Here is a 54718-nt window from a genome sequence, read left to right on the forward strand (position 1 = left end):
GCAACAGGGGGGCGTGCGGGAGGGGGCGGAGGTGTTCATGCCGCCTGCACCTGGGCGGCAGGCAGCACGCGCGGCGGCAGCCCTGCCACTGCCGCGGCGATCGCACGGATGTGGTCGGGGGTGGAGCCGCAACAGCCGCCCACCAGGTTGAGCAGGCCATCTTCGGCAAAGCCGCGCAGGGTGGCGGCCATTTCCTCGGGTGTTTCGTCGTACTCACCGAAGGCATTGGGCAGGCCGGCGTTGGGATGGGCACTGACGTAGCAGTCCGACACGTGTGACAGGGTTTCCACGTGTGGACGCATGGCATCGGCGCCGAGTGCGCAGTTCAGGCCGATCGACAACGGCCGTGCATGCGCGAGTGACGCCTGGAACGCCTCGGCGGTCTGTCCGGACAGGGTACGCCCGGAGGCATCGGTGATGGTGCCGGAAATCATGATCGGCAACCGCGCGCCACGTGCGTCGAAGGCCTCCTCGATGGCGTACAGCGCAGCCTTGGCGTTGAGCGTATCGAAGATGGTCTCGACCATGATCGTGTCGGCGCCACCATCGATCAGGCCATCGATGGCTTCCCGGTAGGTACCGCGCAGCTCATCGAAACTGGTGTTGCGGAAGCCGGGATCATTGACGTCCGGGCTGATCGAGGCGGTGCGGCTGGTCGGGCCGAGCACGCCGATGACGAAGCGCGGCTTGCCCGGCGTGGTCGCCGCCACCGCATCGCAGCAGGCACGTGCGACGGCCGCACCCGCCTTGTTCAACTCGTACACCAGGTGTTCAAGGTGGTAGTCGGCCTGGCTGACCGAGGTGGCGTTGAAAGTGTTGGTCTCCACCAGGTCCGCGCCCGCTTCCAGGTAGGCGGTATGGATGCCGGCGATGACCTCCGGCCGGGTCAGCAGCAACAGGTCGTTGTTGCCCTTCAGGTCGTGGCCTTCGGGTGTGCCGCCGTGGTCGCAGCCGGGGCCATGGGCGTGGTCGTAACCGCCGGCGAAGCGCTCGCCCCGGTAATCGGCTTCCTGCAGGCCGTGGCGCTGGATCATCGTGCCCATCGCGCCGTCGATGATCAGGATCCGCTCGCGCAGGGCAGCGAGCAGTGATTCCACGCGTTCCGGGTGCAACCAGGGCAGGGCGGGCATGGCGACCTCAGGGCTTGTTGGCGATCAGCGAGATCACTTCGAAATGCGGCGGGCGCTTTTCGCGGGTGACCGTTTCCAGGTTGGAGACCTGCAGGCCGGCCTTGTCGACGAACTTCTTCAGCTCCTTGTCACTGAAGCCCAGATTGACGTGGCCATAGGCATCGACCGCAGCCTTGTGCTCATGGCGGGCCAGGCTGCACAGCAGCAGGCGACCACCCGGGCGCAGCACGCGCGCGGCCTCGGTGACCGCCTGCGCCGGTTTGCTGGCGTAGGTCAGGGCGTGCATCAGCACCACAAGGTCGAAGCTGCGGTCCTTGAAGGGCAGGGCATGCATGTCGCCCTCGCGGACTTCAACGTTCGGCAGGCGGCGCAGGCGTTCGCTGGCGGCGGCCACCACGCGCGCGCTGGTGTCGATGCACACGTAGCGCCGTGCATGCGGTGCGACCAGTTCGGCCAGCACGCCGTCACCGGAGGCAATATCCAGCACGTCGCCGGTTTCCAGCAGCGGTAGCGCGGTGCGCGCCAACGCTTCCCAGGTACGCCCTGGGGAATAGTGGCGCTCCATGTCGCCAGCCACGCTGTCGGCCCAGTTCTGGTCGGCAGCGCGGTGGGCGAGCACCGCAGCGACTCGTTCAGCATCCTGGCGCAGCAACGGGTCGTCGCTTCCGTTGCTCAGGGCATGCCACAATGCACGCTGCGCCGGGTCCAGCTGGGCTTCGTCGAAGCGGTAGTAGGCCGACACGCCCGCACGGCGGTCGCGCACCAGGCCGGCTTCCTTCAGGCGCGCCAGATGCGTCGATACCCGCGGCTGCGCCAGCCGGGTGATGGCCGAAAGCTCGGCCACGGTCAGCTCTTCCTGCTCCAGCAGCGCCAGCAGGCGCACACGGGTAGCATCGGCGAACACCTTCAGCCGGGTCGACCAGTCTTCCAGATCCATAAACATCTACCTATCGCGATATAGAGATATATTCGCCGACGGGGGGTGCCCGGTCAAGCCGCCGCCAGGGCCGGGTCAGCCCTCAATGCCCCGCCCCCGGTACAATCGGGGCACCTGGGCGCGCGTTGCGCGGCCCATAACATGATGTACCCGGGAGGGTGTTGTGGATTTCAGCTTTACCGAAGAGCAGTTGATGCTGCAGGACGTTGCGCGCCGGATCGCGCAGGAAAAGATCGCCCCGAGTGCGGAGCACCATGACCGTACTGGCGAGTTCCCGCTGGACAACATCCGCCTGCTGGGCGAGAACGGCCTGATGGGCATCGAAGTGCCGACCGAATACGGTGGCGCGGGCATGGACCCGATCGCGTACGTGCTGGCGATGGTGGAGGTCGCCGCCGGTGACGCTGCGCATTCGACCATCATGTCGGTCAACAATTCGCTGTTCTGCAATGGCATCCTGAACCATGGCAGCGAGGCGCAGAAGCAGAAATACGTGCGCGCCATTGCCGAAGGCGAGGCCATCGGTGCATTCGCGCTGACCGAGCCGCAGTCGGGTTCGGACGCCACTGCGATGCGTTGCCGCGCGGTCAAGCAGGCCGACGGCAGCTATGTCATCAATGGCAAGAAGAGCTGGATCACTTCCGGCCCGGTGGCCAAGTACATCGTGCTGTTCGCGATGAGCGAGCCGGACAAGGGCGCGCGTGGCATCACCGCGTTCATGATCGACACCGACAAGGCCGGTTTCGGCCGTGGCAAGACCGAACCGAAGCTGGGCATCCGTGCCTCGGCCACCTGCGAGATCGAGTTCAACGATTACGTGGCGCAGCCCGAAGACGTGCTGGGGCAGGAGGGCGAGGGCTTCAAGATCGCCATGGGCGTGCTTGACGCCGGTCGTATCGGCATCGCCTCGCAGGCGATCGGTATTGCCCGTGCCGCCTATGAAGCGACCCTGGAGTATGTGAAGGACCGCAAGGCCTTCGGTGCGGCCATCGGCACCTTCCAGATGACACAGGCGAAGATCGCCGACATGAAGTGCAAGCTGGATGCGGCGCTGCTGCTGACCCTGCGCGCGGCATGGGTGAAGGGCGAGGGCAAGCGCTTCAGCAACGAGGCGGCCATCGCCAAGCTGACTGCTTCTGAAGCGGCAATGTGGATCACCCACCAGGCCGTACAGATCCATGGCGGCATGGGCTACTCCAAGGAAATGCCGCTGGAGCGCTACTTCCGTGATGCCAAGATCACCGAGATCTACGAAGGCACCTCGGAGATCCAGCGCTTGGTGATTGCCCGCAACGAAACCGGGCTGCGTTGATTTTCCCGTGCCGCGCCGCTGCAATGGCGGCGCGGCAGTAGATCCACGCCATGCGTGGATGGCGTTGTGCCCAGATGGCATGCCCCTCTGGCTTTCCAGGATGCATGCTGCTCCAATGCGGTTCGTTTTTCTGGAGATACCGCATGATCTACCGCGGCTGGGGCTTCATGACGCTGGTGACGCCGATCGCAGGCATCCTGTTGCTGGCGTACTTCTTCCCGCACGACGGCGCCAAGGGCAACATCCCGCTGCAGCAGGTACTGCTGGGGGGTGGCATCGGTGCGGCAGTGAACGTGCTGCTGGGCCTGTGGCTCAACCGTGCGCCGCGGCTGAAGGGTGAGGCTGCACCCCATCATTTCTTCTTCGTGCCGATGCAGTGGGTCGCATTGGTGATCGTTGCAGTGTGCGTGATGATCTCGCTGCTGCGCTGACACGTCGCCTTGGAGAGCGCCAACCAAGGTTGGCGGCTACCGGGCATGCCGCTGCTTTGGTAGATGCCAAGCTTGGTTGGCATGGATTCAAAAGCAGCAAAGAAAAAAGCCCCGGATCGCTCCGGGGCTTTTCATTTCAGCAACTCAACGTCGGATCAACGATCCGGGCGGTGGGCGCTTTCCGCATCACGCTGGCGGCCGAGGAACTCCTTCGACGGTTCATCCAGCTTGTCGCCCAGCATGCGGCGAACGACCACGAAGAACACCGGGATCATCAGCAGGCCGAGCAGGGTGGCGAACAGCATGCCGCCGATCACGCCGGTACCGATGGCGTGGCGCGAGTTGGCGCCGGCACCGGTGGAGATCGCCATCGGGATGACGCCCATGATGAACGCGAAGGACGTCATCAGGATCGGGCGGAATCGCAAGCGCGCCGCTTCGATGGTGGCATCGCGCAGGGTCTTGCCCGCCGCACGCTGCTCCACCGCGAATTCCACGATCAGGATCGCGTTCTTCGCGGCCAGGCCGATCACCGTGATCAGGCCGATCTTGAAGAACAGATCGTTCGGCAGGCCGCGCATCATCGACAGGGCGAGTGCGCCCAGAACGCCAAGCGGTACCACCAGCAGCACCGCCACCGGGATCGACCAGCTTTCATACAGCGCGGCCAGGCACAGGAACACCACCACGATGGACAGCACCAGCAGCAGCGTCGCGGCGTTGCCTGCCAGGATTTCCTGGTAGGACAGGCCGGACCAGTCGTAGCCGAAGCCGGCCGGCAGGTCGTCGTTGACGATGCCTTCCATGGTCTGCATCGCTTCACCCGAGCTGGTGCCCGGTGCCTGCGAGCCGACGATGTTGATCGCCGAGTAGCCGTTGTAGCGGCTCAGCGACGGCGGTGCCGAGACCCATTCGGACTTGACCACCGTGCTCAACGGAATCATCGCGTTGGTGCCGTCGGCATTGGTGGTCAGGCTGGACGGGCTGTAGAAGCTCTTCAGCGATTCCTGGCCGGTGCGGTACGGACCATCAGCCTGCATGGTCACGCGCTTGATGCGGCCTTCGTAGAAGAAGTCGTTGACGTACACCGGGGCCAGCATCAGCTGGATGGTGCTGTACACGTCCGACACCGACATGCCCATCGACTGCGCCTGCACGCGGTCCACGTGCAACTGCAGCTGCGGGGCGTTTTCCAGGCCGTTCGGGCGCACGCCCACCAGATGGTCCGGCTTCTGCGCGGCCTGGCCGAGCAGGATGTTGCGGGCCTGGGTCAGCTGCTCGTAACCGGCGCCGCTGCGGTCCTGCAGCCACATGTCGAAGCCGCCGAACTGGCCAAGACCCTGCACGGTCGGCAGGTTGACCACGAAGATCTGCGCTTCCTTGATGCCGTAGAACGCGCCGTTCATGTTCTGGATGAATTCCGGAGCAGTGAACTTGCGCTCTTCCCACGGTTTCAGGCGGATGAAGCCCATGCCCACGTTCTCGCCGGAGCCGACGAAGCTGAAGCCGGCCACCTGCAGCATGCCTTCATAGCCATCCTGCTTTTCCAGGATGCCGCGCATCTGCGCGAACGCTTCGTTGGTCTGGCTCTTGGTCGAGCCCGGCGGCAACTGCACGATCGCCAGTGCGTAACCCTGGTCTTCCTCAGGCAGGAAGCTGCCCGGCATGCGGGTGAACAGGAAACCGCACAGCACGGTCAGCACCACGAACAGGATCATCCAGCGTGGTGCATGGCGCACCGCGGAGGTGATGTGGCCCACATAGGTGTGGCTGATCTTGTCGTAGTACTTGTTGAAGGTGCGGTAGACGATGTTCGGGTTGTCGTTGTGCGTCGGTTTGAGGAACGTCGCGCACAGCGCCGGGGTGAAGCCCAGCGCGAGGAACGCCGAGAACGCCATCGAGATGGCGATGGTCAGGGCGAACTGCTTGTAGATCTCACCGGCGGCACCGCCCTGCAGGGCCGAGGGGATGAACACCGCCGCCAGTACGACGGTGATGGCCACCACCGCACCGGTGATCTGGGTCATCGCCTTCTGCGTGGCCGGCTTCGGCGCCAGGCCTTCCTCGGTCATGATGCGTTCGACGTTCTCGATCACCACGATCGCGTCATCGACCACGATGCCGATCGCCAGCACCATCGCAAACAGGGTCAGCTGGTTGATCGTGAAGCCGATCATCCACATGCCCAGGAACGTACCCAGCAGGGCCACCGGGATGACCAGGGTCGGGATCAGGGTGGCGCGGAAGTTCTGCAGGAAGATCAGCATCACCAGGAACACCAGCAGCACCGCTTCGAACAGGGTCTTGACCACTTCCTGGATCGAGATCTTGACGAAGGTGGTGCTGTCATACGGCGAGAACCAGGTGACGCCGGCCGGGAAGCTGGGCTGCAGCTCGTCCATCTTGCCGCGCACGGCCTCGGCCACGTTCAGGGCGTTGGCGCCCGGCAGCAGCTGGATGGCGAAGGCACCGGTGGGCTTGCCGTTGTACTGGGTATCGAAGCCGTAGTTGTTGGCACCGAAGGCGACGCGGGCGATGTCCTTCAACAGCACGCGCGAGCCATCGGCATTGGCACGCAGGATGATGTTCTCGAACTCCTGCGGCGAGCTGAAGCGGCCTTCGGCCGACACCGTGGCGGTGAAGTGCTGGCCTTCCGGCGACGGGTCGGAGCCCAGTGCACCGGCGGCGAACTGCACGTTCTGCGCGCGTACCGCCGCCAGCACCTGGCTGGCCGACAGGCCATAGCCCTGCATCTTCTCCGGGTTGAGCCAGATGTTCATGGCGTACTCGGAACCGAACTGCTGTGTGCTGCCGACGCCGGGAATGCGCGAGACCTGGTCGAGCACGCGCGAACCGACGATGTCGTTCAGTGCGTCACGGTTGATGGTCGGCGTATCGGACTGCAGCGCCACCACCATCAGGAAGCCGGCGTTGGCCTTGGCCACCACCACGCCCTGCTGGGTGACTTCCGAAGGCAGTCGCGGCGTGGCCAGCGAGACCTTGTTCTGCACCTGCACCTGGGCGATATCCGGATCGGTACCGGTCTCGAAGGTCAGGGTGATCGAGGCGCGGCCGTTGGAGGCCGATGAGGAGCTGAAGTACAGCAGGTGATCGATACCGGTCAGCTGCTGCTCGATCACCTGGGTAACCGATTTCTCGGTGGTATCCGCACTTGCGCCCGGGTAGGTGGCCGAGACGGTCACCTGCGGCGGGGCGATGTTGGGGTAGGACTCCACGCCGAGGTTGAGGATCGCGATCACGCCGCTGAGCGAGATCAGGATCGCCACCACCCAGGCGAAGACTGGATGTTCGATGAAAAATTTAGGCATGACGGAAGGTCCCGTTACTGCTTGTTCGATTCGGTGGCGGCCGGCTCGGCCTTGTCGGCCTGGTCAGCCTTGGCCGGTGCCTTGGCGTCGGCCGGAGCTGCGGCAGGCGCGCCAGGAGCAGCGCCGCCGGCGGCAGGCTTGCCGTTGGCGTCCTGGCCCGGGGTCCACGGCTTGGCCGTGGCCGGCGTGCCTTCCTTGACCTTCTGCACGCCGGCGACGACCACCTTGTCACCCGCGGCCAGGCCCTCGCTGACCAGCCAGTTGCCGTTCTGCGCACCGTCTGTCTTGACGTTCTTGCGGACGACCTTGCCGTCGGCGCCCACCACCATCACATAGCCGCCGTTGGTGTCACGCAGCAGGGCCTGCTGCGGCACCAGGTAGGCGTTGTTGCGCTCGCCCAGGTTGGCCTGGAAGCTGACGAAGGCGCCCGGCAGCAGGATCTTCTGCGGGTTCGGCAGCACCGCGCGCAGCGACACCGCGCCGGTGGCCGGGTCGACCGTGGTCGAGGAGAAGTCCAGCGTGCCCGGCTCGCTGTAGGTGCTGCCGTCGGCCAGCTTGACGTTGACCGTGGCCTTGCCGTCGCCGGACAGGGCCAGGGTGCCCTTGGCCTGCTGCGCACGCAGCTGGGTCAGTTCATCCACGCTCAGCGAGAAGTTCACGTACAGCGGGTCGAGCTGGTCCACGGTGGTCAGCAGGGTCACATCGCCCTGGCCCACCAGTGCGCCTTCGGTGACCTGCTGCTTGTTGGCCACGCCACTGATCGGCGCGGTGACTTCGGTGTAGCCCAGGCTGATGCGCGAGGACGTCACCGCAGCTTCGGCCTGCTTGACCGCGGCCAGCGCGGTGCGCTCGGCCGACTCGGCATTGTCCAGGTCGGCCTTGGACACGAACTTCTGCGGCGCCAGCGAACGGGCGCGGTCAGCGGCGACCTTGGCGTTGGCGTAGGTCGCGCGGGCCGAAGCCAGCTGGGCCTCGGAGGCGTTGAGCGAGGCGCGCAGGGGCGCCGGGTCGATCAGGAACAGGGTCTGGCCCTGCTTGACCTCGCTGCCTTCCTGATAGACGCGCTTGAGCAGCACGCCGGGCACGCGGGCGCGCACATCGGCGCTGCGGAACGGCGACAGGCGACCGACCAGCTCGCGCTGCAGCGGCAGGGTCTGCGGCTTGGCGTCGATCACGCCCACCTCCGGCGGTGGGGGCGTCGGCTGTTCCGGCTTCTTGCAGGCAGCTACGGCGACAGCGACGGCGCACGTCAAGGCAAGGGTGCGGAGTGGGGCGGTCATCAGGAGGAACTCCGGGGTTGGTTTGAAGACGGGGCCGGCGAGGGCTGCGGCGCGAACGCGCGCAGGAAGCCATCGACGGAGAACTCTGCCCAGCGCCGACGCAATGCAGCGTCATCACGATGGGGGGTATGGAAGCGCTGTTTGTCGAAATCCTGACCGGCAATCATGCTCAGCAGCAGTTCGGCCATGAAGTGCGGGTCGTCATGCCGCAGCAGCCCGCGACTGCAAACGGTTTCAATCCATTCAGCAAGATGAAGCGTCAACGCGCCGGCGCCATGCCGGTACAGCGTACGCGCCTCTTCGGGAAACTGTGCTGCATCGGCGGCGATCAGGCGGCAGGCCTGGCCGACGTGGGGCTGGTTGAAGTGCTCCAGGAAGTCGGTGGCGAACTGCAGCAGGCTGCCACGCAGGTCGTCACCGCGGAGTGCACGCAGCATGGCCCCGGTGGCGTGGCCGACGTGGCGCTGCATCACCCGCCGCAGCAAGGCCTGCTTGTTGCCGTAGCGCGAGTACAGGGTCTGCTTCGAGCAGCCAGCATGCTGGGCGACCGCGTCCATGCTCATCTGCATGCCCTGTTGGGCAAGCAGTTCGCGCACGGCGTCGAACACGCGCTCATCACGCGCGTCGAGGGCGACAGGAAGGTAGGCCGGATTCACGGGGTGGACTATACCGTCCAGTTCAGGATTGTGGAATCGCGCCGATGTTGCCGCGTGTGTCTTCCGGTAACACGTTTTGCCGATCCTGTCGGCAACGCTGTGCGACTGCGATGCCCATGCCGGTGCGAACTGAATAGGGCGTCTAAACCGCAGCAAACCCGAATCTGGTTATTCCGTCCTGCAGCAAGGCCTTTTCGTGCGGTAGGGCTACAATTTCATTTTCCCAACTGAGCAAGCGCGCCGCTCTGCCATGAAACCGCAAAAAACCGCAGCCAAGACCGTGAAAAACAAAAGCAAACCAGTCGAGTCGGAGGTCGCAGTGACCGCTGGTTTCTCCCTGGAGCCGGTGTACACGGCCTTGCGCAAGCGTTACCCCGCGGCCGCCCAGGCCGAGGCAGTGGCATTCGCCTCCAGCTTCTACAAGCGCATGGAGGCCGACGAGTTCCCCCATCACAGCGCTGAGGAGTGGGCCACGCTCGCAGCCGAAACGCTGGAATTCGCCCGTGCCCGCAAGGCCGGCAAGGCCAATGTCCGCGTGTTCAATCCGACGGCGAAGGCCAACGGTTGGGAATCGCCGCACACCGTGCTGCAGATCATCAACGACGACATGCCGTTCCTGGTCGACACCGTGACCATGTCGCTGGCCGAGCATGGCATCGGCGTGCATGTGCTGGGCCACCCGGTGCTGCATTTCACCCGTGACAAGGCCGGCAAGCTGACCAAGGTCGGCGAGGGCCAGCTGGAATCGGTGATGCTGCTGGAGATCGACCGCCAGCCGGCCGAAGCCATGGCAGACATCGAGCAGGCCATCAACAAGGCGCTGGATGAAGTGCGCGCCATCGTGCGCGACTGGCAGCCGATGCAGGACAAGGCGCTGGCGCTGGCCGACGACCTTGGCAGCCGCCAGCTGCCGGTCGATGCTGCCTCGCGCAAGGAAGCGCAGGAATTCCTGCGCTGGGCCGCCGACAACCACTTCACCTTCTTCGGCTACCGCGAATACCGCGTCGAGAAGCAGGGCAAGGAAGACGTGCTGGCGCCGCTGAACGACACCGGCCTGGGCCTGATGCGCGGCAAGGACAAGTCCGCTGCACGCCCGGTCAAGACCCTGGCCGCGCAGGGCCTGAACACCACGTCCGGGCTGAAGGACGCGCTGATCCTGACCAAGACCAATGCCCGTTCGCGCGTGCATCGTGCCGGTTACATGGATTACATCGGCGTGCTGGAATTCGACGCCAAGGGCAGGATCATCGGCGAACAGCGCTTCCTCGGCCTGTTCACCTCCAGCGCCTACAACCGCCGCCCGTGGGAAATCCCGCTGGTGCGCCAGCGCTACGAGCACGTGATGAAGCAGTCCGGCCTGGCTGGCTCCAGCCATAGCGGCAAGGCCCTGCGACACATCCTGGAAACCCTGCCGCGCGAAGAACTGTTCCAGTCCAGCGAGGACGAACTGTTCCGCACCGCGATGGGCGTGCTGGGCCTGCAGGAGCGCGTGCGCAGCCGCCTGTTCCTGCGTCGCGACAAGTACAGCCGTTTCATTTCCGCGCTGGTCTACCTGCCGCGCGAGCGTTTCAACACCGACGTGCGCCTGCGCATCGAAGCGATGCTCAAGGAAGCGCTGCACGGCGAGTACGTGGACAGCTCGGTGGTGCTGGGTGAATCGCCGTTGGCCCAGGTGCACCTGATCGTGCGTCCGAAGCCGGGCGAAATGCTCGACGTCGATACCGCCGAACTGGAGCAGAAGCTGGCCCAGGTGCTGCGCAACTGGCAGGACGACCTGCGCGAAGCGCTGGTCGCCCGCCATGGCGAAGCCGAAGGCCTGCGCATCGCTGCGCGTATCGGCAAGGCGCTGCCGGCCGGTTACATCGAAGACAACAGCACCGCCGTTGCCGCCAACGATGTCAGCCAGCTCGATGCGCTGACCGGTCCGGACGACCTGCGCCTGAGCCTGCAGGCCGTGCCGCGCGAATCCGGCGATGGCCTGCGCCTGAAGCTGTATCGCCAGCTGGATGACATCCCGCTGTCGGACGCGCTGCCGATGATGGAAAACATGGGCCTGCGCGTGATCGCCGAGCGTCCGTACCGCCTGTCGGTGGACAACGCGCCGGTGTACGTGCAGGACTTCGAGGTCGAGTCGACTGCCGGTACGATCGATGCGGCCAGCGTCGATGAAGCCTTCGGTGAGACCTTTGCCCGCGTCTGGCACGGCGATGCCGAGAACGATGGCTTCAACCGCCTGGTGCTGGCTGCCGGCCTGCACTGGCGCCAGGTCGCCATGCTGCGTGGCTACTGCAAGTACCTGCTGCAGACCGGCGTGCCGTTCTCGCAGGCTTACGTCGAAGGCACCTTCACCCGCTACCCGTTGCTGGCACGCCTGCTGGTGGAGCTGTTCGAAGCCCGCTTCGATCCGGCCACCGGCCATGAAAGCAAGGAAGACATCGCCGCCGGCCAGGCGCAGCTGAAGGCCCACCTCGAGGTGCTGGCTGCCGGCGACGAGGCCACCCTGAAGGTGCTCAAGACCGTGGTCGACGCCCGCAAGGGTGACCGCGATGCGCAGATGCAGGCCGCGCGCGAAGCGCTGCTGAAGCTGATGGACCGCGTGTCGAGCCTGGACGAGGACCGCATCCTGCGTTCCTTCATGGGCGTGATCGATGCGACCCTGCGCACCAGCTACTACCAGACCGATGCCAACGGCCAGCACGGCCATGTCATCAGCTTCAAGTTCGATTCGGCCCTGGTGCCGGACCTGCCCAAGCCGCGCCCGTACCGCGAAATCTTCGTGTACGGCCCGCGCGTGGAAGGCACCCACCTGCGCTTCGGTGCCGTCGCCCGTGGCGGCCTGCGCTGGTCGGATCGCCGCGAAGACTTCCGTACCGAAGTGCTGGGCCTGGTCAAGGCGCAGATGGTCAAGAACACCGTCATCGTGCCGGTCGGTGCGAAGGGCGGCTTCTTCGCCAAGATGCCGCCGGTGAACGGCGATCGCGATGCGATCTTCGCCAACGGCGTGGCCTGCTACAAACTGTTCATCCAGGGCCTGCTGGACATCACCGACAACATCGTCAACAACAAGATCGTGCCGCCGGTGGATGTCGTGCGCCATGACATGGACGATCCGTACCTGGTGGTGGCCGCCGACAAGGGCACTGCGACCTTCTCCGACATCGCCAACGGCCTGGCCATCGCGCACGGCTTCTGGATGGGCGATGCGTTCGCCTCCGGCGGTTCGGTTGGTTACGACCACAAGGGCATGGGCATCACCGCGCGCGGCGCATGGGAGTCGGTCAAGCGCCACTTCCGTGCACTGGGCCGTGACAGCCAGACCCAGGACTTCACCGCGGTCGGCGTCGGCGACATGTCCGGCGACGTGTTCGGCAACGGCATGCTGCTGTCGCGCCACATCCGCCTGGTTGCTGCGTTCGACCACCGCCACATCTTCCTCGACCCGAACCCGGATGCAGCGACCACGTTCGTCGAACGTGAGCGTCTGTTCACCGTGCCGCGTTCGAGCTGGGCGGACTACGATGCCAAGCTGATAAGCAAGGGCGGCGGCGTGTATCCGCGCAGCCTGAAGTCGATCGAGATCACCCCGCAGGTGCGTGAAGCGCTGGGCCTGGACGAGAACGTCAAGGCGCTGTCGCCGAACGATCTGATGAGCGCGATCCTGAAGGCACCGGTCGACCTGCTGTGGAACGGCGGTATCGGCACGTACGTGAAGGCCGCCAGCGAGCAGCACAGCGATGTCGGCGACCGCGCCAACAATGCCCTGCGCGTGAATGGTGGCGAGCTGCGCTGCAAGGTGGTGGGCGAGGGCGGCAACCTGGGCATGACCCAGCTGGGCCGCATCGAAGCTGCCCAGGCCGGCGTGCTGCTCAACACCGACTTCATCGACAACTCGGCCGGTGTGGATACCTCCGACCACGAAGTCAACATCAAGATCCTGCTCAACGATGTGGTGCGGGCCAAGAAGCTGACCGTCGAGCAGCGCAACAAGCTGCTGGCGTCGATGACCGACGAAGTCGCCGCGCTGGTGCTCAACGACAACTACCGCCAGAACCAGGCCCTGAGCCTGATGGAGCGGATGGCGGTCAAGCGCCTGGGTTCCAAGCAGCACTTCATCCGTACCCTGGAACAGCAGGGCCTGCTGGATCGCCAGATCGAGTTCCTGCCTTCCGATGCCGAGCTGTCCCAGCGCAAGGCACGCGGCCAGGGCCTGACCCGTCCGGAACTGTCGGTGCTGCTGTCCTATTCCAAGCTGGTGGCGTTCGCGCAGCTGCTGGATTCGGACATCCCGGAAGATCCGTACCTGTCCAAGGAGCTGCAGCGCTACTTCCCGACCCCACTGCAGAAGAAGTACGCCGACGCGATGGAGCGTCACCGCCTGAAGCGCGAAATCATCGCCACGGCGGTGACCAACCAGACCATCAACCGCATGGGCGCCACCTTCCTGATGCGCATGCAGGAAGACACCGGCCGTTCCATTGCCGAGGTCGCCAAGGCCTACACCATCAGCCGTGAAACGCTGGATGCACGCGCGCTGTGGGCGCAGATCGATGCCCTCGACGGCACGCTGCCGGAGTCGGTGCAGATCGACGCGCTGGAAGTGATCTGGAAGCTGCAGCGTTCGTTCGTACGCTGGCTGCTGTCGCGCCCGGGCCCGATGCCGGGCATCACCGAGGCGGTCAACCGCTACCAGGGTCCGTTCAACGACATCCGTGTTGCTTCGGGTGTGCTGCCGGATTCGCAGCGTCCGACCTACGAAGCCCTGGTGGCCGAGTGGAAGGAAAAGGGCCTGCCGTCGGCGCTGGCACAGCAGCTGGCCGAACTGCACTTCCTGGAACCGGCGTTCGACATCATCGAACTGGCCCGTACCCGCAAGCTGAAGCCGGTGGACGTGTCCAAGGTCCACTTCCGCCTGGGCGACGCCCTGCAGCTGCCCTGGCTGTTCGAGCAGATCGACGCGCTGGAGGTCAACGGCCGTTGGCACGCGGTGGCACGTGGCGTGCTGCGCGACGAGCTGGCCGCCCACCACCGCAACCTGGCTGGACAGGTGCTGGCCACCAAGGGCAGCACCGCTGAAGCCAAGGTGGCCGCATGGATCGGTCGCGACGACAGCAGCCTGCGCTTCACCCTGGCGATGCTGGCCGAGCTGGCCGAGCAGAAGACCCTGGACTACCCGACCGTTTCGGTCGCGGTGCAGCGCCTGGGTCAGCTCGCGGCCCACGGCGCGTAAGTGATGTAGTGCCAGGCCACGCCTGGCATGCGTGAACCGGAACCGATGTACGGCGGAGCAGGTAGCGCCGGGCCATGCCCGGCGAGCGCAGCGGCGCTCGGTTATGCTCTCCACCGAGCCTTCCCCCGGATCCACCGATGAGCGACACCCCCCGCATCGCTTTCCTGGCCAGTACCACCGAACCTGCACAGATGGCCCGTGCGGCGATGGTCTCGCGCTATGGCGACCACGCCCCGGACCAGGCCGACGTGCTGTGCCCGCTGGGCGGCGATGGCTTCATGCTGCAGACCCTGCATCGTCACGGACACCTGGGCAGACCGGTATTCGGGATGAAGCTGGGCACGGTGGGCTTCCTGATGAACCAGTACCGCGGCGACGACGACGTGCATGCGCGTATCGCCCGTGCCGAGCCCGCCCACCTGCGCCCGCTGGAAATGGTGGCGCTGACCGAATCGGGTACCACCACCGGGTCGCTGGCCTACAACGACGTCTCGCTGCTGCGCCAGACCCGGCAGGCGGCGCATATCGGCATCGACCTCAATGGCCAGGAGCGGGTGGGCGAACTGATCGGCGATGGCGTGCTGGTGGCCACCCCGGCCGGAAGCACCGCCTACAACTACTCCGCACATGGGCCGGTACTCCCACTGGGCTCGCACACCATCGCCCTGACGCCGCTGGCCCCGTATCGCCCGCGGCGCTGGCGCGGTGCCATCCTCAAGGCCGACACCGAAGTGCGCTTCCGCGTGCTCGATCCCTACAAGCGTCCGGTCAGCGTCACTGCCGATTCGCACGAGACCCGCGATGTGGTCGAAGTGACGATCCGTGAGTCGCGCGAGCACCGGGTGACCCTGCTGTTCGACCCGGAGCACAACCTTGAAGACCGGATCCTGAGCGAACAGTTCGTTTTTTGACGACAATAGACGGCCGGCACTGCCGACCGCTTGAAGGACCCCACCGATGGGCGACAACTCCCCCCGTTTGCTGACTGTCGCGGTGACCTCGCGTGCGCTGTTCGACCTGGAAGAAAGCCATGCGCTGTTCGAGAGCGATGGCGTGGCCGCCTACGCCGAGTACCAGCGCCAGCACGAGGACGACATCCTCGGGCCGGGCGTGGCCTTCCCGGTGGTGCGCAAGCTGCTGGCGCTGAACCAGGGCGCCAGCCCCGAGAACCCGCGCGTGGAAGTGATCCTGCTGTCACGCAACTCGGCCGATACCGGCCTGCGCATCTTCAATTCCATCCAGTACTACGGGCTGGGCATCATCCGCGCGACCTTCACCGCCGGTGAGCCGACCTGGCCGTACGTGAAGCCGTTCGGCACCGACCTGTTCCTGTCGGCCAATCCGGAATCGGTGCGCAGCGCGCTTCGGCATGGCATCGCAGCGGCCACCATCCTGCCCAAGCCGCCGGGCGAGACCGCTGCCGCTGCCGCCGACCAGATCGACATCACCCGCCCGGCCGGGCAGCTGCGGATCGCCTTCGATGGAGATGCGGTGATCTTCGGGGACGAGAGCGAGCGCATTTCGCGCGAGCAGGGCGTGGAAGCCTTCGGCCGGCATGAACGCGAGCGTGCACGCGAGCCACTCAGTGGCGGTCCATTCCGCGGCTTCCTCTCTGCGCTGCACACGCTGCAGGAAGTGTTCCCGGCCGGCGACAGCGCGCCCATCCGCACGGCGCTGGTGACCGCACGTTCTGCACCGGCGCATGAGCGGGTGATCCGCACCCTGCGCGAATGGGGCGTGCGCCTGGACGAGGCGCTGTTCCTGGGCGGGCGACACAAGGGCCCGTTCCTGCAGGCGTTCGGTGCCGACATCTTCTTTGACGATTCGCAGCACAACATCGACAGTGCGCGTGAACACGTCGCCGCCGGCCACGTGCCGCATGGTGTCGCCAACGAAGGTTGATCGTCACCGGGCATGGCCCGGCGCTACCAGTTGGGGAGGTCGGCGGTAGCGCCGGGCCATGCCCGGCGAGCGCAGCGGCGATCCGTCACGGGCTGCCCGACATCCCCAGCTGCAGGTCCACCACCTTCCAGCGCAGGCCCTGCGGTTCCAGCACCACCTTCAACGGTGGCTGGCCGGGGCCGCGATCGACGTCGACCACGAAGCGGTCCAGGGCTTCGAAGTGGTGTTCGGCGTTCTTCAGCGGTCGCGCCGGCTCGGTTGCACCCAAGGCCTCGCCGTCCTGCAGTTCATTGCGGCCGCGCTTCCACAGCACGTGGCCCTGCAACATCGCGCCGATGCCGCTGGGGGTGACCATCGTGTCCACCGCGGCGCCACCCAACTGGTCACCCAGCCCGTACAGCAGGGCACCGAAGGGACTGGCAGCCACCTCGGGGCCGGCCTGGCGCACCAGATAGTCATTGAGCTGGGCGCGCAGGCTGGTACGCACGCGTGGGAAATCCACGTAGCGCTCCAGACGGGCGGTGTCCCGTTGTTCGATGGCCTTGGACAGGCCATGCACGGTCAGGTAGGGGCCGCCGAACCACCAGGCGGCCACCACAGCGATCAGCAGAACGAGGATGCCAATGAGCTTCTTCATGGTGCACAGCCTGCCGCAAGTACGGTTGCCGGTGGTGAACGGCGGGTGATCCCAGCGATGCCACCGGCGCCGGTCAGAACTCCAGATCCAGTGCAGCGCACAGGTAGTCGACGAACGGGCCGAGCGCCGCCAGGTCCTTGCCGAGCGTGGACAGCAGGCGCGGGCCGGTCATCGTGGCATCGTCCAGCGAACGCCACATCACCCAGTTGCGGTGCTTGAGGTCATCGATGAACTCGAAGTCGGCCGGGAAGCCGCGCGGTGGGCGCACCAGCTTCTCGGTTTGCTCGAAGTCGAAACGCCTGCGCAGCGCCGGTGCGTGCGCAGCTGCCTTCCAGCTGCCCGGGTTGTCGAGGATGAAGTGGCGGACGCGGCGCTGGGTTTCCGGTTCGGGATGCCACAGCCCGGCGCCGACGAAGCTCTCGCCGGGTTGCAGGTGCACGTAGAACGAGGGTGCGGCCACTTCACGGCGGCGCTCATGGAACAGGCGCGCACCCTGCCAGGTCTTGTACGGCGATTTGTCGTTGGAGAACCGCGCGTCGCGGTGGATGCGGAACAACGAGCCGCCCACACCACGCGTGTCTGCGCGGAAGTGTCCGCTGACCTCGGCCAGGGCCGGCTGCAGGTCGCCCAGCAGGCGCAGGAACGGCTGCCGCACGTGGTCTTCGTACTGCTGGCGATGGTCGTTGAACCAGGCCTTGTCGTTGTGCAGCGCCAGGCTGCGCAGGAACTTGAAACTGGCATCGGAGAAATAGGTGCTCACAGGTCCTCCTGCAGGTGCTGGCCCCAGTCACGCAGCGATTGCAGCAGCGCGGCGCGCCGGGCATCGTCGGGCGCCTCGGCTGCCAGCGCGTCGAGCTGCTGCTGGTACTGGGTCAGGTTGAGTTCGCCCATGCCTTCCTCACCGAGCAGGCGCTGGCGGCGATAGGCTTTCCAGCGCTCGCGTTCTTCCGGTGCGAGGCTGTCGGGATGATTGCGGGCGCGATAGCGGAACAGCAGTTCCGGCAAGCGCGGATCGCGGAAGCGGCCCTCCAGTGCGGCCAGCTGCTCGGCGGGCGTGGTCCGTGCCAATGCCAGCAGCGGCTTGTCACCGGCGCCGAGGAAGCCGTCGTACAGCGATGCATCCACATCGGAAACGCTCGCCGCGCGCGGCTGGTTGTAGACCTGGCGCGCCTTCTCGGCCAACTGCGGCGCGAACGCGCGCAGGCGTTCGGCCTTGGCTTCGATTGCCGCCACGTCCAGCCCGAGTCGTGCGTGGTCATCAGCGCGCAGGTGGTTCCAGGCCACCAGCGCCGGCACCTTGTTCAGGTGCACTTCCTTCAACGGCACCCGCGCCACGCCTTCGGGCAGTTCGCTGGCGCGCAGGTACAGGCGCTGGGCGATCACTTCGGCGGGCAGTTCCAGCAGGTCATCGATGTCGCCGTCGAGATCGAATACGATCACCCGGTTGTTGATGGTCGGATGCACCGCCAGCGGCAACACCGGCGCCGCGCACAGGCGGCTGGCCGGGTAGCGCATCGAGATATGCAGCACCGGCTTCAATGCGGTGATGTCGAGCAGGCTGCCGACGAAACGCTTGTCGCGCAGCTTCAGCGCGTAGTCCCACAGGCGCGGCTGCGACTGCTTGAACAGGCGCGCCATGCCGATCGTCGCGCGCACGTCCGACAGCGCTTCGTGGGCATCGCCCTCGCGCACGCCGTTGGCCTCGGCCAGATGCTCCAGCTTGAACGAGGTGGCGCCGTCCTCGCGCTTGGGCCAGTGGATGCCGTCCGGGCGGATGGCATGCATCAGCCGCAGCATGTCCAGCAGGTCCCAGCGCGAGTTGCCGTTGCGCCACTCGCGTTCGTACGGGTCGTGGAAGTTGCGGAACAGGCCGTAGCGGATGAACTCGTCATCGAAGCGCAGGGTGTTGTAGCCCAGTGCGCAGGTACCGGGGCGCGAGAGCTGCTCGTTGATCCGATCGAACGCCTCGGCCTCGCTGATGCCTTCGGCCAGCGCCTGCTGCGGCGTGATGCCGGTGACCATCGTCGCCATCGGCGAGGGCAGCAGATCATCGGCCGGGCGAACGAAGAAGCTGACCGGCGCGTCGATCTCGTTGAGATCGCTGTCGGTACGGATTGCCGCGTACTGGGAGATACGGGTGCGACGCGGATCCTGGCCGAAGGTTTCCAGGTCGTAGAACAGGAAGCTGTCGGCCATCAGTGCGCGCCCTCCAGCACCGGCAGCTGCGCATGGATCTGCGCCTCCAGTGCGTTCCAATCGATGTTGTCCAGGGTGTCGTGGCCTGCAGTGGCGGCGATCAGCATCGCGCGCTGGAGGTCGGTGCGGCGCAGTGCCTCGGCATAGGGCGTGTGCAGGAACGTCACCATCGTGTAGTGCGGGACGAAACGCGTGGGCCAGCGCCGCTGCAGTTCGTGTTCCAGCTCACGTTGCAGCAGGAAGGCCGGATCGGCCACCCTGTCACGCATCTCCAGATAGTTCTCCAGCGCCATCTGCTGGATCGCACGCGCGTTCGGCTTGCGCTCGGCCTCGAATGCGGCGAACGCACTCTGCAGGTCGTCCGCCTCCATCAGATGGCGGGCCAGCGCCACACAGTCCTCGAACGCGCAGTTCATGCCTTGGCCGTGGAACGGCACCATCGCGTGCGCGGCATCGCCGATCAGCACGGCACGTGCCTGCTGGTGCCAGCGTTGCAGGGTGAGAGTGCCGAGCAGGCCGGGTGGATGCTGCTCCCAGTCCGCACGCAGGTTGGGGATCAGCGGCAGGGCATCGGCGAACTCACGGGCGAACAGCGCTTCGGCCTGGGCGCCAGTGGTGACCGTAGCGAAGCTCGGATCGCCATCGTTGGGCAGGAACAGGGTGACGGTGAAGGTGCCCTCGTGGTTGGGCAGGGCGATGCACATGTAGTGACCGCGCGGCCAGATATGCAGGGCATTGCGCTCGATGCGGAAGCCACCATCGTCGCTCGGCGGAATTTCCAGTTCCTTGTAGGAATGGTCGAGGAAGGCAATGTCCTCGCCCAGCGGTTCGCGCCGGTTCATCGCCGCACGCAGCGCCGAGCCGGCGCCATCGGCACCCACCAGCGTATCGAAGCGGATATCGTGCGGGCTGTCGTCACGATCATCGATGAAGCGTGCGTAGCCGGCATCGAAATCGACGGTGTGCAGGCGGCGGTGGAAATGCACGGTGGCGCCGGCCTGCTCGGCCAGTTCCAGCAGCGTGGTATTCAGGTCGCTGCGATGGATCGACCAGATCACTTCGCTGTCGTCGCGACCATAACGCTGCAGCTGCGGCTCGCCCTCGCGCGGATGCACCATGCGCCCGCGCATCATCACCGCCCGCGCCATCACTTCGTCTTCCACGCCGGCCTGGCGCAACGCGTTGCGCCCGCGCTCGGCCAGGGCCAGGTTGATCGAACGGCCGCTTTCGTAATCGGCGATGCGCGGATCGCCACGGCGTTCGTACAGGGTGATGCGCCAGCCCTGCCGTGACAGCAGGATGGCCAGCAGGGATCCGGCCAGGCCGGCGCCGACAATGCTCAGCGAGCGGGATGCATGTGCGATCAACGAACTGTCCAGCAGTAGGGGAGGGCGGCTTACAGGCCAGCCCAGGCTTCCACTTCCTCGACGAAGTGGTGCACGTCGAGGTAGCGGTTGTAGAGCGGGGTGGGCGAGATGCGGATTACGTCCGGTTCGCGCCAGTCACCCAGCACGCCGATGGCGCGCAGGTGTTCGAACAGGGCGCGTCCACGCTCGCGGCCACCGATCACCCGCAGCGACAGCTGGCAGCCGCGGCGCTCCGGCTCGGCCGGGGTGACGATCTCCAGCACCTGCGGCAGGCGCGCGCGTACCAGTGCGTCGAGCATGCCGGTCAGTGCCAGCGACTTGCTGCGCAGCGATTCCATGCCAGCGCGTTCGAACAGGTCCAGCGATGCCCGCAGCGGCGCCAGGCCGAGGATCGGCGGGTTGCTCAGCTGCCAGCCCTCGGCACCGACCGCCGGCGTGAACTGCGGTGCCATCTGGAAGCGGGTGGCTTCGTCGTGGCCCCACCAGCCGGCAAAGCGCGGCAGCGTGGTGTCGCGATGATGGCGCTCGTGCACGAAGGCACCGGCTACTGCGCCGGGACCGCTGTTGAGGTACTTGTAGTGGCACCACACGGCAAAATCCGGCGCGATGTCATGCAGGCGCAGCGGCAGGTTGCCGACCGAGTGCGCCAGGTCGAAGCCGATGCGCGCACCCTGCAGGCGTGCGGCGCGGGTGATCGCATCGAGGTCGAAGGCCTGGCCGCTGCGGTATTGCACGCCGGGCCACAGCACCAGCGCCAGGCGCGGACCGTGCGCGGCGATCGCGCGTTCGATGGCGGCCATCGAGATCGTGCCATTGGCTTCATCCGGCTGCACTTCCACCAGGCAGTCGGCCGGGTCGAAGCCATGGAAGCGGATCTGTGCCTCCACCGCATGGCGGTCGGTCGGGAACGCACCGGCTTCCATCAGGATCACCGGGCGTTCTGCCGTGGGCCGGTAGAAGCTGACCATCATCAGGTGCAGGTTCACGCTCAGCGTGTTCATTGCCACCACTTCGCTGGGCAGCGCGCCGACCACGCGCGCCAGCTGTGCGGTGACCAGGCGGTGGTACGACAGCCATTGTGTCGGCCCGGTGAAGTGGCCTTCCACCGCCAGTTCGCCCCACTGCTTCATCACTTCCTGCACCGCAGCCTGCGCACCGCGCGGCTGCAGGCCCAGCGAGTTGCCGACGAAGTAGGTCTGCTCACCGCCACCGTGGCGCGGAATCAGGAATTCCTGCCGCAGCGGCCGCAGCGGATCGGCGGCATCAAGGGCGATGGCGTGGGTGCGGCTGAGCAGGTCGGACATGGTCGGGCAACAGGCTGCAACGGGGTTGCCAGTGTAGCGCCTGGGGCATCACCCGGTAGCTGCGCACCCAGCGCCAGCGCCGCATGATCCGGTAGTGGCCAACCTTGGTTGGCGCACGTGCGAGCAAGCGCCCACCAAGGTGGGCATCTACCGGGGGGCGGAGCGCCGTCAGGCCGCCACTGGCGCAGGCAACGGATCCACGTGGCCGCACGCGCTGCAGGTGCGCAGTTCCAGGCTGGCCTGGTAGCGCGCGAACACCTTCGGCAGGTCGGTCTCGATGTTCTGCAGCGTGAAGTACTCTTCGTACAGCTTGTGGTTGCAGCGCTCGCAATGCCAGATCACGCCATCGCGTTCATGCGGCAGGCGCTTGCGTTCCACCACCAGGCCGATGCCACCGGGCGGGCGCCGCGGTGAGTGCGGCACCTTGCCCGGCAGCAGGAAGATTTCGCCGGCACGGATCGGGATATCGCGCACCGCGCCATCCTCCTGCACCTTCAGCACCATCTCGCCTTCCAGCTGGTAGAACCACTCCGGGCCTTCGTCGTAGTGGAAATCGGTGCGGCTGTTCGGCCCGCCGACCACCATCACGATGAAATCGCCGTTGTCGATCATCTTGTTGCCGACCGGCGGCTTCAGCAGATGCCGGTTTTCCTCGATCCAGGCGTGCAGGTTTATCGGCGAAGCGAGCATGGTGTCTTCCCCAGGGGATCAGTCGCGCTTGCCCTTGCGCGGAACATAGGACAGCGCCTTTTCATAGGCCGGCTGCAGGTCTTCCTGGGAGCCGACGTCGATGCCCATCTCGCGCACGCGGCCGTCCTTCAGGCTGTACACCCAGCCGTGCACCATCAGCTTCTGGCCGCGGGCCCAGGCGTCCTGCACGATCGTGGAGCGGCACAGGTTGGCGACCTGCTCGATCACATTCAGTTCGCACAGGCGTGCGTGCTTGAGTTCATCGGTATCGATCGCATCGAGGATGGCGGTGTGTTTCTGCATGACATCACCGACGTGGCGCAGCCAGTTGTCAGCCAGGCCGACCCGGGTGTTGTGCAGGCATGCGTGTACGCCACCACAGCCGTAGTGGCCGACGATCAGGATGTGCTTCACCTTCAGCTGGTCCACCGCGTACTGCACCACGCTCAGGCAGTTCAGGTCGGTATGGGCGACCACGTTGGCCACGTTGCGATGCACGAACACCTCACCCGGGGCCATGCCGATGATCTGGTTGGCCGGCACGCGCGAGTCGGAACAGCCGATCCACAGGTATTCCGGATGCTGCTGCTTGGCCAGCTGATGGAAGAAATCCGGATCTTCCTTCTCGATCCGGTCAGCCCAGTCGCGGTTGTTCTGCAGCAGCTTGTGGATGTCTTTCATGTTCGGGGTCCCTGGCGTCGGGTGGGGGCAAGGCGCGGCCGTTCTGGTCGCGTCGTCGCGGGAAACAGGGCGCTTAGCTGCCTGCGGCGGCTTCGTCGCGATACCGGCGCATCCACTGCGCCAGTTCGGTGGAATGGGGATTGTCCAGGCGTTGCAGTTCGGCCATCACCGCCTGCTGGTTGGCCTCGGGGTGGTTCTGGCTCAGCTTCAGCGTCAGCTGCACCTGCTCGACGGTGAAGCGGAAGCCGACGATGCCGCGCAGCTGGCGGCGGTGGTCGTCACGCTCGGGTTCGAACCGCCAGTTCTGGCCGACGCTGGCTTCGAAGTGGTCGCCGGTATCGCTGACCAGCTGGGCCAGGGCATCGGTATCGTCGAAGGGCTGCAACCGGCCGCGCAGCTCGGCGGCTGCGTAGTTCCAGGTGGGCACCCGTGCCATCGGTTCCTTGTCCGGGTACCAGCTGGCCGATACATAGCCATGCGGCCCCTCCACCAGCACCTTGGCCGCACCGCTGTGGCGTGCCTGCGGGTTGGCACGGGCCCAGTGGCCGCGCAGCTGGATGTGGTCGCCGTCGCGCTGGTACAGCACCGGCAGCCGGGTCAGTTCCGGCAGGCCATCGCCACCGGCGGTCAGCACGGTGACGAACGGATCACGCGCCAGCAGGCGATCCAGCCACAGCAGGTCGGTCTCGGCGAAAGCGCGCGGGGTGAACATCGGTTGGCCTCAGGCGCGGCTGCCGAGCGACTGCACCATGCGCCCGCGCAGGCCTTCGTCGCTGCCTGCCTGCGGTGGCTGCACTTCATGCAGCGAGAAACCGCGCACCAGGGCATCTTCTTCATCCAGGCCGTCGTACTCGACGAACTCGGCATCGAACAGCTGCGAGCGGGCGGTGTCTTCGCTGTCGTAGCTCAGCGTATTGCCATCGCTGTCCAGCACTTCGGCGGTGCCGGCCTCGCGGATGCGCAGGCGTGCCCAGATCAGGGTGTTGCCGAGGCTGGCCAGCCACCAGCTGTCGCGCACGTGGGAAAGGTCGTTCATGTGTGTCTTACCAGAGCGAGGCCAGCCAGAGCAGGGCAGCCATGCCCAGTCCGGCCAGCAGGGTCAGCAGCGATACCCAGGCGGGCGTCGCCAGCCCGGACAGCGAGCGGTCCGGCTGGGTGCGGTATTCGCGCCGCAGCAGCCAGCCCAGCGCATCGGGCTTGAGGAAAGCGCCACTGCCGAAGCGCTGCGCCAGCGCCGGATGGCGATCACGTACATGCACCAGGGTCAACGGCCAGAAAATCACGAAGGCACTGAACCCGGCCACTGCAACGCCGACGAAACACAGGGCGAAGAACAGGGTCATGGGGGCAGTACCTCCGTGGTCGTGCGTGTGGGCTTAGAAGTCCGCGCTGCCCGGGGCGCGCGGGTAGGGGATCGCATCGCGGATGTTGGACAGACCGCAGACGTAGACCACCAGGCGCTCGAAGCCCAGGCCGAAGCCAGCGTGCGGTACCGAGCCGTAGCGGCGGAAATCGCGGTACCAGCTGTAGTGTTCGCGATCCAGGCCGAACTGCGCCATGCGTGCATCCAGCACATCCAGGCGCTCTTCGCGCTGGCTGCCACCGATGATCTCGCCGATGCCCGGGGCCAGCACGTCCATTGCCGCGACGGTCTTGCCGTCATCGTTCAGGCGCATGTAGAAGGCCTTGATGTGCTCGGGGTAGTTGGTCACCACCACCGGGCGACCGACGTGTTCCTCGGTCAGCCAGCGCTCGTGCTCGGTCTGCAGGTCCAGGCCCCATTCGACCGGGAAGTCGAACTTCTTTCCGGATTTCTGCAGCAGGCTGACCGCATCGGTGTAGTCGATGCGTTCGAACGGCGCGTTGATGAAGTCTTCCAGCTTGGTGATCGCGTTCTTGTCCACGCGCTCGGCGATGAAGGCCAGGTCGTCGCCGCGCTCGTTGAGCACCGCGCGGAACAGGTACTTCAGGAATTCCTCGGCCAGGCGTGCGTCTTCGGCCAGGTCGGCGAAGGCGATTTCCGGCTCGATCATCCAGAACTCCGCCAGGTGGCGGGTGGTGTGGCTGTTCTCGGCACGGAAGGTCGGGCCGAAGGTGTACACCTTGCTCAGCGCCAGGCAGTAGGCCTCGACGTTCAGCTGGCCGGACACGGTCAGGAAGGTTTCCTTGCCGAAGAAGTCGCGGCTGAAGTCGATCCCGCCCTGGGCGTCACGCGGCAGGTTCACCATGTCCAGGGTGGACACGCGGAACATCTGGCCGGCGCCTTCGGCGTCGGAGGTGGTGATGATCGGGGTGCTGATCCAGTTGAAGCCGTTCTCGTGGAAGAAGCGGTGCACGGCCTGGGCCAGGCAGTTGCGGATGCGGGTGACCGCGCCGAACAGGTTGGTGCGCGGGCGCAGGTGCGCCACTTCACGCAGGAACTCCGGCGTCATCGGCTTGGGCTGGATCGGGTAGGTGAGCGGGTCTTCGACCCAGCCGACCACCTCGACCGCGCTGGCCTGGATCTCGAACGACTGGCCCTTGCCCTGCGATTTCACCAGGGTGCCGGTGGCCACCAGCGAGCAGCCGGTGGTCAGGCGCTTGATCTCGTCGAAGTTGACCAGGGCATCACCGGCCACGACCTGGATCGGCGCGAAGCAGGAGCCGTCGGTCACGTTCACGAAGGCCAGATTTGCTGAACCGCGCACCGTGCGCACCCATCCGCGTACCGTGACTTCGCCGCCTTCCGGGATTTTCCCGGCAAGCGCATGTTCAACGCTGACCACCGTCATGACTTGAATCCTCTGCTGATCGACTCGATCTGTGAACACGGGAGTTTACCGGTTGCAGCGTTCTGCTTGCGAGGCATTTCTGCGCTCCTCCGGTCCCTATAATGTCCTGGTACCTCTGGAGTGATCCCCCATGGCCGTCAGCCTGACCCCAATTGCCTTCGAGCGCGTACAGCGCTTCGTCGCCCAGACCCCCGGCGCGCTGGGCCTGCGTTTTGGCGTGACCAGGACCGGCTGCTCCGGCTGGGGCCACATCACCGACCTGGCCCGCGACGAGCGCGCCGACGACACCGTGTTCGAGCAGGACGGGGTGAAGATCTATGTCGACGCCAAGAGCCTGGCCCTGGTGGACGGCACCGTGATCGACTTCGGCAAGCACGGCCTGAGCGAGACCTTCACGTTCAGCAATCCGAATGCCACCGCCGAGTGCGGCTGCGGCGAGAGCTTCACCACCGATGCCGACAAGGCCTGAGCCGGCCCGGCAGGTCCCGGACCCGCTCAGGTAGTTGCCGACCTTGGTCGGCACGGGTGCAGCGCGCCCGGTTCAGGCGCCCCAGTTGCCCAGTCCCCCCATCTGCGCCATAATGCCCGGCTTCCTGCCTCCCTGGCAGGATCCCTTGCCCCACCGCGGTATCAACGGCGGGGGGCTGTCCGGCCGCAAGGCCACATCCGAAAGGTAGAAAAACATGAGTCGTCATTACGAAATCGTGTTCATGGTCCACCCGGACCAGAGCGAGCAGGTCCCGGCCATGATCGAGCGCTACAAGTCGCTGGTCGAGAACGGCAACGGCACCATCCACCGTCTGGAAGACTGGGGCCGCCGCCAGCTGGCGTACCCGATCCAGAACCTGGTGAAGGCGCACTACGTGCTGCTGAACATCGAAGTCGACCAGGCCGTGCTGACCGAACTGACCGAGAGCTTCCGCTTCAACGACGCCGTGCTGCGCAACCTGGTCATCAAGCGTGACGAGGCTGACACCGAGCAGTCGCTGATCATGAAGAGCAAGGACGAGAAGGGCGACAAGCCCGAGCGTGGTGAGCGTCGTCGTCGTGATGACGAAGAAGGCGAAACCACCCCCGCCGCTGACAACGATGCCGGCGACGACGCCGCTTCGGCCGCCTAAGGAGCACTGACATGTCCAAGTTCTTCCGTCGCCGCAAGTTCTGCAAGTTCACGGCCGAAGGTGTCAAGGAGATCGATTACAAGGATCTCAACACCCTGCGCCAGTACCTGACCGAGAACGGCAAGATCGTGCCGAGCCGCGTCACCGGTACCAAGTCGAAGTACCAGCGTCAGCTGGCGACCGCCGTCAAGCGCGCTCGCTTCCTGGCCCTGATTCCGTACACCGACAACCACGACGTCTGATGCCGGCGGGGCAGCTTCGCGCTGCCCCCGCTGTGCCAGCTATTCGGACAGCCTTTGTTGCGGGGCCCGCGCCTCGCTAACGAATAACTTATCTGGAGCAATACCATGCAGCTGATCCTCCTGCAGAAAGTCACCAACCTCGGCAACCTGGGCGACCTGGTCGACGTGAAGCCGGGCTACGGCCGTAACTTCCTCGTGCCGCAGGGCAAGGCCGTTCCGGCCACCGAGAGCAACAAGGCCGAGTTCGAAGCCAAGCGCGCCGAATACGAAGCCAAGGCCCAGTCCATCCACGCTGAAGCCGAAGCCCGCAAGGCCAAGCTGGAAGGCGCGAGCGTGACCGTCGCCGCCAACGCTTCGACCGAAGGCAAGCTGTACGGCTCGGTTGGCGCCCGCGAAATCGCCGATGCCTTCACCGCTGCCGGCCTGGCGCTGAGCAAGAGCGAAGTCATCCTGGGCGAAGGCGCCTTCCGCAACATTGGCGAGTACGAAGTCCTGGTGCACCTGCACGCGGACGTCGAGACCACCGTCAAGGTCGTGGTTGAAGCCGAAAAGGCCTGATCCCACGCCGCAAGGCCTGGTATCACCAGAACGGGCGCCCGCAAGGGTGCCCGTTTTGTTTTGGGGCGGCCCGTCCGGCCGGGTCGGTGTCCGGGGCGGCCCCCGGCAACGCCGGAAGCACGAGCGGGCGTGAGCTGAGCCTTCTCCCACGGCCATCCCGCCCGTGGAACATTGGCCCCGCTATACTCATTCCACTGCGTCACCCTTGGCCTTGTTGAATTCTTTTGAAATCAAGGGCTTGAGGTGCTGGCTGACCTGACATCCACTATGGTGGCGGCCGTAAGGCCCTTGCCCGGAACCCAATCACGCCATGCGTCTTTCCACGATCAAGCTGTCCGGCTTCAAGTCCTTCGTCGATCCGACCACCCTGCACCTGCCGACCAACATGACCGGCGTGGTGGGCCCCAATGGCTGTGGCAAGTCGAACATCATCGACGCGGTGCGTTGGGTCATGGGCGAAAGTTCGGCCAGCCGCCTGCGTGGTGACTCGCTCACCGACGTGATCTTCTCCGGTTCCAATGCCCGCAAGCCGGTCTCGCAGGCCACCGTCGAGCTGATCTTCGACAACTCCGACCACACGATCTCCGGCGAGTACGCCTCGTTCAACGAGATCTCGGTCAAGCGCACCGTCAGCCGTGACGGCAGCAGCAACTATTACCTCAACGGCACCAAGTGCCGCCGTCGCGACATCACCGACCTGTTCCTCGGCACCGGCCTGGGCCCGCGCAGCTACTCGATCATCGAGCAGGGCATGATCAGCCAGATCATCGAGGCGCGCCCGGAAGACCTGCGCGTGTACCTGGAAGAGGCCGCCGGCATCTCCAAGTACAAGGAGCGCCGCAAGGAAACCGAGACCCGCATCCGCCACACCCGCGAGAACCTGGACCGCCTTGGCGACCTGCGCGAGGAAATCACCAAGCAGCTCGAGCACCTCAAGCGGCAGGCCAGGCAGGCCGAGCAGTACCAGGCGTTGCAGGAAGAACGCCGGGTCAAGGATGCGGAGTGGAAGGCGCTGGAATACCGTGGCCTGGATGGTCGCCTGTCCAAGCTGCGCGAAGGGCTGTCGCAGGAAGAAACCAAGCTGCAGCAGCTGATTGCCGACCAGCGCGACGCTGAGGCGCGGATCGAGACGTCCCGCGTGCGCCGCGAGGAGGCTGCCGACGCGCTCAATGCCGCGCAGGCCGAGGTCTACCAGGTGGGCAGCACGCTGGCCCGCCTCGAACAGCAGATCCAGCACCAGCGCGAACTGTCGCAGCGCCTGCACAAGGCGCGCGATGAAACCCGCCAGGCACTGGCCGAACTGGGCCAGCACATCAGCGGCGATGAGGCCAAGCTGATGGTGCTGCGCGAAGCGGTCGATGCGGCCACCCCGCAGCTGGAAGCGCTGCAGGAAGAAAACGAGATCAAGCAGGAAGGCCTGCGCGAGGCCGAAGCGCGGTTGGCCGATTGGCAGCAGCGTTGGGAGCAGCACACCTCGCAGAGCTCGGAAGCCTCGCGTGCCGGCGAGGTCGAGCGCACCCGCGTGGACTACCTAGACAAGCAGATCCTTGATGCTGATCGCCGCCGCGAAGCGCTGGCGGCCGAACGTGCCGGGCTGGACGTGGATGCACTGGAGGAAGTCTTCGAGCAGCTGCACCTGCAGCACGAGACCCAGAAGACCGCGCTGGATGAGCTGACCGAGCAGGTCGAGGAGCGCAAGCACGGTGTCGCCGCCGTGCAGGAACAGCAGCGCAACGGGCAGAACGAGCTGGCCGAGCTGCGCAAGCAGGTCAATGGCCTGCGCGGGCGCCTGTCTTCGCTGGAAACCCTGCAGCAGGCTGCGCTCGGCCAGGAGCAGGGCGCGGCGGTGGCGTGGCTGAAGTCGCGTGGGCTGGATTCGGCCGCGCGCGTGGGTGAGCGCCTGGATGTTGATGCGGGTTGGGAAAACGCAGTGGAAAGCGCGCTCGGTCAATTGATCGAAGGCGTGCTGGTCGACGACCCGGCCAGCCTGGTCGATGCGTTGGGCGAGCTGGGCGAAGGCCGCATCGCGCTGGTTGCCAATGACGGTGCGGACCTGAAGGTTGCGCCGACCTCGCTGGCTGCACGCGTGCGTGGCCCGGCGCCGATCCGGCGCCTGCTTGCACGCCTGCACGGCGCGCGTGACCTTGCCGAAGCCAATGCACTGCAGGCCAGCCTGCCCGAGGGCGATTCCATCATCACCCAGGGCGGTGAACGCCTGGGCGAGGGCTGGGTGCGCGTGTCGCGCTCCGGCGCCGCCAAGCAGGGCGCGCTGCTGCGCGAACGCGAAATCAACGAACTGCGCGAGCAGATCGAGCAGCTGCAATCGCGCGAAGCCGAACTGGAAGAACAGCTGGCCGGTTTCCGCGAGCACCTGTTGGCCGCCGAACAGCAGCGCGAGGATGCGCAGCGTGCGCTGTACCTGGCGCACCGCGCGGTGTCCGAACTGGCCGGCCAGCTGCAGGGCCAGCAGGGCAAGGTCGAGGCGGCACGCACGCGCATCGACCGCATCGAAGGCGAGCTCAGCCAGTTGCTGGAGACCCTGGACATCAATCGCGAGCAGGCGCGTGAAGCGCGTGCGCGGTTGGAGAATGCGGTCAACAGCATGGGTGACCTGGAGTCGAACCGGCAGGGCCTGGAGGGCGAACGCCGTCAGTTGACCGAGGCGCGTGATCTGGCCCGCGACGCCGCCCGTGCGGTGCGCGAGCGGTCGCACGCGTTGGCCCTGACCCTGGAATCACAGCGCGCCCAGGTGGCGTCGTTGAGCCAGGCGCTGGAACGCATGAGCACCCAGCGTGGCCAGCTTGATGCACGCCTGGGCGAACTGCATTCGCAGCTGGACGAAGGCGATACCCCGGTCGAATCGCTGCAGGCCGAGCACCAGAACGCGCTGGAAGAGCGTGTCCGTGCTGATCGCGTGCTGACCGAAGCACGCACGCTGCTGGATGGCATCGACGCCGAACTGCGCAACTACGAGCAGACCCGCCACCAGCGCGACGAGCAGGCGTTGTCCCAGCGCGAGCGTATCTCGCAGCGCAAGCTGGACCAGCAGGCGCTGGTACTCAGTGCTGAAACCCTGCAGGGCGCAGTGGAGAAGGCCGGTTTCGTGCTGCAGGATGTGATCAACGCGCTGCCCGAAGAGGCCCGCCTGGGCGACTGGGAGCAGGCGGTGCACCAGATCGATGGCCGCATGCGCCGGCTGGAGCCGGTCAACCTGGCCGCGATCCACGAGTATGGCGAAGCCTCACAGCGCTCGGAGTATCTGGATGCCCAGCACGTGGACCTGACCACCGCGCTGGAGACCCTGGAAGATGCGATCCGCAAGATCGACCGCGAAACCCGGGGCCGCTTCAAGGACACCTTCGACCGTGTCAACGCCGGTGTGCAGGCGCTGTATCCGCGCCTGTTCGGTGGCGGCCACGCCTACCTGGAGCTGACCGGCGAAGATCTTCTCGATACCGGCGTGACCATCATGGCGCGTCCCCCGGGCAAGCGCGTGTCGAGCATCTCGCTGCTGTCCGGCGGCGAGAAGGCGATGACCGCCGTGGCGCTGGTGTTTGCGATCTTCCAGCTCAACCCGGCACCGTTCTGCCTGCTGGACGAGGTGGACGCGCCGCTGGATGAAGCCAACGTCGGCCGCCTGGCCAACATGGTCAAGGAAATGAGCGAGAAGGTGCAGTTCCTGTTCGTCAGCCACAACAAGGCCACGATGGAAGCGGCGCACCAGTTGTCGGGCGTGACGATGCGCGAGCCGGGTGTCAGCCGCCTGGTCAGCGTGGACCTGGAAGAAGCCGCGCGATTGGCGGGCGCGGCCTGACGTGCCATCCTAGTTACCTGAATGAACTAGCCGGAGAACCTAACGAATGTCCGACACGGCACTGTTGCGCATCGGCATCCTGGCCGCCGGCCTGCTGTTGGTCGCTGCGATCTTCCTGTTTGGCCGCCCGAAAAAGAAGCCCCAGGGCCGTCGCCTCGATAGCGCCGAGCCGACCAACGGCGAGCGTCGCGAGCCGGTGCTGGGCGAGGATGGCGTGCCTGTGGCCGGCGACCGCGTCGAGCCTGGCATGGGCGAGACGGTCGAGCAGGCCGAACTGGGGCTGCCCGATGTCGATGGCGCGGCCAGCGATCTGGGCAAGCGCGCGACGCAGGATTTCGACAAGATCGTTTCGCTGTTCGTGGCCGCCCGCGCCGGTGAGCAGCTGCGCGGCGAAGACATCGTCGTGGCAGCGGAGAAGACCGGCCTGGTGTTTGGCCACATGAATGTCTTCCACCGGCTGGTGGAGGGGCATCCCGAGCGGGGCCCGATCTTCTCGATGGCCAGCATCATGAAGCCGGGCAGCTTCGACATGGGCAACATCCGCGCCATGGAAACCCCGGCCATCGCCTTCTTCCTGACCCTGCCGGCACCGCTGACCGCGCTGGACGCCTGGGAGAAGATGCTGCCGACCGTGCAGCGCATGGCCGAACTGCTCGATGGCGTGGTGCTGGACGACAGCCGCAACGCGCTCGGCCGCCAGCGCATCGCCCACATCCGTGATGAGCTGCGCGCCTATGACCGCCAGCACCAGGCGCCGCCGCTGACCAAGACCCCGCGCTGGTAAGCGCGGCAGGTCCTGGCGTGCCGACCCANGGTCGGCACCCACGGCAGTAGATCCACGCCATGCGTGGATGCGGCGAACCAAGGTTCGCCCCCCACCAGACCAGTAGATCCACGCCATGCGTGGATGCAGCGAACCAGGGTTCGGCACCCACCAGACCAGTAGATCCACGCCATGCGTGGATGGGGCGAACCAAGGTTCGCCCCCACCAACAGGGTCAGGCCGGTACGCCGGCCACCTTCGCGAACGCGCTGCGGAAGCGCGCCATCTCTTCCTCGGTGCCCACGGTCACGCGCACGCGCTGCGGCCAGATCGGCCAGCTGCGGCCGATCACCACGCCGTTGTCCGCCATCGCCTTGGCAAAGGCCGCGCCGTCGCGCTGCACATCCACCACGAAGCAGTTCGCTTCGGTCGGCAGGCAGTCAAAGCCACGCTTGCCCAGCCAGGCGATGGTGGCCTGCCGGACCTTGGCGTTCTGCAGACGTCGCTGCGGGATCAACTGCGGGTCGCGCAGGCTGGCCAGTGCCGCTGCAAGGGCGGGCACCGGCAGCGGGTTCTCGCCCAGGCTCGCCAGCTCGCGCAGGCGCTCCGGATGCGCTGCAGCTACGCCAAGACGCAGGCCGGCCATGCCGTACAGCTTGGAGAAGGTGCGCAGCACGATCAGGTCATCGCGCTGGGCCACCTGTGCAATCAGGCTGGGCTGTTCGCTGTACTGCAGATAGGCCTCGTCCAGCAGCACCCGGGTACCTGCGGGCTTGTTGGCCAGCAGCCAGGCCAGCTCGTTGGCCGGGCTGATCGAGCCGGTGGGGTTGTTGGGATTGCACACGTACAGCAGGCCGGTCGGTCGCGCGTGCGCGGCGGCCGCCATCGCGCGCAGGTCGTGCGCGCCATCGCCGCGCAGCGGCACCTTCTGCACATGGGCGCCGCGCGCAGCTGCCATCTCGCCCAGCGTCTCGAAGGTCGGGTCGGCCACCACCAGGCCCGCCTGCGGGCCGGTCCACAGTGTCGCCGCACGGTTCAGCGGTTCGCTGGAGCCCGGATACAGGCGTACGTGGTCGGCGGGAATGCCGGCCTGGGCGATGAATGCGTCGCGCACCTCACCGGCCAGGGCGAAGCGGTAACGGCCGCAGCTGGCGATGCTGTCGCGCGCCGCCTGCTGGGCGGCCGGCGAGGGGCCATAGGGGCATTCGTTGAAGTTCAGCAGCACCGCGCCCGCATCGGCGGGTGGCGGCGCAACGGTCGCCGGCTGTGCCTGGGCCGACCGGGGCAGGCCGCTGCTGGCGAGGGCGAGACCGGCACCGGCCAGCTGCAGGAAGTGGCGACGGGAGGCAGGCAAGGTCACAGGGGGCGGTTCCGGAAGGGCGACCGACGCACGCTAGCGCTGGTGGTCAGTGCGGGCAAGGGGGTATGCAGCGTCTCCAATCATGCGCGACCGTTGCTCGCCGCCAGTCCCGCATGGCCCAGTTCTACAAGGTGCTGCGCGCAGGCGCGGTAGAATTCCCGGCCATCCCAGAACCCGCGGATTCCGATGAGCCCCAGCCCCGCCGAACGTGCCGAAGACCTGCGCCGGCAGATCGCCCAGGCCAATCGCGCCTATCACGAGCTGGATGCGCCGGAGATCCCTGACGTCGACTACGACCGTCTGGTGCGTGAGCTGGAGGCGCTGGAGCGCGAGCATCCGGAGCTCGCCCGTGCCGACAGCCCGACCCAGCAGGTCGGGGCACGCCCGTCCGGCCGCTTCGCCGAAGTCACCCATGCGGTACCGATGCTGTCGCTGTCCAACGCCTTCAGCGATGAGGAAGTGGCCGACTTCGTGCGCCGCATCGATGAGCGCCTGCGCCGCGGCACCCTGCGTTTTTCCGCCGAACCGAAGATGGACGGCCTGGCGATCAGCCTGCGTTATGAGGACGGTCATTTCGTGCTGGGCGCCACCCGGGGCGATGGCAGCACCGGTGAGGACGTGACCGCCAACCTGCGCGAGATCGGCGACATTCCCAAGCGCCTGAAAGGCAGGGACTGGCCGGATGTGCTGGAAGTGCGCGGTGAGGTCTACATGGCCCGCGCCGACTTCGAGGCCTACAACGAGCGCGCGCGCCTGCACGGTGGCAAGGTGCTGGCCAATCCGCGCAATGCCGCGGCCGGTTCGCTGCGCCAGCTTGACCCGAAGATCAGCGCGCAGCGCAGGCTCAGTTTCTTCACCTACGGTACCGGTGAAGTGCAGGGCGGTGAGCTGCCCGATACGCACTCGGGCACGCTGGCGCAGCTGCGCGACTGGGGTTTCCCGGTCAGCGACCTGTGCAAGGTGGTGGAAGGCAGCGACGGCCTGCTGGCGTACTACCGTGACATCGGCGAGCGTCGCGACGGTCTGGCATTCGACATTGATGGCGTGGTCTACAAGCTCGATGACCGCGCCGGCCAGCAGGCCATGGGCTTCGTGTCGCGCGCACCACGCTGGGCCATCGCGCACAAGTTCCCTGCGCAGGAACAGAGCACTACGCTGGAGGCCATCGAAATCCAGATCGGCCGTACCGGTGCCGCCACTCCGGTGGCGCGCCTTGCGCCGGTCGCGGTGGCCGGTGTGATCGTCTCCAATGCCACCCTGCACAACGCCGACCAGATCGCGCGCCTGGATGTGCGCGTGGGCGACAGCGTGATCGTGCGCCGCGCCGGCGATGTGATTCCGGAAGTGGTCAGTGTCATTCTCGACCGTCGTCCCGCCGGCACCACGCCCTGGCAGATGCCGACCACCTGCCCGGTGTGCGGCTCGGAGATCGTGCGCGAGGAAGGGGCTGCTGCCTGGCGTTGTTCGGGCGAGCTGTCCTGCCCGGCGCAGCGCAAGGAGGCCATCGCCCACTTCGCCTCGCGACGGGCGATGGATATCGACGGTCTTGGCGACAAGTACATCGAAACCCTGGTGGACGCCGGCATCGTCAGGAGCGTGGCTGATCTGTACCGCCTCACCCGCGACCAGCTGCTGCACCTGAAGCTGGTGTTGGACGCAGAAGATCCTTCCGCGCTCGCGGCCGGCCTGAAACTGCACCTGCCGGCAGAAGGCAGTGGCGCGGTGCTCAACGCTGTGTTGAAACTGGATGGCAACGACGCGGGGTGGCGCGCGCAGGCATTGGCGCAGCCGGCAGCCTTCGAATGGAACACGAAGAAGATCGCGACCAAGTGGGCTGACAACCTGATCGCTGCGATCGACGCCAGCCGTGATGCGACGCTGGAGCGACTGCTGTTCGCACTGGGCATCGAGCACGTCGGCGAAAGCACCGCCAAGGCACTGGCACAGTGGTTTGGCGATCTGGCGTTGATCCGCCGCCTGCCGTGGCCGCTGTTCAAGCGCGTGCCCGACATCGGTGGCGAAGTGGCGCGCTCGCTGGGCCATTTCTTCGAACAGGAAGGCAACCAGCAGGCCATCGACGCGCTGCTGCAGGTGGGTCAGGTGCGCATCAGCGACGTGCACCCGCCAAGTGCGAAGCTGCGCGAGGGGCTGGACCTTGCCCAGCTGCTGGTCGAAGCGGAGATTCCCGGCATTACCCGCCTGCGCGCGGAGAAGCTGGTGGCCGCACTGCCCAGCGCGCAGGCGGTGCTGGACGCCGAGCACGGCCAGTTCGTCAACGCCGGCCTGCCCGAAGACACCGCGCGCGGCGTCGCTGACTGGCTGGACAGCGAGGGCCATGGCGCGATGTTGCTGGCCGCCGAAGTGGAAATGAAGCACATCCTGGTCACTGCGCCGGCCCTGGCCGAAGTGGTGGCCGGTCCGCTGGACGGACAGACGGTGGTGCTTACCGGCACGCTGGCCCAGCTCAATCGCGATACCGCCAAGGAGCGCCTGGAGGCGCTGGGCGCCAAGGTGTCCGGCAGCGTGTCGAAGAAGACCAGTTTCGTGGTGGCAGGCACCGAAGCGGGTTCAAAGCTGGACAAGGCGCAATCGCTGGGCGTTCCTGTGTGGGATGAAGAGCGCCTGCTGGCCTACCTGGCCGAACACGAGTGATGAACCGGCCGGGTGCGCAGGCACCCGGCACGCAACCGCAAAGGAACACTGATGCAGACCGCTCCGCTGGATTTCCGCCTGGCCACCCGTGCCGACGAGGAACTGCTGATCGCGCTGATGCGCGATTTCTACGCCGAAGACAAGATCGAATTCGACGATGCGCGCGTGCGCCGTGGTGTCGATGCGCTGCTGGCCGATCCGCGCAACGGGGAAGTGCTGCTGTGGCTGGACGAGGCCGCGGCCGTCGTTGGCTATGCGGTGATCGCGATGGGCTTCAGCTTGGAGCAGGGCGGCCATTTCATGCTGCTCGACGAGCTCTACCTCAGCCACCGCGCGCGTGGCCGTGGCCGTGGCAAGCGGGCGCTGGCCATCTGCGAACAACGCGCGCGCGGGCGCGGGGTCAGCCGGCTGCGGCTGGAGGTCAACCATCACAACGAACTGGCGCGCCGCCTGTACCTGGCCAGTGGCTACATCGACGACACGCGCGATCTGCTGACCCTGCCGCTGGACCATCCGCGGCCGGAGGGCATCCTGTGAGCGAGGCACTGCTGCGCAGCCTGCAACAGCGTGCCAGCCTCAATGCGCTGGTGCGCCGCTTCTTCGCCGAGCGTGGCCTGCTGGAAGTGGAAACGCCGATCCTTTCCGTGGCCGGCAACACCGAGCCGAACATCGACAGCTTCCACACCGATTTCAGCGGCCATGTCGATGCGGGCGGACGCCGACGCTGGCTGCGCACCTCGCCGGAGTTCCCGCTCAAGCGCCTGCTCGCTGCCGGCGTGGGCGACTGCTATGAGCTCGGCCGGGTATTCCGCAATGGCGAAGCCGGTGGCCGCCACAATCCCGAGTTCACCATGCTGGAGTGGTATCGGGTTGGCTGGGACCACCATCGATTGCTGCAGGAAACCGCAGAGCTGGTGGTGCAGGCACTGGCGCTGGTTGGCCGCAGCGCGACGCTGCGCGTGCTGAGCTATCGCGAACTGTTCCAGCAACTGGCCGGCGTAGACCCGTTCGACGCCGATGAGGCCGAGCTGCGCGCCGCGCTGGGCGAGGTGCGCATCGATCCGGTAGGCCTGACCCGCGATGATTGGCTGGATCTGTTGATGACCCACCGTATCCAACCGCACTTCGATGACACGGTCATGACCGTGGTCCACGACTGGCCCGCCAGCCAGGCGGCACTGGCGCGCATCCGCCCCGGTACACCGCCGCTGGCCGAGCGTTTCGAGCTGTACCTGGGCGCGGTGGAACTGGCCAATGGCTATAACGAACTGAACGATGCGGCTGAACAGCGCGCGCGTTTCCAGCATGACCTGCAGCGTCGCCATGCACGGGGGCAGGTACAGCCCGCGCTGGATGAAGCGTTGTTGCGTGCACTGCCTGCAATGCCCGCCTGTGCCGGTGTTGCCGTTGGCATTGATCGCCTGCTGATGGCGATGCACCGCACACCGCGCATCGCCGACGTGCTTGCATTCGATTTCGCCCACGCATGAGCCGATCTCCCCTGCACCTGGCAGGCTGAACGAAAAAACGCGTTTGCGCGCTTGATTCAGCAAGCACGATGATGCTCTTATCACAGCCGATACCGCACACTTGCGTCGTGGTTCATCCATTCATGGGGAAGGCTTTGGTCAAGTGGTTTGCGGTCGTAGCGGCACCGATGTACTCCGTGGCGATATGGGGTGGCCTGCTTCCGTCGACCGCATCGGCGCAGTCGCCTGGCTATGACAGCGAAGTGGTGACCTGCGAATCCCGCGACATGGGTTGGGTGCATTGCGACATCGATGTCAGCAACGGCGTCGACCTGATCCGCCAGTTGTCCAGCAACAGCTGCATCCGTGGCAGCGAGTGGGGCACCGACCGCAGTGGCGTGTGGGTGACCCTGGGCTGCCGCGCCGAGTTCCGCGCGCGCCCGGCAGAGAATGCCGCAGCGCCGCCGACCGAGGGGCGCAAGCGACTGGTGCGGCGGGTGGTGCGCTGCGAGTCCAATGGTCGCCCGCAGAGTTGCCCGGTACGCCTGGACGGTGCGCCGGTACGGTTGCTGCGGCAGCTGTCGGTGCTGCCGTGCCGGGAAGGGCAGGGCTGGGGCTACAAGCGCAATGAGGTGTGGACCACCCGGGGTTGCCAGGGTGACTTCGAGGTGGCCGACGAGCAGGGCCGTTTCGTCGACATGCCGCGCCGGCTGACCTGCGAATCCAAGTCCAAGAAGCGCCGTTTCTGCGGCGCCAGCATCTCCACCAGCGCCACCCTCTCCAACCAGCTTTCCAGCACCCCGTGCGAGGAAGGCCGCACCTGGGGCTGGAACCGCAACGGCATCTGGGTCGACGGCGGCTGCCGCGCAGAATTCTCGGTGAACTGACCCCGGACGGAGTCCACCCGTGCGTGGCGTAGCCCTACAATGGGGTCATGAATACCGCCACCGACCTCGACTACGCCCGCTACGACCACATCCGCCCGATCCTGTGGACCGGCGATGCCCTGCAACTGCTTGACCAGCGCAAACTGCCGTTCGTGGTCGAGCATGTGGCCTGCCATGACAGCGATGAGGTGGCCGCCGCCATCCACGCCCTGACCGTGCGCGGTGCGCCGGCCATCGGCATCGCCGCCGCCTGGGGTGTGGTGCTGGCCGCTCGTGATGTGCAGGCGGCCGATGGCGCGCATGCCCTGCAGCAGCTGGAACCGGCGTTGCAGCGGCTGAATGCCTCGCGTCCGACCGCGGTGAACCTGGCCTGGGCGCTGGCACGCATGCGACGTTGCCTGGGTGCCGCCGGTGCCGACTGGAAGGCGCTGCTGGAGGCTGAAGCGCAAGCGATCGCCGAAGAAGACCTGGCCGCCAACCGCCACATGGGCGCACTCGGTGCCGGCCTGATCGAGGCCGGCAGCGGCGTGTTGACCCATTGCAATACCGGCTCGCTGGCCACCGCCGGCTTCGGTACGGCGCTGGGCGTGATCCGCGCTGGCATGGCCCAGGACCGCATCGCCCGCGTGTTCGCGGGCGAAACCCGGCCGTGGTTGCAGGGCGCGCGCCTGACTGTGTGGGAGCTGCAGCAGGACGGCATCGACGCGACGCTGATCGCCGACTCGGCCGCCTCGCACCTGATGAAGACCGGTGCGGTGCAGTGGGTGATCGTGGGCGCCGACCGTATCTGCGCCAATGGCGATACCGCCAACAAGATCGGCACCTACCAGCTGGCCATCGCGGCCCGCCACCACGGGGTGAAGTTCATGGTCGTGGCGCCGTCCTCGACGGTGGACATGGATACCGTGGACGGCAGCCAGATCGAGATCGAGCAGCGCGACCCGGGCGAACTGTATGGCGTGGGCGGCACCCGCACCGTGGCCGAGGGCATCGCCGCCTGGAACCCGGTGTTCGATGTCACCCCGGGCGAGCTGATCGATGCCATCGTGACCGAGCGGGGGGTGATCCTGAACCCGACCGCAGAGAACATGCGCGCCGCCTTCGGCGGCTGACCTGGGCTGCTTGTGCGCCTAAGGTCGGATCCCTTTCCGCTGGAAAGGGCTCCGGCCCGGCGTCCGGTAGTGCCAGCCGCTGGCCGGCAACCCCTAAGTTCCTGATTTGTGCCGGTAAAATCACCGTAAAGGCAGGCGAAAAACAGCCTCGTGTGGTAGAATCGAGCGGTTGAATCGAGGTTCCGGCACGCCCACCCCCGGTGGATGCGCCGGACTGGACCGCTACCAGACAACGGAACCCGAATGGCAGAAACCGCCAAGGAAATCATCCAGGTCAACCTGGAAGACGAGATGCGCAAGAGCTACCTCGATTACGCCATGAGCGTGATCGTGGGGCGCGCGCTGCCAGATGCGCGCGATGGCCTCAAGCCGGTGCATCGTCGTGTGCTGTTTGCGATGAATGAACTCAACGCGCACAGCAACAAGCCCTACTTCAAGTCGGCACGTATCGTCGGTGACGTGATCGGTAAGTACCACCCGCATGGCGACCAGTCGGTGTACGACACGCTGGTGCGATTGGCACAGCCGTTCTCGCTGCGCTACATGCTGGTCGATGGCCAGGGTAACTTCGGTTCGGTCGACGGCGACTCCGCTGCGGCGATGCGATACACCGAGGCGCGCATGTCGCGGCTCGCGCATGAGCTGATGGCGGACATCGACAAGGAAACCGTTGATTTCCAGCCCAACTACGACGAGAAGGAACTGGAGCCGACGGTCATGCCGACCCGGTTCCCGAACCTGCTGGTCAATGGTTCGGCCGGTATCGCGGTGGGTATGGCGACCAACATTCCGCCGCACAACCTCACCGAATCGATCAATGCCTGCATCGCGCTGATCGACAATCCGGAAATCGATATCGACGGCCTGATGGAGTTCATCCCGGGCCCGGATTTCCCGACTGCGGGCATCATCAACGGCACCGCCGGCATCATCGCCGGTTACCGTACCGGCCGTGGCCGCGTGCGCATCCGTGCCAAGGCGGATGTCGAAGTGGCCGACAACGGCCGCGAATCGATCATCGTCACTGAAATTCCTTACCAGGTGAACAAGGCGCGTCTGATCGAGAAGATCGCCGAACTGGTCAAGGAAAAGAAGATCGAAGGCATCAGCGAGCTGCGCGATGAGTCCGACAAGGACGGCATGCGCATCTACATCGAAATCAAGCGCGGCGAGTCGGCCGAGGTTGTGCTCAACAACCTCTACCAGCAGACCCAGATGGAGTCGGTGTTCGGCATCAACATGGTGGCGCTGGTCGACGGCCGGCCGCAGTTGTTGAACCTCAAGCAGATGCTGGAGGCCTTCGTCCGCCACCGCCGCGAAGTGGTCACCCGCCGCACCGTGTTCGAGCTGCGCAAGGCGCGCGCCCGTGCCCACGTGCTGGAAGGCCTGACCGTTGCGCTGGCCAACATCGACGAGATGATCGAACTGATCAAGACCTCGCCGAACCCCACCGAGGCACGCGAGCGCATGCTTGCGCGCCTGTGGGAACCGGGCCTGGTCGGTTCGATGCTCGGCGCCGCCGGTGCCGAAGCCTCGCGTCCCGATGACCTGCCCAAGGGCGTGGGCCTGATCGAAGGCGGCTACCAGCTGACCGAGATCCAGGCGACGCAGATCCTGGAAATGCGCCTGCACCGCCTGACCGGGCTGGAGCAGGACCGCCTGACCGAGGAATACAAGCAGCTGCTGGAAGTGATCGCCGGGCTCATCCATATCCTGGAAGATCCCGATCGCCTGCTGCAGGTGATCCGCGAAGAGCTGATCAACGTGCGGGCCGAGTTCGGTGACGAGCGCCGTACCGAGATCCGCCACAGCGAAGAAGACCTGGACATCCTCGACCTGATCGCCCCGGAAGACGTGGTGGTCACCCTGTCGCATGCCGGTTACGTGAAGCGCCAGCCGGTCAGCGCCTATCGCGCCCAGCGCCGAGGCGGCCGTGGCCGCAGCGCGGCGTCGACCAAGGAAGAGGATTTCATCGAGCAGCTGTGGCTGGTCAACACGCACGACACGCTGCTGACCTTCACCAGTTCGGGCAAGGTGTTCTGGCTGCCGGTCTACCAGCTGCCTGAAGCCGGTTCCAATGCCCGCGGTCGTCCGATCATCAACTGGATCCCGCTGGAGCCGGGCGAACGCGTGCAGGCCGTGCTGCCGGTGCGCGAGTACGCCGATGGCCAGTTCGTGTTCTTCGCCACCAGGAACGGTACGGTCAAGAAGACCCCGCTGGGCGAGTTCGCCTTCCGTCTGGCCCGCGGCAAGATCGCGATCAACCTCGACGAGGGCGATGCCCTGGTCGGTGTCGGCTTGACCGATGGCGAGCGTGACATCCTGCTGTTCGCCTCCAACGGCAAGACTGTGCGCTTCGGTGAAGACAAGGTCCGCTCGATGGGTCGTACCGCTACCGGCGTGCGCGGCATCAGGATGCCGCCCGGCGAGGAAGTGGTCAGCCTGATCGTGGCCGAGAGTGCCGGCGGCATCGAGGACGAGAACGAGGACGACAACGGTGTCGAGGAGGCCGTCGCCAATGGCGATGCGCTGATCGAAGGTGCCGACGACGCCAACCTGCGTTACATCCTCACCGCCACCGAAAACGGCTACGGCAAGCGCACCCCGCTGCCGGACTACCCGCGCAAGGGGCGTGGCACGCAGGGCGTCATCGGCATCCAGACCACCGAGCGCAATGGCAAGCTGGTTGCCGCGGTGCTGATGGGTACCGACGATGAGGTCCTGCTGATCTCCGACGGCGGCACCCTGGTGCGTACCCGTGGCTCGGAAATCAGCCGCGTCGGCCGCAACACCCAGGGCGTGACCCTGATCCGCCTGTCCAAGGACGAGAAGCTGCAGGCGGTGGAGCGCATGGATGCCTCGATCGACGAGGACGAGGACGAGGTGGCCGCTGCCGCTCCGGCCGCGACCGACGGCGCACCGGCTGCTGCCAGCAGCGAGGACGCCGCGCAGGAGTGATCCTGCCGCGATGCTGAGGTACCCGACGACGCCGGCCTTGTGCCGGCGTCGTCGTGTCTGCAGTCGAAAATACGCACGCACTTCACGGTGACGGTGGCATAAGGGCGCATGCTGCCCCCGGAGATCGACGATGTCCGCCACGCCGCAGTCTGCTTCGGCGCCTCCGCCCCGCCATCCTTTCGTTACCGTGCTGGCCCTGTTGCTGATCGTGCTCGGCCTGGTCATCGGCGGCCTTGGAGCGTGGCTGCTCAGCCTCGGTGGCTCCTGGTACTACGCCATTGCCGGCCTCGGCCTGCTGGTCTGCGGCATCCTGTTGTGGGGCAATCGACGTAGCGGTGCACTGCTGTATGCACTGGTGTTCATCGGCAGCCTGCTGTGGACCTGGTGGGAGTCGGGCAGCGATTACTGGCGCTGGGTACCTCGGCTGGGCCTGGTGACCGCCCTCGGTATCGTCCTGGCATTGCTGGCGCCGACCCTGCAGGCGCCGGTGCCCAGGCGGCTGTCGCGCAGCGTGGCCGCTGTACTGATGCTGGTCTTCGTGGCAGCCTTCGGCCTCGCGTTCACCCCGCATGGCGTGGTCGACGGGCATCAGCCGTTCCCGGAGCCGGCGGTCAGCGCCGGGCTTGATCCCACCCGTGACACCACCGGCCTGCAGCCTGCCGACCAGCCGGCCGAGGGTGACTGGCCGGCATGGGGGCGCAGCAATGCCGCCACCCGTTATTCGCCGCTGCAGCAGATCACCCCGGAAAACGTGGGAACCCTGCAACTGGCGTGGCAGTTCCGCACCGGCGACCTGCCGAAGAAGCGCTGGGGTGCGGAAACCACGCCACTGAAGATCGGTGATCGGCTGTACCTGTGCACCGCACGCAATCAGTTGATTGCCCTCGATGCCGGCAGCGGCAAGGAGCTATGGCGTTTCGACCCGAAGGTGAAGGATGCGTCGATCCCGTACACGGCCGCCTGCCGTGGCGTGTCCTATTACGAGCTGCCCAGCGCGCCGACCCTCACCGATGCCGCACTGGCTGACGTGGCTGCCGATCTCGCGCTGCCCGCACCGCCGCCGACCCGCACCCACCAGAGCGCGGCGCCAGGGAGCCGCTCAGCCTGCAGCGCACGCATCATCGAAGGCACGCTGGACGGCCGCCTGATCGCGGTGGACGCCGACAGCGGTCGCCCCTGCGCGAATTTCGGCAACAACGGCCAGGTCGACATCACCCTGGGCATGGGCGAGGTGCCGCCGGGTTACGTATCGATCACCTCGCCGCCGGCGATCGTCCGCGGGGTCATCGTCACCGGCCACCAGGTACTGGACGGCCAGCGCCGCGACGCGCCCTCCGGCGTCATCCAGGCCTACGACGCGATCAGCGGCAAGCTGCGCTGGGCGTGGGACATGGACCAGCCCGAGCGCAGCGGCCTGCCACCGCGCGAGCAGACCTATACGCGTGGCACACCGAACATGTGGACCACCGCTACCGGCGATGAAGCGCTGGGCCTGGTATACCTGCCGATGGGCAATGCCGCGGGCGACTACTGGAGTGGCTCGCGCACGGAGAACCAGAACAGATACGCGACCTCGCTGGTCGCCATCGATGTAGCCACCGGCAAGCCGGTCTGGCATTTCCAGGCGGTGCGCAAGGACGTCTGGGATTACGACCTGGGTTCGCAGGCCAGCCTGATCGACTACCCGACGGCATCCGGCAAGGTGCCGGCAATCCTGCTGCCCACCAAGCAGGGCGACATGTACATCCTCGACCGTCGCAACGGCCAGCTGCTGACCCCGGCCGAAGAGCGCAAGGTGCCACAGGGCGGCGTGGAGCCCGAGCAGCGCGCCGCCACCCAGCTGTTCTCGCTGTACCACACGCTGCGGCGCGACGACGCGCTGACCGAGCGCGACATGTGGGGTATCAGCCCCATCGACCAGCTGGTCTGCCGAATCCAGTTCCGCAAGGCACATTACGAAGGGTTCTACACACCGCCCAGCAGCGATCACCACTCCATCGAGTACCCCGGCTACAACGGTGGCTCGGACTGGGGCAGCGTGGCCATCGATACGCGGCGTGGCGTGATCGTGGCCAACTACAACGACATGCCCAACTACAACCGGCTGGTGCCGCGCGCCGAAGCCGACCGCAAGGGCTGGCTGCCGCGCGAGCAGATGCGCGCCGACAAGGGCGGTGCCGAAGGGGCAGGGGATCCGCAGGTCGGCACGCCCTATGGCATCGACGTCAACGCCGGTTGGCGGCTGCCGTTCACTGGCTTGCTGTGCAAGCAGCCGCCTTATGGCGGTATCCGTGCGATCGACCTGCGCAGCGGCAAGCTGCTGTGGGACCGGCCGTTCGGCAGCGCACGTGGAAACGGCCCCTTCGGCATCCGCTCCGGCCTGCCCATTGAAATCGGCACGCCGAACAATGGCGGTTCGGTGGTGACCGCCAGCGGCCTGATCTTCATCGCCGCAGCGACCGACGACCTGTTGCGTGCCATCGACCTGAAGACCGGCAAGGAGCTGTGGCACAGCAAGCTGCCAGCAGGTGGACAGGCCAACCCGATGGTGTACGAGCAGGGCGGGCGGCAATACGTGGTCATCATGGCTGGCGGGCACCACTTCATGGAGACGCCGGCCGGGGATTACGTGATGGCGTATGCGTTGCCGGAATAGCCCAAGGGTGTGCGTGCGACTGCAGTGCATGGACTCTGTGCGATTGTCCTCCAGGATGACGCTACGTTCTGTCTGCGAAGGATCCGCGATGTCCGTGTACCGTCAACGCTCCTGTGTCCTGCTGTTGGCTTTCGCCTTGCTGCCGGCATTGTCATCCGGTGTTGGTGCGGCCGAAGCACCTGCCGGATCGAGCGGTCCACGCGCACAGATGCCGTGGATGAGTGGTTGGCTGCCTTCAATGCGGGCAGCCTCGATGGATTGCAGGCGTTCGCCGACAGGTACGCAAAGAAGGCGGGCAGCGGTCCGCAGGATTACCTGGAGTTCCGTGCGTCCAGTGGTGCAGGGATTGGCCAACGTCGATCCGGATGCAATGGGCAATGTGATCAACTACATCGCCCGCCGCGTGCCCCTGTGATGCACGGCGCCGGCAGCAACGACCGACAGCAGAGCGGCATGAGGGGCCTGATTGGCCTGCAATGGCCATCGCTGTGCATGGCTTTCCTTCTTGCCGGCACGGCACAGGCACAGCGTCCCGACGCCGCGCTTGCAGAATGGGAACTGCACGGCCGCTCCGAAGGCCTGGCCCGCCCCGACGCCGTCTGCCAGGATTTCCTGCAGGCGATGGGACGAAAACCAGCCGAGCTGGAATACGTAGGCTGCACGCAGGACGACGATTCCTACATCCAGCCGATGGAAGCGCGGTATCGCGTCAGCGGCGCCTCGGCGGCGAAGATCGAAGCCTATCTGCAGCAGACCTTTGGCATGCCGTCATTGACATATGTATGTTGTGGCTGGAGCAGCGGCGCGCCTTACTTCTGGCATGAGCAGCCGGGCAGCGTGAAGTACCAGATCGGCATGGGCGTGGAATCGCTGCATCATCCGCGCACGCAGTGGAGCGCGATTCCGCACTTCACCGTGACCGTTTCCGTGAACCGGAAAGGCCCCTGATGGCGTACGCTTGAAACCAACCACTGGCTCACCTGGACCGGCTGAATGTCGGTAACGGGCGCATGCCGTTCGGCGAGGAAGTGACCGCGCCGGGTTTGGTGAGCAAGCGCGGCAGGATGCACCACGTAAAGGTGGCGGCAGCTCGTTAGTTGGGAACCCGCACCATCTTCGCCATCAGGTGTTCGACCACGCCCGCCGGGTCCGCGGTGCGGCCAACATGTGTGCTGGACATCTGCACCACCGAGCTGCGCTTGGCGGTGAGGAAATGGAAGCGCGCGCGCGCAGGCAGCTGCGCGATCGGGCCGGCGCCGGCATCGCCCCGGCAGATCGCCACGATGGCATCCAGCCACGGCTGCAGCGCTTCAATATCCAGCGCCGGCGCGAAGGCGTGCAGGCGCGCGGCATCGATCTCGATTGCCGCTTCCAGGTGACGTGCACCCGGGCAGGACACGATCACCCCAACGTTGATGAACTCCTCGCGCTCCACCCGCGGTACCACGCGGATGACGGCATAGTCATAGGTGTGCAGCGTGGGCACGGATGGCCTCCTGCACGAACACCGCACGCACCTTCAGGCGATGCTTCAGGTAGTTGATGTAGCCCTGCCGGTAAGCCTGGGGGCTGTCGAAGGCCGGCTCATCGATCAGCCAGCTGTCCGGCACCAGGCCGACGATGCGCTCGATTTCCGCATCAGGCAGGCGCGCAGCCAGCTCGGCATCCACCTCGGCGATGCGGCTGGCGAATGACAGCAGCACGTGGTCACGGATCAGTACGAAGGGCTTCTCGCAGGCATCGCCGGCGTTGGCCCAGTCGTGATGGAAGTACATCGCCGCACCGTGGTCGATCAGGTACAGCTTGCGGTGCCAGACCATCAGGTTCGGATTGCGCGTGGTGCGATCGACGTTGCTGGTGAATGCATCGAACCAGACGATGCGCGAGGCCAGGTCGGCGTCCACCGGCATCGCCGCCGGATCGTAGTTGATCGCGCCGGGCAGGTAATCCAGGCCCAGGTTCAGGCCCTCGCTGGCGCGGATCAGGTCCTGGATCTCCGGGTCCGGCTCGGTGCGAGCGAACTCGCTGTCCAGTTCGACGAACAGGATCTCCGGAATCGGCAGGCCCACCGCGCGTGCCATCTCGCCTGCGATCAGCTCGGCGATCAGCGCCTTGGGTCCCTGGCCAGCGCCACGGAACTTGAGCACCGCCATACCGTCGTCGTCGGTCTCGACCACGGCAGGCAGTGAGCCACCTTCCCGCAAGGGGGTGATGTAGCGGAGGGCATGGACGGTACGCATAAGGGCATTCTAGCGTGGCCCATGCGCCGGTTGACGATGGCAGGATTACCTGGGCACTCCTGCGTCGGCCGTTGTGCGGCTCACCTTCGGTTGCCTGCGCGGGGACTGTCCCCGGCGGCGATCATTCGTCCCGCATGCCTTGGAGTTTTCTTCACTTCATCGTTCCGCGGACGGTGGCAGCATTCAACCGTGTAGACGATCAAGGGCGGGCATGGCCTTGGGTTGCAGGCCCGCCGCACTTCCGCGATCGACACCCGCCGGTTCGTTTCCTGCACACTTGCGCAGCGTTGAACGTGGCCTGCAAAGCCACTCCCCTCGGCAAGGAGGCCCGCGATGCACAGTCCTGTTCACGCGTATACCTACCGCATCAGCAACCAGCCTGTCGCGCAGGCAGCGTGCGCTGGTGTTGGCTGACATGCTGAAGACGTTGCTGCGGTTCATGCAGCCTCAGACAGAATTCTCCCGTGAGTTGAGCACCGATGGTTGGCTCTGCATCCCGCAGTACGCAGAGCCACTACATGCATGCGAGTCGCCCCACGGCGCTGCTTCGTTCGCAGCACTGGGCGCGCATCTCGTCCACGATGTCCACGCAGGCTTCCGAGGTGCACGATGAGCAACGAATCGAGAGGAGCCCTGCCGCCCCTGGATCTGGATGATGCCAAGGCCGCGCAGATGATTGGCAAGCTGGTGCTGGTGGGCGTTACCCGTTTTGGTGGCGATGGCCAGGTGCAGGGGCTGGAGCAGTTTGCCGGCACCGTGCTGAGGGTCAGTGCCGAAGAAGGGCTGGTGCTGGCCGATGGCGATGACGGCCATGAGCGCTACCTGCCGCCCATGCTGGACCAGTACCTGCCGGCCGCGCCAGGCGAGTACCAGTTGCGGTCCAGCGGGGTGACGGTGATCGATCCCGATTATCTGTCCACCTGGGAGTTGCACGCGCGGCAGTAGGCGAAGGGCATCCAGAGAGGGGGCGGGCCAGGCAGGGCCACGCTTTGCAGGATGGGGCGACTAGCCCTTCCGGCCCATTTCCCGGTGGGCAGGGGGTGTTAGATTCGGCCCATGCCCGCCGTGCGGGTAGCCAACTCACACCCCAGGGGAAAAAGATGCTCATCCGTCGTACCTCTCTGGCGGCGGCCGTTGCCGTTGCCACGCTCGGCCTGCTGGCCGCCGGCCCGGCCTTTGCCGACTACGCCAAGCCGCCGGAACACCTGCTCAAGGTGCTCAAGGCGCCGCCGCCGCCGGCACCGAACATCGACCCCAGCGGCCAGCGCCTGCTGCTGACCACCGCGCAGACCTATCCGTCCATCACCCGCGTCGCCCAGCCGTACCTGAAGCTGGCTGGCGTGCGCCTGGAGCCGAAGAACCGCAGCCGCCACGATACCCCCGGCGGCTATGGCATTCCGGCCTGTGTGGCCGACTTCACCCTGGTCGAGATCGTCAGCGGCAAGAGCACCAAGGTGAACCTCCCGCAGGGGTGCGCAGGTGGCGCACAGTGGTCGGCCGATGGCAGCCGTTTCGCCTTCCAGAATGCCGTCGATACCAGCGTGCAGCTGTGGGTGGGCGACGCCGCCACCGGCCAGGTGAAGCAGGTGCCGAACGTGCAGTTGAACCCCATCTTCGGCAGCACGGTGCAGTGGCTGGGCGGCAGCCAGAACCTGCTGGTGAAGCTGGTGCCGGCCAACCAGGGGCCGGCGCCGTCCAACGGCGGTACGCCCACCGGTCCGGACGCGCAGGAGTCGCTGGGCAGCAGTGGCGAGAGCAGCACCTATGAAGCGCGTGACACGCTGACCAGCGTGCACGATGAAAAGCTGTTCGCCTATTACGGTGCCTCGCAGCTGGCGGTGGTCGATGCGGCTGCCGGCAGCGTGCGCCCGGTTGGCCAGCCGGCGCTGTACAACGACGTCAACGCCGCGCCCGATGGCGTGCATGTGCTGACCGAAACCCTGAAGGCGCCGTTCTCGCATGCGGTGACCTACCAGCGCTTCGCCAATGATGTGGCGGTGCTGGACCTGGCCAATGGCCGCAATACGGTTCTGGCCAGCCTGCCGCTGGCCGATCGCGTGCCGGTACACGGTGTGCCGGAAGGCCCGCGGGGTTACGACTGGCGCTCCACCGATCCGGCCACCCTGGTCTATGCCGAAGCGCTGGACAAGGGCGACTGGAAGGTGAGCGTGCCGCATCGCGATCGTGTGCTGATGCTGAAGGCCCCGTTCACCGGCAAGCCGGTGGAAATCGCCCGCACTGCACAGCGCTTCGAGGGCTTTGCGTGGTCGGCCGACCCGGCCGTGTCGTTCCAGTTCGAGAACGACGAGAACCGCCACTGGATGCAGGCCCGCATCGTCGATGTGGACCAGCCGAAGAAGGAAGGTCGCCTGCTGTGGGACATGTCCAGCGACGAGCTGTATGGCAACCCGGGCAACCTGGTGTTCAAGCGCCTGCCCAGCGGTGCGCCGGTGGTGCGCCAGGAGGGCAACACCGTGTTCCTGCGCGGGCAGGGGGCGTCGCCGCAGGGCGACCGTCCGTTCCTGGATGCGCTCGATCTGGCTACGTTGAAGAGCGAACGTCTGTTCCGCAGTGATGCCGATGCGTACGAACAGTTCCTGGGGTTCAGCAATACACCGGGTCGCTTCCTGACCTGGCACCAGTCGGTGATGGACCCGCCGAACGCGTTCGTGCGTCTGCTCGGTGAGCGCATCAACGATGCCAAGGTCGGCGAGGCACAGTTCCAGTCCAAGCCTGCTGCGTTGACCAAGCTGGTCGACCCGACCCCGGAAGTGCGGCAGATCCAGAAGCGCCTGGTGACCTACAAGCGCGCCGATGGCGTGGACCTGTCGTTCACCCTGTACACGCCGCCGGGCTACAAGGAAGGCCAGCGCGTGCCGGCGATCCTGTACGCCTACCCGGCCGACTTCGCCAATGCCGCGCAGGCCGGCCAGGTCTCCGGTTCGCAGCAGACGTTCACCCGTCTGCAGCCGTACCGCCTGATGCTGCTGGCCGGCTACGCGATCATCGACAACGCCTCGTTCCCGATCGTGGGTGACCCGAAGAACGCCTACGACACCTATCTGGAGCAGCTGGAAGCCGACGCCAAGGCGGCGGTGGACAAGGCGGTGGAGCTGGGCGTGGTCGACCGCAACCGTATCGGCGTGACCGGCCACAGCCATGGCGGCCTGATGACCGCCAACCTGATCGCCCACACCAACCTGTTCAAGGCCGGCGTGGCGACCAGTGGCTCGTACAACAAGACCTTCACCCCGTTCGGCTTCCAGAACGAGCGTCGCTCGGTATGGCAGGCGCAGGATGTGTACCTGAAGGCCTCGCCGTTCTTCTACGCCGACAAGATCAAGCTGCCGCTGCTGCTGGTCCACGGCGAGGACGACGCCAACCCGGGCACCGAGCCGTTCCAGTCGCGCAAGCTGTACCAGGCGATCCGCGGCAATGGTGGTACCACCCGCCTGGTGATGCTGCCCAACGAGCCGCACTGGTACACCGCGCTGGAATCGAACGAGCAGCTGGTGTACGAAATGCTCAACTGGTTCGACACCTACGTGAAGAACGCGAAGTAATCCGGCAAGGCCGCCCTCCGGGGCGGCCTTTCTGGTTCAGGCCTCCTGTCCAGACACCCCCCTGTGGCTGTTGCGTAACCATCTGTGATGCAGGCATGGAACGACCACAAAGCTGCGGTACGCTGCACATCCGTTGTCCGCTACGGGATCGCTCCATGAAGGCCTTCATCCTCGCCGTATCGCTGTCGATTTCCGTTGTCCCGGGCATTGCATTCGCCCAGCCGCTGCCGGCCGAGCTGGCAGCATTGGGCATCACTGCCGGCATGCCCTACAGCAAGGCCAAGCGCCTGCTTGATGCCGCAGGATGGCAGGCCAGCCCGCCACGCGATGCGCCCGAAGTGTTGGACGGTTTCCCGGAAGTGGGCTGCCAGAAGGGCGGCAGCAACTGCAGCAGCACTTTTGCCAAGGATGGGCAGCAGGTCGCTCTGCAGGTGGGAACCACGCTGGCGGGCCAACCCTTCGTGCAGGGCGGCCGCTGAGCACGACGGGCACTCAGCCCAGCGGCAGGTTGTCCAGCGCACGCGACATCCGATCATGCAGTTCGCGCACGCGTTCGGCCTTGGCATGCACGCGGCGCTCATCGCCGAAACTGCGGACATAGGCGCATGCAGCGAAGCCGGCGCTTTCCCTTTCGTACTCGGCGATCCACGCCAGGCGGTCGGGGTTGCTGGCCTGCTCGGCCGACCAGGCCGCCACCGGCGGACGGATGTGCGCGATGATGCCAAGCCGCCACGGTTTGGGTGTCAGCCGCGCACGGAAGCAATGCTGCAGCGTGCACATGCGTGCATACAACGTGTCGGCGCCCAATGCCTTGAAGAAGGCATGCACCTGCGCATCCTGTGGTTCGAACGTGGCATGCATCGCCAGTATGCGCAGCCCGGCCGGGGTGCGGTAAGCGCGCAGGTGCCAGTCGGGGTGGTGCTCCACAAACGCCTGCACGCGCTTCAGTGCGATGCCCTCGACGCCGCCGGCCCGGGCCAGCCGTCGCTTGCGCCGCCCCGACAGGATCTGGTTGACCAGCACCATCGCGATGCCGCCTGCCGCCAGGCCGATGTTGACGTTGCCCAGCGCACCGCCGATCAGCGCACCGGCCGCCAGCAGCCCCAGCGCTCCGAGCAGCGGCAATGCGCAGCCCGACGGAGTGGACATGTGGTCGATATCCGCAAACAGTACATCGGGCGTGTTCAAGCACAGCGCGCCGTAGCTGTTGCGGGTAACGATGATGTCATCGCTGCGCTGCATGATCTGCTCGCGGATCGGGATACCTTCCACACCGTAGTTGGTTCGTCGCTCGCGACGCGGCACGGCCTGGCCGCTGAGGATGGCATCGAGCGCTTCGCGCGCACGTGCATCGGCGTGGGCCTGCGCGGCATCCTGGTCGTCGTCGGACCAGCCGAACCGGCGTACCACCACCGGGCGTCCCTTGTACCTGTCCTGCAGGCGGGCTTCGGCCCAGTACGCTGGAACGATCATCATCCTGTATTCCCCTCGCTTCCCTGGCAGCCGGTCGGCACGAGTCTGGCACAGCCGCAGAGCGCGTTGCACGATACGGCAGCGCATGCGCCGACGCGGTGGTAGATTGCGCGCTTCGCGTGCACTCCACCAAGGACGGAGCCATGTTCGTGTCATTGCGCTGCCTGCTTGCCCTGGCCCTCGGCGGGGTGATCGGCACTGCCCAGGCGGCCGCGCCGGGACCGGAAATCCTGACCGCTGATGCCACCCGTTTCTACGCGCTGTACGAGGCCGCTGGCGGCAAGCCCAGCGTGGCCCAGCTTGAGCAGTACCTGGCACAGGGCACGCCGAGCCTGGCCCAGTTCGCCAAGCTGCGCCGGGTGACCGCCCAGCGCATGGCCGAAGCAATGGCGCGCGAGCCTGCGGTGTATGCGAATGGGCGGGCCTGTCTGGCGGAGTTGCCGGCGGTGCGGCAGCGACTGGTGCAGGTGTTCGCCAATCTGCAGGCGATCTATCCGCAGGCGAAGTTTCCGCCGGTGGCGATCGTGGTGGGCCGCGGCAAGCCGGTGGGCATGACGTACCCCGATGGCGTGATGATCGGCCTGGAAGCGCTGTGCGCGGCCGATTTCATGAACGCCAACGCGCAGGACCGCTTCGTGCACGTGATCGCGCATGAGTACGTGCATATCCAGCAGACCGGCGTGAGCGAGTACGAAGCAGGCGACCCGCGGGCGACGGTGCTGCGCGAGTCGCTGGGCGAGGGGATCGCCGAGTTCATCGCCGAGCTGATTTCCGGCAACGTTGGCAATGGCCGGCATGCCGGCTGGACGCGGGGCAGGGAAGTGCACATTGAAAGCGCCTTCGCGCTGGACGTGGACAGCACCGATCTGACGCCCTGGCTGTACAACCACACGCCGGGTTCGCAGGAGCCCTACGATCTGGGTTACTGGGTGGGCTACCGCATCGCCAAGGCGTATTACCTGCAGGCCGGCAACAAGCACGATGCCGTGCGCGCGCTGATCCAGCAGGACAACCCGAAGGCGATCCTGCAGGCCAGCGGCTGGACGGCAGGCATGTGGATGCCGGCGAAGGTGACGGGTGTGGCGGCAAGGGCGGCTGCATCGGCCAAGTGAGCATTGGCAGGCCGCGCTAGACTGCCCAGGTCGACAACGGAGAATGCTCATGCGCAGGAGGACTTCACTGGCCTGGCTGCTGGCCGGATCGCTCATGGCGGGGCCGGCCACGCCAGCGTTGGTGCAGGCGGCCAGCAATCCATTGCTGACCAAGCCAGTGGAGCAGGTGCAGCCAGATGAAGTGCGCTTCATGCAGCAGCGTCTGTCCGATTGGCCGGAACTGCAGAAGTACCGCGCAGCCAATGCTGCTTTGCCCGCGCCACGGGCCGACCAGTCACGTGTGGTGTTCTTCGGCGATTCGATCACCGAGGGCTGGGGCAAGGAAGGCAGCAGCACGTTCTTCCCCGGCAAGGGTTACCTCAATCGCGGCATCAGCGGGCAGACCACCGCACAGATGCTGGTGCGCTTTTCGCAGGATGTGCTGGCGCTGCGCCCGGATGTGGTGGTGATCCTGGCCGGCACCAATGACATCGCCGGCAACACCGGCCCGTCCACGCAGGTGATGATCGAGGACAACCTGAAGGCCATGCTGGATCTGGCCAAAGCGCATGGCATTGCGGTGGTGCTGGCGTCGGTGTTGCCGGTCAGCGAGTACCCGTGGATGCCGGGCATGGCACCTGCACCCAAGGTGCGTGCATTGAATGCTGCGTTGAAGCGGCAGGCCGATGCGCGCGGGCTGGTCTATCTGGACTACTACACGCCGATGGCCAATCGTGCCGGCGGACTGGATGCGCAGTTGGCAACCGATGGCGTGCATCCGACGGCGAAGGGTTATGCGCTGATGGCACCGCTGGCCGAGGCGGCGATCAAGCGCGCGCAGGCGAACGCGCCCAAGCGCTGAGATTGGGGTAGTGCCGGCCGCTGGCCGGCAACCTCGATCTGCATGCC

General features: G+C 66.2%; 45 protein-coding genes. 25 read left to right on the forward strand and 20 right to left on the reverse strand.

The genetic code is table 11. The features are described 5' to 3' along the window. Positions 1 to 35: 35 nt before the first annotated feature. Positions 36 to 1130 carry a homocysteine S-methyltransferase family protein gene (locus TEP_RS06890; RefSeq protein ID WP_132824733.1) on the reverse strand — a complete coding sequence of 365 codons (1095 nt, stop codon included), beginning with the start codon at positions 1128 to 1130 and terminating at the stop codon, positions 36 to 38. Between the two features lie 7 nt (positions 1131 to 1137). Continuing rightward, positions 1138 to 2067 (reverse strand): metalloregulator ArsR/SmtB family transcription factor, encoded by a 930-nt coding sequence (locus TEP_RS06895; protein ID WP_025876836.1) that lies wholly within the window; start codon positions 2065 to 2067, stop codon positions 1138 to 1140. 163 nt (positions 2068 to 2230) lie between these two features. Between TEP_RS06895 and TEP_RS06900 the strand changes: the two genes are divergently transcribed. Both TEP_RS06900 and TEP_RS06905 read left to right on the forward strand, forming a co-directional pair. Continuing rightward, entirely contained in the window at positions 2231 to 3379 is a 1149-nt protein-coding gene (locus tag TEP_RS06900) for an acyl-CoA dehydrogenase family protein (RefSeq protein ID WP_132824734.1), read from the forward strand. A gap of 143 nt (positions 3380 to 3522) precedes the next feature. Further along, positions 3523 to 3810, forward strand: coding sequence for a hypothetical protein (locus TEP_RS06905; RefSeq protein WP_059064613.1), 288 nt, complete (start codon positions 3523 to 3525; stop codon positions 3808 to 3810). A 155-nt stretch (positions 3811 to 3965) separates the two neighbouring features. Here TEP_RS06905 and TEP_RS06910 read toward each other — a convergent pair whose 3' ends face one another. The 3 genes from TEP_RS06910 to TEP_RS06920 are packed head-to-tail and all read right to left on the reverse strand — an operon-like array spanning position 3966 to position 9075. After that, positions 3966 to 7139, reverse strand: coding sequence for a multidrug efflux RND transporter permease subunit (locus TEP_RS06910; protein ID WP_093819057.1), 3174 nt, complete (start codon positions 7137 to 7139; stop codon positions 3966 to 3968). Positions 7140 to 7153: 14 nt separating this feature from the next. Next, positions 7154 to 8419: an efflux RND transporter periplasmic adaptor subunit gene (locus TEP_RS06915; protein WP_117310777.1), complete on the reverse strand. Its 1266-nt coding sequence runs from the start codon at positions 8417 to 8419 to the stop codon at positions 7154 to 7156. After that, entirely contained in the window at positions 8419 to 9075 is a 657-nt protein-coding gene (locus TEP_RS06920) for a TetR/AcrR family transcriptional regulator (RefSeq protein ID WP_025876846.1), read from the reverse strand. Before TEP_RS06920 ends, TEP_RS06915 begins: the two co-directional genes overlap by 1 nt. A gap of 250 nt (positions 9076 to 9325) precedes the next feature. Between TEP_RS06920 and TEP_RS06925 the strand changes: the two genes are divergently transcribed. The 3 genes from TEP_RS06925 (at position 9326) to TEP_RS06935 (ending at position 16204) form a co-directional block, all read left to right on the forward strand. Then, positions 9326 to 14302 carry an NAD-glutamate dehydrogenase domain-containing protein gene (locus tag TEP_RS06925; protein ID WP_132824735.1) on the forward strand — a complete coding sequence of 1659 codons (4977 nt, stop codon included), beginning with the start codon at positions 9326 to 9328 and terminating at the stop codon, positions 14300 to 14302. A 137-nt stretch (positions 14303 to 14439) separates the two neighbouring features. Continuing rightward, positions 14440 to 15213 (forward strand): NAD kinase, encoded by a 774-nt coding sequence (locus tag TEP_RS06930; RefSeq protein ID WP_132824736.1) that lies wholly within the window; start codon positions 14440 to 14442, stop codon positions 15211 to 15213. A gap of 46 nt (positions 15214 to 15259) precedes the next feature. Further along, positions 15260 to 16204, forward strand: a complete 945-nt coding sequence (locus TEP_RS06935; protein WP_132824737.1) for a 5'-nucleotidase — start codon at positions 15260 to 15262, stop codon at positions 16202 to 16204. Positions 16205 to 16289: 85 nt separating this feature from the next. Here TEP_RS06935 and TEP_RS06940 read toward each other — a convergent pair whose 3' ends face one another. The 11 genes from TEP_RS06940 to asnS form a co-directional block, all read right to left on the reverse strand. After that, entirely contained in the window at positions 16290 to 16841 is a 552-nt protein-coding gene (locus TEP_RS06940; protein ID WP_132824738.1) for a DUF2939 domain-containing protein, read from the reverse strand. Between the two features lie 73 nt (positions 16842 to 16914). Beyond that, positions 16915 to 17601, reverse strand: a complete 687-nt coding sequence (locus TEP_RS06945; protein ID WP_132824739.1) for a DUF2461 domain-containing protein — start codon at positions 17599 to 17601, stop codon at positions 16915 to 16917. Further along, a complete protein-coding gene (sbcB, locus tag TEP_RS06950; protein ID WP_132824740.1) occupies positions 17598 to 19037 on the reverse strand; it encodes an exodeoxyribonuclease I in 1440 nt (479 codons plus the stop codon). Before sbcB ends, TEP_RS06945 begins: the two co-directional genes overlap by 4 nt. Then, positions 19037 to 20404, reverse strand: a complete 1368-nt coding sequence (locus TEP_RS06955) for an NAD(P)/FAD-dependent oxidoreductase (RefSeq protein ID WP_132824741.1) — start codon at positions 20402 to 20404, stop codon at positions 19037 to 19039. The genes sbcB and TEP_RS06955 overlap by 1 nt, the downstream gene beginning before the upstream one ends. A 29-nt stretch (positions 20405 to 20433) precedes the next feature. Next, positions 20434 to 21708: a kynureninase gene (gene kynU / locus TEP_RS06960; protein WP_132824742.1), complete on the reverse strand. Its 1275-nt coding sequence runs from the start codon at positions 21706 to 21708 to the stop codon at positions 20434 to 20436. 168 nt (positions 21709 to 21876) lie between these two features. Continuing rightward, positions 21877 to 22398 carry a 3-hydroxyanthranilate 3,4-dioxygenase gene (locus TEP_RS06965; RefSeq protein ID WP_132824743.1) on the reverse strand — a complete coding sequence of 174 codons (522 nt, stop codon included), beginning with the start codon at positions 22396 to 22398 and terminating at the stop codon, positions 21877 to 21879. Positions 22399 to 22416: 18 nt separating this feature from the next. Next, the gene (gene can / locus TEP_RS06970; RefSeq protein ID WP_093819067.1) at positions 22417 to 23079 is read right to left on the reverse strand and encodes a carbonate dehydratase; all 663 of its coding nucleotides are present in this window, start codon (positions 23077 to 23079) and stop codon (positions 22417 to 22419) included. 73 nt (positions 23080 to 23152) lie between these two features. Then, positions 23153 to 23791 carry an FMN-binding negative transcriptional regulator gene (locus TEP_RS06975; RefSeq protein WP_132824744.1) on the reverse strand — a complete coding sequence of 213 codons (639 nt, stop codon included), beginning with the start codon at positions 23789 to 23791 and terminating at the stop codon, positions 23153 to 23155. Positions 23792 to 23800: 9 nt separating this feature from the next. Next, positions 23801 to 24115 (reverse strand): hypothetical protein, encoded by a 315-nt coding sequence (locus TEP_RS06980; RefSeq protein ID WP_025876872.1) that lies wholly within the window; start codon positions 24113 to 24115, stop codon positions 23801 to 23803. A 7-nt stretch (positions 24116 to 24122) separates the two neighbouring features. Further along, on the reverse strand, positions 24123 to 24422 hold the full coding sequence (locus TEP_RS06985; RefSeq protein WP_006376524.1) for a hypothetical protein: 300 nt from the start codon (positions 24420 to 24422) through the stop codon (positions 24123 to 24125). Between the two features lie 33 nt (positions 24423 to 24455). Then, entirely contained in the window at positions 24456 to 25850 is a 1395-nt protein-coding gene (gene asnS / locus TEP_RS06990) for an asparagine--tRNA ligase (RefSeq protein WP_132824745.1), read from the reverse strand. Positions 25851 to 25980: 130 nt separating this feature from the next. Here asnS and TEP_RS06995 point away from each other — a divergent pair, with 130 nt between their 5' ends. The 6 genes from TEP_RS06995 to zipA all read left to right on the forward strand — a co-directional run bounded on the left by TEP_RS06995 (position 25981) and on the right by zipA (position 32369). Next, positions 25981 to 26319: an iron-sulfur cluster assembly accessory protein gene (locus TEP_RS06995; RefSeq protein ID WP_132824746.1), complete on the forward strand. Its 339-nt coding sequence runs from the start codon at positions 25981 to 25983 to the stop codon at positions 26317 to 26319. A 214-nt stretch (positions 26320 to 26533) separates the two neighbouring features. Continuing rightward, complete coding sequence (rpsF, locus tag TEP_RS07000) at positions 26534 to 26971, forward strand: 30S ribosomal protein S6 (protein WP_025876882.1); 438 nt, start codon at positions 26534 to 26536, stop codon at positions 26969 to 26971. A gap of 11 nt (positions 26972 to 26982) precedes the next feature. Then, positions 26983 to 27213: a 30S ribosomal protein S18 gene (rpsR, locus tag TEP_RS07005; protein WP_002804494.1), complete on the forward strand. Its 231-nt coding sequence runs from the start codon at positions 26983 to 26985 to the stop codon at positions 27211 to 27213. Between the two features lie 105 nt (positions 27214 to 27318). Then, positions 27319 to 27771 carry a 50S ribosomal protein L9 gene (rplI, locus tag TEP_RS07010; protein ID WP_049469063.1) on the forward strand — a complete coding sequence of 151 codons (453 nt, stop codon included), beginning with the start codon at positions 27319 to 27321 and terminating at the stop codon, positions 27769 to 27771. 310 nt (positions 27772 to 28081) lie between these two features. Further along, on the forward strand, positions 28082 to 31585 hold the full coding sequence (gene smc, locus TEP_RS07015) for a chromosome segregation protein SMC (protein WP_132824747.1): 3504 nt from the start codon (positions 28082 to 28084) through the stop codon (positions 31583 to 31585). A 46-nt stretch (positions 31586 to 31631) separates the two neighbouring features. Continuing rightward, a complete protein-coding gene (gene zipA, locus TEP_RS07020) occupies positions 31632 to 32369 on the forward strand; it encodes a cell division protein ZipA (RefSeq protein WP_132824748.1) in 738 nt (245 codons plus the stop codon). Between the two features lie 214 nt (positions 32370 to 32583). Here zipA and TEP_RS07025 read toward each other — a convergent pair whose 3' ends face one another. Beyond that, positions 32584 to 33708 carry a pyridoxal phosphate-dependent aminotransferase gene (locus TEP_RS07025; protein WP_132824749.1) on the reverse strand — a complete coding sequence of 375 codons (1125 nt, stop codon included), beginning with the start codon at positions 33706 to 33708 and terminating at the stop codon, positions 32584 to 32586. Between the two features lie 180 nt (positions 33709 to 33888). Between TEP_RS07025 and ligA the strand changes: the two genes are divergently transcribed. The 9 genes from ligA (at position 33889) to TEP_RS07065 (ending at position 46390) form a co-directional block, all read left to right on the forward strand. Then, entirely contained in the window at positions 33889 to 36360 is a 2472-nt protein-coding gene (ligA, locus tag TEP_RS07030) for an NAD-dependent DNA ligase LigA (protein ID WP_206140258.1), read from the forward strand. 51 nt (positions 36361 to 36411) lie between these two features. Then, positions 36412 to 36897 carry a GNAT family N-acetyltransferase gene (locus TEP_RS07035; protein ID WP_025876917.1) on the forward strand — a complete coding sequence of 162 codons (486 nt, stop codon included), beginning with the start codon at positions 36412 to 36414 and terminating at the stop codon, positions 36895 to 36897. Further along, on the forward strand, positions 36894 to 37850 hold the full coding sequence (gene epmA, locus TEP_RS07040; RefSeq protein WP_132824751.1) for an EF-P lysine aminoacylase EpmA: 957 nt from the start codon (positions 36894 to 36896) through the stop codon (positions 37848 to 37850). The genes TEP_RS07035 and epmA overlap by 4 nt, the downstream gene beginning before the upstream one ends. 134 nt (positions 37851 to 37984) lie before the next feature. Further along, positions 37985 to 38716, forward strand: a complete 732-nt coding sequence (locus tag TEP_RS07045; protein ID WP_132826468.1) for a DUF3011 domain-containing protein — start codon at positions 37985 to 37987, stop codon at positions 38714 to 38716. Between the two features lie 47 nt (positions 38717 to 38763). After that, positions 38764 to 39828: an S-methyl-5-thioribose-1-phosphate isomerase gene (gene mtnA / locus TEP_RS07050; RefSeq protein ID WP_132824752.1), complete on the forward strand. Its 1065-nt coding sequence runs from the start codon at positions 38764 to 38766 to the stop codon at positions 39826 to 39828. A 243-nt stretch (positions 39829 to 40071) separates the two neighbouring features. Then, positions 40072 to 42786, forward strand: a complete 2715-nt coding sequence (gene gyrA / locus TEP_RS07055) for a DNA gyrase subunit A (protein WP_132824753.1) — start codon at positions 40072 to 40074, stop codon at positions 42784 to 42786. A 130-nt stretch (positions 42787 to 42916) separates the two neighbouring features. Further along, the gene (locus TEP_RS07060; protein WP_132824754.1) at positions 42917 to 45442 is read left to right on the forward strand and encodes a membrane-bound PQQ-dependent dehydrogenase, glucose/quinate/shikimate family; all 2526 of its coding nucleotides are present in this window, start codon (positions 42917 to 42919) and stop codon (positions 45440 to 45442) included. Between the two features lie 88 nt (positions 45443 to 45530). Beyond that, a complete protein-coding gene (locus TEP_RS19740) occupies positions 45531 to 45857 on the forward strand; it encodes a hypothetical protein (protein ID WP_165933899.1) in 327 nt (108 codons plus the stop codon). A 38-nt stretch (positions 45858 to 45895) separates the two neighbouring features. Further along, positions 45896 to 46390 carry a DUF4952 domain-containing protein gene (locus TEP_RS07065; protein WP_132826469.1) on the forward strand — a complete coding sequence of 165 codons (495 nt, stop codon included), beginning with the start codon at positions 45896 to 45898 and terminating at the stop codon, positions 46388 to 46390. 145 nt (positions 46391 to 46535) lie between these two features. Here TEP_RS07065 and TEP_RS07070 read toward each other — a convergent pair whose 3' ends face one another. Continuing rightward, positions 46536 to 46928: a DUF3037 domain-containing protein gene (locus tag TEP_RS07070; RefSeq protein WP_093819080.1), complete on the reverse strand. Its 393-nt coding sequence runs from the start codon at positions 46926 to 46928 to the stop codon at positions 46536 to 46538. Further along, complete coding sequence (locus TEP_RS07075; protein WP_132824755.1) at positions 46906 to 47682, reverse strand: HipA family kinase; 777 nt, start codon at positions 47680 to 47682, stop codon at positions 46906 to 46908. Before TEP_RS07075 ends, TEP_RS07070 begins: the two co-directional genes overlap by 23 nt. 609 nt (positions 47683 to 48291) lie before the next feature. On the opposite strand from TEP_RS07075, the gene TEP_RS07080 reads away from it, so the two are divergent. The 3 genes from TEP_RS07080 (at position 48292) to TEP_RS07090 (ending at position 51724) form a co-directional block, all read left to right on the forward strand. Continuing rightward, complete coding sequence (locus TEP_RS07080; RefSeq protein ID WP_025876944.1) at positions 48292 to 48627, forward strand: hypothetical protein; 336 nt, start codon at positions 48292 to 48294, stop codon at positions 48625 to 48627. 155 nt (positions 48628 to 48782) lie between these two features. Then, positions 48783 to 51245 carry a prolyl oligopeptidase family serine peptidase gene (locus TEP_RS07085; protein WP_132824756.1) on the forward strand — a complete coding sequence of 821 codons (2463 nt, stop codon included), beginning with the start codon at positions 48783 to 48785 and terminating at the stop codon, positions 51243 to 51245. Between the two features lie 155 nt (positions 51246 to 51400). After that, the gene (locus TEP_RS07090; protein ID WP_132824757.1) at positions 51401 to 51724 is read left to right on the forward strand and encodes a hypothetical protein; all 324 of its coding nucleotides are present in this window, start codon (positions 51401 to 51403) and stop codon (positions 51722 to 51724) included. Between the two features lie 13 nt (positions 51725 to 51737). On the opposite strand, the gene TEP_RS07095 is transcribed toward TEP_RS07090, so the two are convergent. Then, positions 51738 to 52721, reverse strand: a complete 984-nt coding sequence (locus TEP_RS07095; RefSeq protein ID WP_132824758.1) for a hypothetical protein — start codon at positions 52719 to 52721, stop codon at positions 51738 to 51740. Between the two features lie 140 nt (positions 52722 to 52861). Between TEP_RS07095 and TEP_RS07100 the strand changes: the two genes are divergently transcribed. Both TEP_RS07100 and TEP_RS07105 read left to right on the forward strand, forming a co-directional pair. Beyond that, positions 52862 to 53830, forward strand: a complete 969-nt coding sequence (locus TEP_RS07100) for a DUF2268 domain-containing putative Zn-dependent protease (RefSeq protein ID WP_132824759.1) — start codon at positions 52862 to 52864, stop codon at positions 53828 to 53830. 94 nt (positions 53831 to 53924) lie between these two features. Further along, positions 53925 to 54671: an SGNH/GDSL hydrolase family protein gene (locus tag TEP_RS07105; RefSeq protein WP_240790746.1), complete on the forward strand. Its 747-nt coding sequence runs from the start codon at positions 53925 to 53927 to the stop codon at positions 54669 to 54671. Positions 54672 to 54718 lie beyond the last annotated feature (47 nt).

The organism is Stenotrophomonas sp. TEPEL, from assembly GCF_004348785.1.
In the GTDB taxonomy this organism is placed as follows: domain Bacteria; phylum Pseudomonadota; class Gammaproteobacteria; order Xanthomonadales; family Xanthomonadaceae; genus Stenotrophomonas; species Stenotrophomonas indicatrix.

Excerpts from the sequence above, each read along its gene's own strand:
- TEP_RS06890 (WP_132824733.1), bottom strand. The coding sequence starts at position 1,130 with ATGCCCGCCCTGCCCTGGTTGCACCCGGAACGCGTGGAATCACTGCTC.
- TEP_RS06895 (WP_025876836.1), bottom strand. The coding sequence starts at position 2,067 with ATGGATCTGGAAGACTGGTCGACCCGGCTGAAGGTGTTCGCCGATGCT.
- TEP_RS06905 (WP_059064613.1), top strand. The coding sequence starts at position 3,523 with ATGATCTACCGCGGCTGGGGCTTCATGACGCTGGTGACGCCGATCGCA.
- TEP_RS06910 (WP_093819057.1), bottom strand. The coding sequence starts at position 7,139 with ATGCCTAAATTTTTCATCGAACATCCAGTCTTCGCCTGGGTGGTGGCG.
- TEP_RS06915 (WP_117310777.1), bottom strand. The coding sequence starts at position 8,419 with ATGACCGCCCCACTCCGCACCCTTGCCTTGACGTGCGCCGTCGCTGTC.
- TEP_RS06925 (WP_132824735.1), top strand. The coding sequence starts at position 9,326 with ATGAAACCGCAAAAAACCGCAGCCAAGACCGTGAAAAACAAAAGCAAA.
- TEP_RS06930 (WP_132824736.1), top strand. The coding sequence starts at position 14,440 with ATGAGCGACACCCCCCGCATCGCTTTCCTGGCCAGTACCACCGAACCT.
- TEP_RS06935 (WP_132824737.1), top strand. The coding sequence starts at position 15,260 with ATGGGCGACAACTCCCCCCGTTTGCTGACTGTCGCGGTGACCTCGCGT.
- TEP_RS06940 (WP_132824738.1), bottom strand. The coding sequence starts at position 16,841 with ATGAAGAAGCTCATTGGCATCCTCGTTCTGCTGATCGCTGTGGTGGCC.
- sbcB (WP_132824740.1), bottom strand. The coding sequence starts at position 19,037 with ATGGCCGACAGCTTCCTGTTCTACGACCTGGAAACCTTCGGCCAGGAT.
- kynU (WP_132824742.1), bottom strand. The coding sequence starts at position 21,708 with ATGTCCGACCTGCTCAGCCGCACCCACGCCATCGCCCTTGATGCCGCC.
- TEP_RS06965 (WP_132824743.1), bottom strand. The coding sequence starts at position 22,398 with ATGCTCGCTTCGCCGATAAACCTGCACGCCTGGATCGAGGAAAACCGG.
- can (WP_093819067.1), bottom strand. The coding sequence starts at position 23,079 with ATGAAAGACATCCACAAGCTGCTGCAGAACAACCGCGACTGGGCTGAC.
- TEP_RS06975 (WP_132824744.1), bottom strand. The coding sequence starts at position 23,791 with ATGTTCACCCCGCGCGCTTTCGCCGAGACCGACCTGCTGTGGCTGGAT.
- TEP_RS06980 (WP_025876872.1), bottom strand. The coding sequence starts at position 24,115 with ATGAACGACCTTTCCCACGTGCGCGACAGCTGGTGGCTGGCCAGCCTC.
- TEP_RS06985 (WP_006376524.1), bottom strand. The coding sequence starts at position 24,422 with ATGACCCTGTTCTTCGCCCTGTGTTTCGTCGGCGTTGCAGTGGCCGGG.
- asnS (WP_132824745.1), bottom strand. The coding sequence starts at position 25,850 with ATGACGGTGGTCAGCGTTGAACATGCGCTTGCCGGGAAAATCCCGGAA.
- TEP_RS06995 (WP_132824746.1), top strand. The coding sequence starts at position 25,981 with ATGGCCGTCAGCCTGACCCCAATTGCCTTCGAGCGCGTACAGCGCTTC.
- rpsF (WP_025876882.1), top strand. The coding sequence starts at position 26,534 with ATGAGTCGTCATTACGAAATCGTGTTCATGGTCCACCCGGACCAGAGC.
- rpsR (WP_002804494.1), top strand. The coding sequence starts at position 26,983 with ATGTCCAAGTTCTTCCGTCGCCGCAAGTTCTGCAAGTTCACGGCCGAA.
- rplI (WP_049469063.1), top strand. The coding sequence starts at position 27,319 with ATGCAGCTGATCCTCCTGCAGAAAGTCACCAACCTCGGCAACCTGGGC.
- smc (WP_132824747.1), top strand. The coding sequence starts at position 28,082 with ATGCGTCTTTCCACGATCAAGCTGTCCGGCTTCAAGTCCTTCGTCGAT.
- zipA (WP_132824748.1), top strand. The coding sequence starts at position 31,632 with ATGTCCGACACGGCACTGTTGCGCATCGGCATCCTGGCCGCCGGCCTG.
- TEP_RS07035 (WP_025876917.1), top strand. The coding sequence starts at position 36,412 with ATGCAGACCGCTCCGCTGGATTTCCGCCTGGCCACCCGTGCCGACGAG.
- mtnA (WP_132824752.1), top strand. The coding sequence starts at position 38,764 with ATGAATACCGCCACCGACCTCGACTACGCCCGCTACGACCACATCCGC.
- gyrA (WP_132824753.1), top strand. The coding sequence starts at position 40,072 with ATGGCAGAAACCGCCAAGGAAATCATCCAGGTCAACCTGGAAGACGAG.
- TEP_RS07060 (WP_132824754.1), top strand. The coding sequence starts at position 42,917 with ATGTCCGCCACGCCGCAGTCTGCTTCGGCGCCTCCGCCCCGCCATCCT.
- TEP_RS19740 (WP_165933899.1), top strand. The coding sequence starts at position 45,531 with ATGTCCGTGTACCGTCAACGCTCCTGTGTCCTGCTGTTGGCTTTCGCC.
- TEP_RS07065 (WP_132826469.1), top strand. The coding sequence starts at position 45,896 with ATGAGGGGCCTGATTGGCCTGCAATGGCCATCGCTGTGCATGGCTTTC.
- TEP_RS07075 (WP_132824755.1), bottom strand. The coding sequence starts at position 47,682 with ATGCGTACCGTCCATGCCCTCCGCTACATCACCCCCTTGCGGGAAGGT.
- TEP_RS07080 (WP_025876944.1), top strand. The coding sequence starts at position 48,292 with ATGAGCAACGAATCGAGAGGAGCCCTGCCGCCCCTGGATCTGGATGAT.
- TEP_RS07085 (WP_132824756.1), top strand. The coding sequence starts at position 48,783 with ATGCTCATCCGTCGTACCTCTCTGGCGGCGGCCGTTGCCGTTGCCACG.
- TEP_RS07090 (WP_132824757.1), top strand. The coding sequence starts at position 51,401 with ATGAAGGCCTTCATCCTCGCCGTATCGCTGTCGATTTCCGTTGTCCCG.
- TEP_RS07095 (WP_132824758.1), bottom strand. The coding sequence starts at position 52,721 with ATGATGATCGTTCCAGCGTACTGGGCCGAAGCCCGCCTGCAGGACAGG.
- TEP_RS07100 (WP_132824759.1), top strand. The coding sequence starts at position 52,862 with ATGTTCGTGTCATTGCGCTGCCTGCTTGCCCTGGCCCTCGGCGGGGTG.
- TEP_RS07105 (WP_240790746.1), top strand. The coding sequence starts at position 53,925 with ATGGCGGGGCCGGCCACGCCAGCGTTGGTGCAGGCGGCCAGCAATCCA.